Below are 57,671 nucleotides of genomic sequence, written 5' to 3'. Positions count from 1 at the left end.
CCGGGAAAAGTAATTCTTACTCTATGTTCGTGAAGTACTTCTACGGAAACGTTTTGCTGGTTTTCGATTTCGATGTTATATAAAACTATACTTTTCATGCGCATCGGAAAAATTCCTTGGCCTAGATTTCCGATTCCATTTCTGAAATCCAATTCTATACATTCTATTGGTTTGTGCCAAACGTCGCAGAACTTACCTTCGGGAGGAGGAACCGGTTTTAGTCCGCAGTGAAAAAGTAAAAATGCAAAAACGATTCGGAAAATTTTTTTTAAGATTTTTTGGAGAGAAAATAATTTCACTTCGTTTAACATTCGATCAAAATTTTGAGGAATCTTTACTGATTTGTGGCAGTCGATTCCAAGTTGAGTTTTGTTTTGAGAGTAGGCTTTTCCTCTATAATTTCTTTTACCAGTTTTAGGATCTCTTCTCTTCTATCTTCTGATTTTGGATACAACTCCTCTAAGATCGAGATCGATTTAGAATGTAGATTTTGAAGTCTGAAAATTTTCGCCTCTAAAATCCAGGATCCGGTTGTGATAAAATCTTCGTTTTCGTTTCTGACCTTACGGATCAAATTGAGTGAAGAAACATATTGGCCCGCACGGAATTCGGAAAGTCCGGTCAAAAAGTTTGCCTCTCTTTCTGTGAGAAGAATCGATTGGCTAGACTCTGTACTTGCCAAATTTCGTTTTAAAAAATCTGTGTCTCCCGAAAGAGATGCTCCTAAAATAGAAATCCAGATATAAGCCGTTTTGAATTCGGAGCTGATTTTATCGTATGGAATAGAATTCAAAAGTTGTGTGAGAGATTTTCTGGAAAGATGTTGTTTAACCGTTTCTCCAAAAGCAATCATCACTTCGTTGTCTGGATTTTCGTTCATAGAGGGATCGATTGCTTTTGCGCGAAGTGCGTTGCGGTACATCTCTTCTAAAATGGGGAGATACGATCCGTCTTCTTTGAGGAAGTCGTTAAACCCGGAGTAGGCGAGTTTGATTAGAGTTCCAGAATCGAATGAAAATCCGTTGAGTAAAAACGAATTATAATTTCCTAATGCGATATAAAAATATCCTAATTCGTCAGAAGGATTGGCGTGAACGTAGTCTTTGGCGGCGTTTTGAAAATTTTTTACAGAACCTTCTTCCAGAACTCCGGAACGAATTTGTTGTTGAATGTTTTTTCTCTCTTTTTCGAGAAGAATTTTTCTATCACCCGCAAATAGATTTTTAATGCCTTGACGAAAAAAAAATCCAGTCCCACTTAAAATCAGCAAAAGAGCGATAAAAATATAAGGTTTATAACTGGTTTTCTTTTTGTAACTTTTCAGACCGGATTGATACAACATACTTTCGTCGATTTTTTACAGGCCCATTCTGGGTTCACGTATTTTTTAATTCCCTAAAACTTGACATAGAGGACTCCCCTGATTCCGTGGATTTCTATGCCTTACAATTACGATTTTGACGAAGATTTTGAAGTTGAGACTGATTACGATGAAGATGTTACCGGCGAAGAGGTGTTAACGTTTGCCTGTGAAGATTGTGATCATCGTTGGGAAGAGGACGCTTATGAAGCGGAAGACTATGGACCTGAAGGGCCGATTTGTCCTATGTGTGGCTCCTCTGCAGTGATCGAACTTTGAAAAATACCCGGCCGGTTTGGCGATTTGTAAAAAACCGGCTTTGCGGGTTCGTATTTGTACCCTTACTATTTTTTTCTCAAAGGGTTTTTTCTACCGACTTCAGCGACGTATATGATTTTTACAAAAAAGGAAATTATGATACTTTAGTAAAGGTTTCTAGGGTTGCGTTGCGTAGGGAAGAAGTAGATTATAAAATTCTACTTTTATATACCGCTTCCGAAAAAGATCCAGAAGAAATTGATAAAACTCTGAGAAGTATTTATGAGAAGAAGGAATCACATCCCGGAATTTTTTACAATTCTGTGTTTTTATTTTTGGAACGTTGTCTGGTATTGGGAGACGAATCATCCGGAATCTATTGGGGAAAAATTTTTACCGAAAAAGGTTCGTCTTCTATACGTTATGCGGAGGGGTTATATACTTACGCGTGTATTTTATACGAAGCTGGAAATTTTTCCGAAGCAAAACAAATTCTTGTTAAACTTAAAGAATTTGGAACCACAAACTTGAAGATACTCAAAGTACAAACTGGAAAGTTTAAAGGCAAATCGATCGAAACTCCTCCCGCGATTGCGGGAAACACTAACTTTACCCCTGCAATATTAAAAAAATCTGTTTTTGATATGATCGGTTCTCTGGTTTTAAAGGGTAGATTGATACAGGAAGAATCCGCGTTTGTAGATTTTTTTGCGGGTTCGGGACAGATGGGTCTGGAGGCGGTGAGTCGAGGATTTGCAAGAATTGTTTTGTACGAATTGGCTTGGGAAAGGTCAGATTACCTTAGAAAACTTTTCTCTAAATTTGGAGATAACTGTCAAGTTTACAGAAAGGATGTATTCCGTTTTTATGATAAACTCGATATTCCCGAAATTTCTAGAATCTTTTTTTTAGATCCTCCTTATTCTTTTTGGGATAAGAAAGGCGAAAAAATTCGGACCATTTCTGATTTTTTGTTAGGTGAAGAAACTACTGTAGCCGTTTTTATTCAATCCCCTATAAATCCAGATTGGTCCGGTTTTGAAACTAGAAAATTTGGAAAAAATTTTTTAACTTTTAGAATTCAATAACATGAATTCGGCGTAAGAAAACGGAAAAAAATTTTTTAAAAGTAATAGCTCCCACATTTTCAGGATTGAACTGTAAAATCGTAATTTGTAATAGCCCCTACATTTAAAGAATTGATCTGTAAAATTGTAATTTGTAATAGTTCCCACATTTTTAGGATTGAACTGTCAAATCGTAATTTGTAATAGTTCCCACATTTAAAGAATTGATCTGTAAAATTGTAATTTGTAATAGTTCCCACATTTTTAGGATTGAACTGTCAAATCGTAATTTGTAATAGTTCCCACATTTAAAGAATTGATCTGTCAAATCGTAATTTGTAATAGTTCCCACATTTAAAGAATTGATCTGTAAAATCGTAATTTGTAATAGTCTCTACATTTAAAGAATCGATCTGTAAAGTTCAAATTCCAATTTTTTTCAGAAAAATGAATCTGTTTTCGTTGTATTGAAACGGTCAACTGAAGCAGTTTTGTGAATCCATACTATGGAATTTTTCAAAAACTCTTTTGAAAATGGGCAATTATACTCAATATTATAAAAGAGTATGTTCGGATTTTTTTATATTCTAAAATAAGAATGTTATTTTCCCTTTTTTTTCTTTGCGGGGGTCGACTTTTTCTTAAGGATTTGTTTTGATTTTGCTTTCTTTTTTGAATCAGTTGTTTTAAAGTTTGTTTTTTTGGCGACAACGGTAAGAGGTTTGGAATCAGTAATAGATGATTCGATCGTTTTCTGGTCTACTTTAGAAGATTCTACTTTTCTAATGATCGGTTTAGGGTCTTTGTTTTCTTCCGCTGTGATCAAATCGAAAAGACATTCTATACCTAAGGGACCCATAAAAAGATTGAAATGTCCCGCTTCTGGAAATTCCACGTCGTCAAAATGACCTAAGCGAGAATTTTCGGAAGGGAGAATAAACTGATCTTTTCTCGTAAAAACGGATTGAACGTTAGGCAACTTTTCAAATACTTCGCCGATCTCCTGGATAAACTTAGAATCAGGCATAGACTGCCAGCTAGAAATAAATATAGGAGTAAAATAAGCCAGATAGGTTCCTTTTACAGGAGTTCCTGTGATAAAAAGTTTTTTAACTCTATCTCTTCCTTTGTAAGTAAGGCCCGCTGCGATCAAACCTCCGGTCGAGTGACCGACGATATAACAATTCTGGATATTCTTTTCGATTAGAAACGTTTCTAAAAGTTTACTTTTTTTTCGGATATTACCTACTTGAAATCCGAGAGGAACCGTATATACAGGATGTCCATTTGCGGAAAGGTGTTTATACATCGATTTCCAAGAAAGGGTTCTACCTAAAAATCCGGGGACCAAAACGACAGGACGTTTATCACCTTCCGGAGAATCTTCTAATTGAATGAAAATTCCAATGATTGAATGCCAAAAATAAAGAACCGTATACCATTTCTCTGCTAAAAATTGAAGAATTGGATTACGAACGGAACGATTGTCGGAAACATAGGCGAGGTGATCATTCATGAAGTTGCTCATCCGGATTTAGGTATGATTTTCCGTATCACCACAACTTGAAAATCAAAAAAAGAAAGTAGGAACTTTTCCGAGAAATCTAAAGAAGTTATATTGATTTTATTCTTTTTGAAACTTTAAAGAAGCGGAATTGATACAATAACGCAATCCAGTAGGTCTTGGTCCATCATTGAAAACGTGACCTAGATGTCCTCCACACTTAGAACAAAGAATTTCCGTTCTTTCCATTCCATAGCTGCTATCCTTTTGTTTGTCGACTACTCCTTCTTTAACGGGCTGATAAAAAGAAGGCCAACCGGAACCGGATTCATACTTAGTATCGGAAGAAAATAAAACGGCGCCGCAGGCCGCACAAACATACTTGCCTTTGTCTTGATTTTTATACAGGGCTCCGGTAAAAGCCATCTCGGTTCCCTTTTGTCTTAAAATTTTATACTGTTCCGGAGTGAGTTCGTTTTTCCAATCCTCATCAGATTTGTTGATTTCGTAATTCATCATTCCTCCTTTAGAGTTCGTCTGATTTGAATCTCCATTTGCCTTTAAACAGCCAATAAATCCAAAACATAGTACAATAATCGAGAGTAAAATTTTGTTTTTCATAATGAAAAATTCGTTTTTATTTTGAATCGGTTACTTGAAAAACGAATTATCAGTATAGATAAGGATTTTTCTTTTTATAAAACTTTAAAAGGAAAGTTTTTACATGTTCTAAAATTATAAAAAAGCCCTTTTTCTTGAATTCCTTAGAAAGGAAAAATAAAGGCAATTTCTTAAACTTCCATTTGAAAATACTTTTCCTAAACAATATAATAAAAACAGTAGGTATTTAAATATGTTTTTAGGTAATAACAAAGTATAAATGTGTTAAGTAGATATTCGTTCAGCAAATATTTTACGAGATCAAATATGATTCAATTTTTAGTTTTATCTCTATTATCTCAAATACTAATTTTGATAGTCACATTTGTTATTACTTCGAAACTTGAAGCAATTTGATTTAGTTTTTTACTTTTGCCGTTTTACTTTCCATCCATAATACTTCTAATATTTGTAAAATTGAATGTGTTTGATAAATGGTACACCAAATTATCATTTCTGTATCCAATATTGATGATAGATTGTTTATTTATGGGTAATTTTATCTATGATATTTATCACCCGTCAAACGATGGTAGCAGTCAAATGTTAGTGTTGGTATCTTCAATTCTTAATGTGCCAATCCCTTTTTTATACCTGATCAATAAATATTTACTGAAATAATTGATTCAAATATTTTGGAAAAATTTTAAAACTTAGAGATTATTCCGGAACCTTCGATCTATTTAAAGAATATATTAGAGTTGTTGAAAAATTCCATAGTGGCGATTAACAAAACTGCTTCAATTGCCGATTTGCATAAAATAGAAACAGATGGAGAATTAATTTTTCAACAACTCTATTATTGATTTAATCATACCTAGTTCCAATGAACAATAAGATGTAAAAAATATTTACGTATCTATCAGAATTTATCGAAATAAATTCCTTGATTGTAATACTAATTTGTGATACATTTAAATTATGATTAGTCTGAGGTTGCCGCCTGAATTGGAAAGGAAGTTAGATACGTTTGCTAGGTCTGAAGGTAAAAGTCGTTCAGAAATTGTTAAGGAATCTATAATAGAATATATTAAAAATCATGAAAATATCAAAACACCTTTTGAATTAGGTGAAGATTTATTTGGGAAACATTCCACGGACATTTCTGATCTATCGCAAAATCGTAAAAAATATCTACGTCAGTCAATCCAAGGAAAACATGCAAAACGTAGCCTTAATTGATTCTGGTCCGATTGTTGCTTTATTTAATTCTAAAGATAAATTTCACCGATCCATTTACAACTTTATCAAATCTTATAAGGGTTCTTTATTTTCAACTTGGGCCGTTGTAACCGAAGTTATTTATTTACTTTCGTTTTCGATAGAGGTTCAATCTGATTTTTTGGAATGGATAGAAAGGGGAGGAATTCAGATTTTAGATCTTAGTTTAAAAGACATTGGTTATATAGAAAATCGAATGAAAAAATATTCAAATTTACCAATGGATTTAGCGGATGCTTCATTGATGTGTATCGCTGAAAGAGAAAAAATAGAACAAATTATCAGTATAGATAAAGATTTTTCTATTTATAAAACTTTAAAAGGAAAGTTTTTACGAAATTTATTTAAAGTATATTAAAGAATTCTATATTCTTCCACGATTTCACGAAGAGAATCGTCCATCTCTCGAATAAAACGAAGTTCCTGAGTCATTCTCCACATCGTAATGGAACCGTGATAGGCCATTAAAATTCTTCTGGCCACATATTGAATGTCCATGTTTCTTTTAAGTTGTCCCGATCCGATTACCTTTTGTAGATAATCACTGATCATACGAATCCATTTGTTTACAATGTCTTTTAAAAATTCAGTATATTCAGGATCGGAATCCATAACCTGACTTGCAAAACCAGCAAAAGGACAACCTACAAATTCTCCGTGACGGATTTGTTTTTCTTTGAGAATCACCCAGGCTCTCAAAAATTCTCCTAGGTCTGGATAACGATCCATCAAACCTTGAAGATCGCTGAGAGTTTTTTCTTCCTGACGCGCGAGATACGCAAGTCCCAATTCTTTTTTAGAAGGATAGTGGTCGTAGAGACTTGCAGCAACGGAATTGGATTCCTGAATGATTTGCCTCATACCCGTATTGGAAAAACCTTGTTTGTAAAAAAGAGAGGTAGCGGTATCTAAAATTCTTTCCCGAACTCCCGTTCCGGATTCTTTCTTTTTACGCGATTGAGTTTTCATAGTGGAACGTAACTGATTTCTTAAGGTTCATTTTTCCATCGGAAAAATCTTCTGTCAATGACTTTGAATGATTGGTGTAAAAAAACAGAACGAACGTTCTGTTTTTTTTGTTTGATCTAAATTTGGCTTCGTCTAAACTAGGGTCAGAATCTCCCCAAAGGCAAATGTGAGGGAATGCCATTTCGCTCCATTTCGCTATTTCGCTCCCTACGGGTCGCAAAATAGGGTCAGAATCTCCTAAAGAATACGGAGGCCGATATGATCGCGGATGAAATCCAACTCGTGACCCGGATTTCCGATTTGGATACTCAGAGACACGTTACCAGTAGGACTTATGAGAATTTTTGTCTGGAAGGAAGATTTCGAACTCTCGAAAAGAACGGTTTTTCGATCCGGGAGATTCTATCTCAAGGGATCAAAATTCATCCTTTGGAGTCTCAGATTCGATTTCTGGCTCAGCAGATGGAAGGGGCCTGTTTAAAAACGGAAACGAAAGCTTTTCCTCTGAAAGATGGTAAGATTTTTTGGGATCAGAAAGTTTTATCGGATACTGGAACGATTGCGGCGGAGATTAAAACTCTTACCTTTTCGGAAAAAGACGGAAGTCCAATGGATCTTCTTCCTTTAGAGAAAACGGAGATGAGCGGTTTTGATCAATTTCCACAGATTCCTGATTTTAGAGGAACTTGTAAAACAGTGGATACTTCCATGATCACTCTCTACAGCGAGAGAAATATATTTGGAGAATATAATCCGGCTTATCTTTGGAGAATCGTGGAAGATTCTAGATGGTTTTTTTCCTCAGAAACCGGTTTGACCCTGGACCGTTTTGTAGAAATGGATACAACTCTATTTTTTATGGGCGGTGTATTTCAATTTTTTCATCCGGTTCCTGCGGGAAGAAAGATCAAAGTAAGTACTTGGATTCATTCCTTTGAAAAGATTCGAAGTTATATGAGGCACGAGGTTACTGACATTGAAACCGGTTTAAGATACTTTGCAGTTCAGGACGAACAGTTGGTGGTTTCTCTTACAAAGTCTCGACCCAAAAAAGCTCCTGATGAGTTTCAAAAATTAGTAGGAGAGTATGTAGAAAATTTTGAATATTCTAAAAAATGAATTTATGTTTAAGAATTTGAAGTTTGGAGAAAAAAAATGAAATTAACAAAACCTTTGGCAATTTGTACACCAAGAAGAACTCCTTTTGCTCAGATCGCGAAAGCTCTCGGACCTTATCCCGGACATCATCTGGGAAAAATAGTCGCAGAAGATATTCTTGCTAAAAGCAAACTAAAACCGTCTCAAATCGACGGAGTTGTAGTCGGAGAAGGATTTAGCAACGCTCCTAATTCCGCGAGAGTGATCGCAAATCTGGTCGGAATGAGGGATGAAATCGCTTGTATCACTGTTGCGAACAATTGTGTTTCCGGTATGGAAGCGGTTGCGGAAGCGGCTCGTAGAATCGTGTTAGGTGAAGGAGAAGTTTTCCTCGCGATCGGAGAGGAATCTCAAACTTCCATGCCTTTTGTTGTTAAAAACGCCCGTTTGAACAAAAAGGCTGGATCTCTGGATAAATTGAAAAAACTTCTTCCGGACAATCTTCCCGAGGGAGTTGAGCTTAGAGATACTTTGGAAGATGGTCTTGGAGACGGAGAAACTTCTTACGGTATGCAGGTGACTGCGGAAATCGTTGCTCAGAATTATGGTCTTTCCCGTGAGATCCAAGATAAACTTGCGTTTGAGTCTTTCAAAAGAGCATTAGAAGCTTCTAAAGCAGGTAAATACTCTCCGTACATCATTCCTATGAAAGACGATGAAGGAAACGAACTTACGATCGACGAAGCGGTTGGTCTACGTGAAGGTTTGGTAGAAAACCCGACTCGTATGGGAAGAGCGATGCTTATGTTCGATAATCCTGGTATGAAGTTTGAAGAATTTAAAACTAAGTATTCCAAAGATCTTAAAAAATCTCATGGTCCTACGGTTTCCATTTTCAACGCAAGTCCTCGTTCCGATGGAGCCGCGGGTGTGATCGTTACCACCGTTGAAAAAGCAAAAGAACTTGGTCTTACGATTGAAGCGGTGGTTTCCGGATGGTATATGAAAGGAGTTCATCCGAACAACATGGGTATCGGACAGGCTGTTGCCACCAAAGCTTTGTTAGATGAAACTGGAATTAAGATCCAAGACGTTGACTACGTTGAAATTCATGAGGCTTTTGCCGCAACCGCGGTTGGTGCTCTTGAACAAATCAAAATGGATACTGGTTGGGATTGGGAAAAATCTTTTGATGCTAAGAAGATCAATCCGAACGGCGGTTCTATCGCGATCGGTCATCCGTTTGGTGCAACCGGTATTCGTTTGATTGCAAACGCGATTATGGATTTAAAAGAAGATTCTTCCGCTAATAAAGTGCTGATTACCGCTTGTGCTCACGGTGGAATTGCTGGTTCCATGCTGATTGAAAGATATAAAGGTTAATTCATTTTTTAGAATATTCTAATGAATGAATTTCTCTTCGTCGTTATTTTTTTTACTAAGTGTTTTAAAACAATAGCGGCGAAGAGATATTTCAATCAAGATTCAAAACGTTAATTTTGGCACTGCTGCAAACTTTGAGATCTTATAGTGAAACTTAAGATGTGGGAACTCCCAGAAGAATCTGTTCCAAAACTTAGAACCGGTTTGAAAATTTTGAAAAGCTCATATTGAATTCAAGTAAGCGAAATGACGCGATGTAGGTTTCTTTGACTGAGAATAAAAACTATTGGATTTGGCAAGACAAGATTCATGCGGAGGATCAAACAATCCTGAAGACTCGGCCTCAGATCATTTATGATCGACGTTTATATTTTGACAATGGTGTACTTTGGACGGATGTAAGGGATCAAATTGAACTCGGTAGAATGTTTCTCTACTAAGTTGAGAAATCAATGCAATCCGTAGAATAATGTTGTTTTAGTTCACAAGATTCTAGGAACTCCTAGAGGGTTTAAGAATTATGAAAAACTGTTCGGATGTTCGTAAATCGCCATGACCGTTTTTGTGGGAACTACCACGTTTTATAATGAATTTACTAAAATGATTATAATTTTCTTTTAATGTTTTTGAGACAGGTTTAGAAAAAATCAACTTAGGAAATAGAATTGTTGAAAAATTCCATAGTGGCGATTAACAAAACTGCTTCAATTGACCGTTTTCATGAAATAGAAATAAGATAACGTAAGTTAACGCGAAAGGGATCGGATGCGGGGAAACTTTAGCAAAACGCTCTCTACCATAACCAACCCCACAAGTATTTAGATTTCAATATAGATCTGTCGGAATTACGACAAATCCTCTGTAAAACTGAGTTCCCAACCCACAACGCGATTCATAGAGAGCGTTGTGTTGAGTTATTCTAATTCTAAAATCTTCTTTCAACTTGTGGGGTTGGTTATGGCTCTCTATGGATCGCGTTTGAAATGGAATTTTAAACAATTGATTGTTATTTTCGATTCAATAGGAACTCTTGATTTATAAATAGATTTGGATTCAACTAAAATCAGTTCATTGAAAAGTATTCTTCAAGGTTTTAGAAATACATTTATCTCTAATCGTTTGTGTTTAAAAAATCTGTGTTTTAAAATCGAGACGAAAAAAGAATCAAAGTTTTCAACCTAATTAACGTGAGTTCGGTATAAGGAATCTGTTCCTTAAAATTTTGTTTTACCGCGAAAAAATGGATGTGGGAACTCTTACAAAACCTTGAAATTACCGTAAATACTAAACTGTGGGAACTACCATTTTTAGAAAATTCTTTCTCATTTTCTAATGCTCTGCTCACGTTAATTATCATTTCGTAGATAACGATTTAAATAAGAGTGATTTTCTACTTGCGCAATCCAAAGCTACTACAAAGGTATTGGCCATGCAGAATGTATTACTTCAGCCTGAAAAAGGAATTTTTTTGGATTCCGTAACTTCTACAAACACCGTTATCAAAGGTAAGGAATTTCCTCATGGGACTTGGATTGTAGCGGAAGAACAAACCGCTGGAAGGGGAAGGAAGGACCGAACCTGGGAAGTTTTTGGCGAAGAATCTTTGATCTTTTCTGGAAAAATTGGTTTGGAGAATTTTGATGCAGGACCGGGGCTTTCTCTTTTTATAGGAACTGCAGTTTGTAAAACCATTCTTTCTGTATATCCTGAACTAACTCGCGAAATCAAAATTAAATGGCCGAACGATTTATATAGAGGCAACAAAAAAGTTGCAGGAATTCTAATAGAGTCTGAAATCGAAGGTTCTTTTATGACTTTAATCATTGGAGTTGGCCTGAATCTATACGGGAAAAACGAATCGATTCCAGCTCATCTTACCGATGCGGGTTTTTTAAATACGAACCCAAATCGTGCGGGTAAAAAAAATGAAATCTTGGAAAAGTTAATTCCTTTTTTAAACGAATCGATTCTTCTTTGGAAAGATCCAGAAGGAAGAAAAAAAGAACTGATTTTGTTAAACGAATTACTTCTCTGGAAAGGGCAATCCGTTCGTTATAAAGAAGACGGACAATTACAGACTGGGATCTTAGAAGGATTGAGTGAAAACGGTTCCTTAATTTTAAAAACTCCTTCCGGAACTAGGTTGGATTTCATTGACAGTCCGGAGGATTTCCATTCTCTAAACTAAAATGCTTTTAGTAGTAGATGTAGGCAATACGAACACCGTTTTTGGAATTTTTGAAAATGGAAACAAGATCCCTCTCTTTCACAAACGAACCGTAACTAGAAAAGATAGAACGTCCGATGAACTGGGTTTGTTCTTCAGAGGATTTTTAAGAGAATTCAAAATCGAAAACGAAATGATCACCGGCGGGATTTATTCCAGCGTCGTACCTACTTTAAATCCTATCTTAGATAGAATGTTTCAAGATTGGTTTAAGATAGAGGCGATTCGAGTTCATTATCAAATGAAACTGCCTTTTTCCATTTCTTATCCAAGACCTTATGAAATCGGAGCCGATAGACTTGTAAACGCTGCGACCTGTGCGATCGATTTTCCGGGTAAATCTATCATTATCGATTTAGGAACCGCGACCACGTTTTGTGTGGTGAACGAAAAACCAGAGTATTTAGGAGGAGTAATCGCTCCTGGTTTAAAAGTTTCTATGGACGCGTTGACAAGAAATACTTCTCAACTTCCTCCGATTGTATTTCAGTCTCCTGGAAAAATTTTAGGAGATTCTACGATCGAGTCGATTCAAGCAGGATTCTTTTTTGGATGGATCGGTCTTTTGGAAGGAATTATTCGTGAAATCAAAAAAGATAAAGGACAGGATTATCAAGTCATTGGGACCGGTGGCTTAGTAACCGTAATCGATGCCGCTCATCCTGGTATTTTTGATAAGATCGATCCGCTTTTGACCTTGCGAGGTTTACAGATTTTACATTTAATGAATTCTTAATCTAAGATGAGTTTGTAAAATTTTTTTAGAAATATGAGTTCTTATTTATAGACGCTCATTTTTATAGGGATGAGTAAGATCTTCTACTTTTCCCTCTTTATCGGATATAAAATGAAATCATCTTTTCTGTTTGATCATACTGAGATTGTAACAGTAATAGAATGAGGCCATTGATTGTTCTTCACAAAGTTGACGCAGATTTTGTATTTGTAAAATTTCCATCTACGCCAACTGGCTTTTTGAAGAGACTCTTTTCGATCACTTACTTGGGCAGTGCGCACCTGCCTTCCGAACACTGATTTACCGTTGCACTGGTTGGATATTCCCCCGTGCCTCTTCTGCCTTCCCCTTCTCCAGTACAATTCCTGTTTGAGATTACTAAGTCAGTAAAATTGTGGTAAAACTCTCCTAACTGTATAGTTGCAAAATATGTCAGAGTCCTATCTGATTGTTCTAAGTTATCTATCACCTGAACCGGATCCGTAGTAGGTGTTAAATGTTGCCTGTAGAGTTCAAGTGATGTGGAAGAAGGTATTCTCGTTGGAATTACCACTAATCCTTCAGAGGTTCTCAGAATTGGAACGGCATGTCCCGCAATAGTTCCGTCTGGACGTTGTCTTCTCATTAACGCCAACCAAATACTTCCCGGAGAAGAACTTATAAGTGAGGTAATGTGAGATAACATCTCTGGCCGAGTGGTAAATTCACGAGAGGGTGTCCAGTCGTATAAAGGCATCATATTCATGGCGGATATTAATGTAAGTAGTCTAGGTCTAGTATCAGGATTGTCTGAGTTATATACCCTAGGTATATATGCCAACGAACCGTCTAATTCCGGATAACGTTGTCTAAACGAGATAAATGGATCTCTATTAGGAGCTGTATCAAAGAAATAACCCCCACTCGTAAGAGGTTCTCGAGAATGATACTCTTGGAGTTCTGCCAACATCTGAAAAGTATGAAGCAGACAAACACCACATATACCACTTGCTTCAGCATCAGTTACAGTTGAAATTGCTATATCGTAAAGTCTCTTAATCCATTCCTCAGTTAATTGAAAGTCAGATGGTAGAGTTCTTTTTACTCTTATATTATAATGTTCTTTTTTACCTGCGGGACAATACTGTTCTGTCTTTCCAAGATTACTAGCTGTGTAACGTGCCCAATTTAATAAATCTCTATCAACAAAAAACAGAGAAGTAGGACTATTGGTAGTATCCTTTTTCAAATAAGAAAGTTTAGCAGCATAGGCAACACCCCAATTCGGTCCATATCTAGTAACTCGGAGTGCATTGCCTTGATAATCCGTAATCATCCCGCCTTCTTCAGTTTCAAGATATACATTCCAATAAGCGGGATTATTCTTACTGATAGGTGCATCACTACACAATGCCCACTTAACCCAATTCCAATTATAACTATTTACCTGAGAATACATACAAGAGAGCAATCCACTGACTGGGTTGTATTGAGCAAGATGTCCACTTTCAGGATTGTAGTAGATTGGTGTTGTATTTTTATCCGAGCTTCCAGAACGAATAAAGTAACGATCATTTCCCAGTTTCCAAGAGATAGAAGTCAGAATGCTAATGTTTCCGGGAGTGGCTACTGTCTTAACCCAATCATCCATAGAAGAATCTAAGGTATGGTCATAGTAATCCCCTGAGTTTTTTGAGATATAAGCATACCATTTATAATCCTTTAACCGATAACGTTCATCTGCAGTCCAAAAAGAGTTATCCTTTACGATCCATCTCTGTAGAGGATCATTGATCGTACAAGGTTGTAGGTTTACATAATCCCAGTTTGTTTCTCCCTTAATTACACTTTCCGGTACAGTAATACACAACCATGTGTTGTTAATGTAATAAGAAATTCTTTGAAATACATCGTATCTAGCATTACTAACTTCTTGTTCCCAGCACTGCTCAATCTGAATATAACTTTTACCTCCGATAAAAACTGGAGCATAACAAAAGCTCCCTCCATCATGGATTACGATTTTGATAGGTTTATCTTTGGGTTTATCAGTAGGTCTTTGAATGATCGAACCAGGAATTTTATTCGATGGAATAGGAACACTTTCAGGATTTACACCGTAAGAGTAACCAACTCCAATCGAAGCCAACAAAACTAATAATAAAACTATCCAACGATTCATTCTTACCTCCTCTTTTTTGAAAAATTAAGACGTGGTCATGTAACCATCCATAACACTATATGAAACAGATACAGTAGTTCTTCTCTGATCCTGTTTGAAAAGTTGGACGATCCGAGTGAACGGAAGATATACAGTATCATTTATCATCGTCTTTTTGATCGTTATTAACATCTTTCAACAATTCTAATACGAATTTTTAGAATTACTCATAACTATATAATAAAGTACCTAATATTTTGCATGGAATCAGTGTTTTGTGATAAAATTAACGGTACTCAATTTTATAGAGGTCTATGATTGATCTTATAATCAGATACATCTAAGAGATTCCTTAACTAGATAACAATTGGAGAAATTAGAATTTTAAAGATTGGTATTTTGTTCTGCTTTCGATTCGTTTTGGAAATTTTTTGCACGTTATCTAAAGATGTCTGTTTTAGAAAATATTCTACATAACTTGTATATAGATTTTCTAATGTTTCTAATAAAAAGAAACTAGTTAGAATCGTTAAAACTATATTCATCATTTTCACCTTCTATTATCTTTTTTGCTCCTCAGTGAAAACAAAATTTTTCACTGTTAGGAATATTCTAATAAAGACCAATGATTATCTGTTTATTTTGAATATACATATGAATTATATTTGAATTCTGATCTGTAATCTTTTTAAATTTTGAAGGTTTATTCAGTTTTAGTCAAGTATCAATGAGATCTTTTTTGGTACATTTGATGTTTGGGGAATTTCTATAAAACGGTAAGTACAAGAATCAAATTTCTGTATGTAATTGCGTTCTGCGGTCATTAGAAAATGTAAAATTCATTCAAAATATTAGACTTTTTTTTGATTACGTCCCATATTCTTTAAAAATTATATAGTTCCTACAAATTAAGCCACATTATGAATTTTTAGATATTCATTTTTTATGATTTAGTTTTTAAACCAGATTCAGTTTTTATAAAATAGAGTTGTTGAAAAATTCCATAGTGAAAATTCGTAAAATTGCTTCAATTGTCCATTCAATCCAATACAAACAGATCAAGAATTAATTTTTCAACAACTCTAATACAAATAACTTAACCTCACAGACCCATAGGAAAGCGTTGTGCTGAGTTCAGGAAGTTCAGCGAATGCCTCTCTAAGGATCGGCATTCAGGGAGCGATGCATTGAGTTTGAGGAAAGCGTTGTGCTTTAGTTCATTCATCGATCCCTGTTGTGTTATGCTGAACTCACGTTAAAATAGATCTTTTACATTGAAAATTTAGACGTGAATTCAGCGTAAGAAAGTTTGGGCGAATGTCGGACCTACCACCACGAATTGAAATTGTAGGAACTATTACAAATCACAAGATTTTGTCAGTTGAATTTTGGGTCGTAACAACAGCCGGATTTGAAGAATGTGGGAACTATTACAAATTCAGATTTTACTGCAAAGTCTCGAAAACGTGGGAACTCCCAGGTTCAGCCAACAGAAAATAGAAAGAACGTTAATGTTTATCGCCCAATAGATAAAGAGCCAGGTCTCAAAATCTCAAAGAATTTTATCCGATCATTCATTAGAAATTTTTAATCAAATGTAGTAGTTCCTACAAATTAGGTCGAATTTGGCAATTTACGAATTTTCGAGCAGTTCTAAATATCGTTCAATTTTTGTAATAGTTCCCACATTTGTGAAACTCAATCAGGGGTGTTCGAGAAACTCAGTAAACACCTTTCTATGGTCGTTCGAGTAACTAAAGCGTCTCACTTCTACGGTCGTTCGACGGGATTTGGACAAACTCAAAAAATTTAAGAATCAATTTGATCTAGAAAGACTTTCACTAAGGAAAGAAAATGGTTTCCCCTTTCTTCAAAGTTCTTATATTGATCAAAACTCGCACAAGCCGGAGAAAAAACGAAAGACGAAATTGAAATACCATGGGAAAGACGAAATATACTATCTTTGTCCGAATCTGCGGCTGTAAGTATATATCCTTTTTTGAATATTTCAAAAGTATCATTTAGATTTTCGACACAGTGTAGTTTTTCTCCGATTATATTTCTAATGCCGTTTTCCCAAACGGATCGAGCCTCTCCGAATAAAACAACACAGCCAATTCCCTTAATTAGAAAATCATAAAGTGGTTTCGGGTCTTCCTGTTTAGGCCTACCTCCTAAAATTAAACAAGTCTGATCTAGATTTTTCCAAGTGGCCATTCCTGCGAGCATACTATGTAAGTTCGTCGATTTAGAATCGTTAATAAACGAAATTCCTAATTTTTCACCAGCGATTTGAAAACGATGAGGTAGACCTCTAAAAAGAGGAATCCTAGTTTGGATTGATTCAGGCTTTTCGCCTATCTCTTCCGCAGCAAGAATGGAAGCCGCGAGATTTTCTCTATTATGACTTCCTGGAAGATAAAACTTGGAGATGTCATATATAAACTTTGAAGTTTTGATTTTCAGAGAGCTTTCGTCTAAAAACGCGTTTGAACCAGGGGTTTTTCCGAAACTAAGAAGTTTACATTGATAAGAAGTAGAATTTAAAATTCTTTCTTTGATTTTTTCAGAAACGATCAAAGAATGATTCGAATTAGATAGATCCGCGATTTTAAGTTTAGCTTGGAAATAATTTTCCATCGTTTTGTGTCTTTCTAAATGATCAGAAGCAAGATTTAGAAACACGGAAACATTTAGATGAAGAGGGGACGAATCTTCAAGTTGATAACTAGAGAGTTCCAGAACGGCGAGAGAGATGGATTCTTTACAAAAAGAAGTAAAGGGAATCCCTAAATTGCCACCTTCTTTTAAATCAGGAAAACCCTGTTTCAAAAGGTGCGCGATTAAAGAAGTAGTAGTAGATTTGCCATCGGTTCCGGTGATGCCTATGATTTTTCCTTTAAAAAAATATCTTCCTAAATCAATCTCCGATATAACCGGAATTTTTTTATCCACAGCATAAGAAAGGATCGGATGAGTTGGTAAAATTCCGGGAGATTTAATAATCAATGAAATTTCAGGAAGAGACTGAGGGGGAATATGGTCTGGAAAAAAGGGAACAACGCTTCTTTCGGGTTGATTTTGATCACAAAGAATTGGTTGGGCTTTTTCGGAGATTAAAAAATTAAGGGCCGAGTTTCCGGAGATTCCTCCCCCTAAAACCAGAATTTTTAGGCCTTTTAAGGACTCTGGAAATTTCATTTTTAAATCGTTGAACAGTGATTGACAGGTTATTTTCGCCCCCGATAGTTGTCAGTAGCAAAAAACTATAAGGATTATTCCCTTGCTCGATCATAAAGTAAGCGACGGTGTTTTGATTGTTTATCTCAAAGGACGTTTGGATGTATCCATTGCCAACGAGGTAGAGGAAAATCTAAATGATCTGATCGACAATCAAGGCCATAAAAAAGTAATTCTGAATATGCAAGAAGTGGATTATATGTCTTCTTCTGGTTTTAGAGCGTGTATTTCCACTTTAAGAAAGTTGAATTCCAAAGAAGGCGCATTAAAAATTAGTAATATTAAGCCTGCCGTCAAAAGGATTTTTGACGTAATCGAGCTAACTTCTCTTTTTGATATTTGCGAAACCGAAGACGAGGCTTTAAAGTCCTTTTAAAACCGAATGTCTTCTTCTCAACTTCACCGGGTCCTCCGGGAAATCATTTCTACAAAACAAAACGAAATCGAAAAAATCTCAACCTGGGACCCTTTACCGTATCGTGGTCTTAGTCTTCGTGATTCTTTAAAGAGTAGGACCTTTTCCATCATCGCAGAGTGTAAACGGAAAAGTCCCTCGGCAGGTGAACTTCGCGCGGATTATCGTCCGGTTCAAATTGCTAAAACATACGAAGAGTTAGGCGCTTCGGCTATTTCTGTACTTACGGATCGGAATTATTTCGGAGGTTCTTTGGAAGATCTAAAGAACGTTTCTTCGGAATTGAAAATTCCAGTTTTAAGAAAAGATTTTATTCTAGATGAAATTCAGATTCGGGAAGCGAGGGCTTTCGGTGCATCCGCAATTTTATTGATCGTCAGAATTTTGACTCCGGAACAGATCCGGTCTTTTCTAAAGTCTGCTTCTTCTTTGGGAATGGATTGTTTGGTTGAAGTTCATACTTCGGATGAGGCAAAACTTGCCCTGGATTGTGGCGCGGAAATTATCGGAATCAATACGAGAGATTTAGATACGTTTCAAATTCATCAGAATCTGGTGGAAGAAGTATCCGCTTTCTTGCCACCTAATATAGTAAAGGTGGGCGAATCCGGTATAAAAAACCGTTCCGATTTGGACACTTTCCGTAAATTAGTGGACGCGGCTTTGATTGGGACTTATTTTATGGAAAAACAGGATCTTCGAAAAGCTTGGTTGGAATTATTTTAGAATTATTTTATATTCTAAAATACATTTCCCTGAAATTTTTTTGCTGAGTTCAGCTAACAAAGTTGAGTTATTTATTCGTCAAAATTTTCTTCGTGAATTCAAGTTAAAAGTTTGTTCTAAAACCTTAAAAGAAATTGGTTATAATCATTTTGGTAAGTTCATTATAAAACGTAAAAACTCACACAAATTAGGTTTTATCAGTTGAATTTTAGGTCGGAACTACATCTCGATTCGTCAAAATACGTAAATTTGTAAGTAAGGAATTACCTTATGAAATGAACTTATCGTTTGAAAAGAGTATCCCTCCTAAGGAGCTGAAAAAAAAACGACCAAGAAGGTCGTTTATGATTTCAGAAACATTTGAAGAAAACCAAACCGGGAAAATACCGTTAAAAGGAAGAACTCAAAAAGAACTTTCCGAAATCATGATTGCTCTCGGAGAAAAACCTTTCCGAGCCAAACAAATCTATCATGGTTTGTATGTAAATCGTTACGAAACCTGGGACGAATTTACTACATTCTCCAAAACCCTCAAAGAAAAACTTGAAGAACTTTGTTCTCTCACTCGTCTTCAAGTTGTAAAACAACTTAAGTCTGTAGATGGAACGCAGAAATTCACGTTCACATCCCAATCAGGAAATGGAAAAGAATTCGAGGCCGTTTGGATTCCATCCGGAGATGGCGGAAGAAAAACCATCTGCATCTCCTCCCAGGTAGGTTGTACTCTCAATTGTAAATTCTGCGCCACTGCAAAATTAGAATTTCAAGGAAATCTAAAGGCACACGAGATAGTAGACCAGATATTACAAGTGGAAAAAATTGTAAAAGACAAGGCGACTAACGTTGTATTTATGGGAATGGGGGAACCGCTTCATAATTATTTTAATGTAATTCGCGCGGCCTCTATCTTTCACGATCCGGATGCGCTCAATCTAGGAGCCAAAAGAATTACGATTTCAACTTCCGGGGTAGTCAACGGAATCAGACGTTTTATCCAGAACAAAGAACCTTATAACTTTGCAATCTCATTGAATCATCCGGATCCAAACGGTAGATTACAAATTATGGATATTGAGGAGAAATTTTCACTTCCCGAACTTTTACAAGCGGCAAAAGATTTTACGAGAGAGTTAAAAAGAAGAATCACTTTCGAATACGTGATGATTCCTGGAGTGAACATGGGATCTGAAAACGCAAACAAACTCGTAAAAATTGCCAAGTCACTCGATTGTAAGATCAACGTGATTCCTCTCAATACCGAATTTTTCGGTTGGAGAAGACCTACTCGAGAGGAAATCACAGAGTTTATCGCTCTTCTCGAACCCGCCGGAGTTCCTATACTCAATAGAAGGTCGCCCGGCAAAGATATTTTTGGAGCTTGTGGAATGCTCGCTTCAAAAAGTTGACCTACACTTTCGTTTCCGAAAAATGGGGCCATGAATCCAAAAAGGACTATTATTCTTTTTTTATATCTTTTATCTTTCGTTTCCTGTCAGGAATACGTTCAACAAAAATGCAATTCCGCTTGTAAGTTCTTCGTTCAATGTGCGATGAACGACTTTAAACATGTAAAAGTTACGGAGTTGGAAAAAAATCAAATGATGATCGATTGTGAAAGCGGTTGTATCCGTGAACAGGGTTTTGTTCTTCCTTGTTTTGAATCTGAAACCACATGCAAAGGTTTTAATACTTGCGTGATGGAATCTGGATTTATGGATTAACGAAGGGAGTTTTTATGAATCAAATTTCTGTAGACAATAAACAGCTGATCTCTGTTCGGATTCTTTTTATATTTCTGATCATTTCCGTTTTACCTTTGATACTTACTCTCCCTTTGGATGTGATCGATATAGATTCCTCTCAATACGCGGAAATTTCCAGGGAGATGGTGGAGGGAGGAAATCCTTTTTTTATCAGAGACAATGGCAGAAGGTATTTAGATAAACCGATTCTTACGTTTTGGAAAATATCACTTTCTTTTTTGATTTTTGGTTATCAAAATTTTGCGTTTCGTCTTCCGGCTCTTTTGTTCACTTTTTTTTCCTTTTGGGGAATTTTTAAACTTACCGAACTTTATTCCGAAAGTCGTTTGAGGGCTTGGATCTCTGTATTTTTATACGCACTTTCTCCGGGACTTTATTCTATGGTAGTGGATCCTAAGATAGACGTTTATTTAACTCCCTATCTAATTTTAGTTCATACCTTTTATTATTTAGGTTTTAAAAGAAATAAAAATTATTATTATCTAATGTATTTTGCCATGGGATTGGGTTTTATCACAAAAGGGCCGATTGCTATGGTAATTCCAAGTATTTCTATCGGAGGAGATATTTTATTTCGAAGGGATTGGAGACGACTTTTGGAAATGAAATTATTTCCGGGGGTGTTACTTGCGATTTTACCTCCACTTTTATGGTCGATTCCGTTGTATCTTGAATTTCAAACCTATGGTCCTTATTTCTTTTTATGGATTCAGTCATTTGGTCGTTTTTATGTAAAGATGTACAATCAGAAATTCAATCCGTTGTTTTTTTATTCCAATTTTTCTTGGGCTTTCGGAGTTTTTATACTTCCATTTTTCGGATTTGTATCTGATCGAATTTTGATTTTCTTTAAAGAAAAAAAAGGAAAAGAAGTAATTCAAAATATACTAAAAAATGAATATTCTAATCTAGATTTTGTTCCCGGTTTTTGGTTGTTTTTATTTTTATTTTTGATTAGTTTTTCCAGGTATCAACTTCCTCAATATATCTATTGGTGTTTACCGGCAGCAGCAGTAGTCGGTTCCGGAGTTTTGGAATCGATTTTACTTTCTCTTAAAGATCAAAATAAAAAAAATCGGATCGATCAGTTAAATCAAAATCTACTTTTGATTACCGCTGCCGTTTTTTTGATTGCTGTTTTAATAATGCCTTGGGTTAGCATTGAAGTAGGTTGGAGTTATCTAATTCTTCCTTTGGTTTATTTAGGAATTTTTCTTTGGGTGTTTTTTAGATCTTCTGCGGCGGAAAGATTACTTGCGTCTTGGATTTTTCCGGTTTCTCTCTTTTTTTCGATCGTGAGTTTATATCTCTATCCTATGTTGACTTCGTTTCAGCCTTCTAAAGAAATTGGAATTTGGATTCGTGAATACGAACCTAACAGAGATAAGTTGCTTCTTTTTGGAGTTCCCGCTTCTAAAAGATCGTATGCTTATTATTCTAGAAGAATTTCGAGAACTTTGTTTGATCCGGCGGTTTTAATCGATTCGGTTCAAAAAGACGGCCAACGTTATCTGGTGGTTCAAGACAAATGGTTGCCTAGAGTAGAAGAGTTTTTCGGTAAGGACCTACGGTTTGAGACGGTGAAAGAGTTTCCTTCTTACAAGGTAGCAACTCCGGAAGGTAAGTTTTTTTTAAAGTTTCAAAGGGATCAGGTTGTAGGTAAGGTAATTTTGATGAGAGCTTCTCGAAAAGATTTTAAAAAAAATGAAAGTTTTTAAAAAAAGGTGAGGGGAATTTTTAAGTTTCTCCCGAAAAATGAATTAGGCTAAATTGTGAGCCTGGTTTGGTTTTGGTCCCTGGGTAAAACCGGGGACTGCTTTTCCTGGATTAGAGAACTTCTATAAAATCTAAAATTCTACAATCAAGTTTTTTCATAAAATCGTAGTTTGGCGACTAAGATCGATTAAAAATGGTCCCCATTCAGTTGGTTCAAAGATTTTTCTAAAAATTAATTTTCTTCTTATATTTGTTTGCTGTTTAAATTAAAAGAAACGGTAAGCTTTTATTTAGGACTTTATATGTAAACTACCCATTTTATGCACAGAGAGTAAGAGTAGTTTACATTATCAAAAATCTTTAATTTAAGGGAATCTCTTCATTGAGAAGATTTTTTTGTGTTTCAGTTTCGTTAACTGCTGATGACATATTCTCTTTTTTAGGTGCGGGCGAGGAATTTCTAAGATAAGTGTTTGCAGCTTTCTGAATTTTTTTCTTTGCGTCGACTGCCTTATCACCCTCTAAAGCATCCCTCTTGATTACATCAGACCGAAGCACTTCTTCAATTTCGTCGTTCTCAATCTTAACACCTGGAGTAAGTCTTTTTAATTCCCGTTTGATTACGTCCAAGACCGTTTCAGTTAAGATCATTTGACCTATATAATATTTACTTAATGCTTGTTTTTGAGAATGATATTCATCAAGAAGCGATTTTCCAAGCGCTTCTTTACATAAATAATATATAGGTTCTATATGATTTTCAATTTTCGGATTGATGTTAGAAAAATTTATTTCATAGACCATTTCCTTATCTATGGGTTTGGAAAATGTGATTCTATATATTTGCCAGTTCATCCCATTTGTCAAGATTACCCATTCTATTCCAGAATTTGCTCCGTAATCGATGGCTTGCCTGATATAGTCGTCTTTCAATTCTAGTCCGATGGCTTTTATCTCTATCAAAAGTTTTACCTTCCCATCTATCTTTATAGCCAAATCGCAAAACGTTTTTTTAATTAACGTGAGCAGGGCGTAACGCGAAAGGGATCGATGCGGGGTCAATAAACTAAAAATAAAGACGAAATATTGTATAATGTTTCTTTAATGCAATTGATTGATTGGAGTTGAAAGTGGTCCGGTACGCCCAAACTTTATTAAATCGAATTCACATTATTTGAATGTTAAACTATTGGATTAGATACTCTTTTTGTATAACCCTGAGTAAAATAGTATTTTCATAATCGTTTTGGTCTTAATTTGGCTTGCAGGTTTTTTACTATAAGGATCGAATAAGAAGCAAATGGAAATAAAAATCACAGAAGTGGGGCCGCGCGACGGACTACAAAACGAAAAATCCCCGGTTTCTACAGAGGTCAAAGCGGAATTTATTCAACGTTTGATCCGTGCCGGTTTAAAAAATATAGAAACGACGTCTTTTGTTAAAAAAGATTCCATTCCTCAATTAGCGGATTCCGCCGAACTCTCCGCCCTTTTGGAATTAAACGGTTCCGTTTCTTTTTCGGCTCTGACCCCGAACCTCAAAGGTTACGAAGCCGCTAAAAACGCAGGTTATAAAGAAGTCGCGGTTTTTACGGCGGCTTCCGAATCGTTTACTAAAAAGAACATCAATCGAACGATCTCCGAATCCATAGAGGGGTTTAAAGATATATTCAAATATTCTAAAATAGATGGGATTCGAGTAAGAGGTTATGTTTCTACTGTGATCGATTGTCCTTATGAAGGTAAGATGAATCCAAAAAAAGTATTAGAAGTTTCTAAAATTCTTTTGGATTTAGGCGCTTACGAAATTTCTTTGGGAGAAACCATAGGCACCGGAGTTCCTACAGAAGTAGAAAAACTTTTAGAAGTTCTTTTAAAAGAGATTCCTGAAGATAAACTAGCGGGTCATTTTCACGATACGTACGGAATGGCGATTGCAAACGTGGAAAAGTCTTATTCTATGGGTATTCGTTCTTTTGATTCTTCTGCGGGCGGTTTAGGTGGATGTCCTTATGCAAAAGGTGCTGCGGGAAATTTAGCCACAGATGATCTTGTATATTTTTTGGAGAAGTCGGGTGTTTCTACTGGGATTGATCCGAACCTTTTGTGGGAAGCGTCTTCATTTATGGAAAAGTCTCTTTCGAAAGAGTTACAATCTAGAACTTTCTTAGCGACTAAAAAGAAAAAAGAGTCTTGAATCGATCTTCTCAAAAAATTAAAAGAGTACTGGAAACTTTACTTTTAGAATACCAGACTGCGGAGTATCTCAGATCCGATCCGATCGAGTTTCCACACGCTTTTTCTGATTTTAGAGATAGAGAAATTTCCGGTTTTATATCTGCATTGTTTTCTTACGGAAACGTTACCGCGATTAAGGATCATCTCAGACGTATCTTTGCAATTTGTGGAAATTCTCCCTATCGTTTTCTTTTGAACGAGGATCTTAAGTCGATTCAAAAAGATCTCAAGCCGTATCGTTTTCAAAAACCTGCAGACGTTTTTCTTTTTTTGCAAACGATTCAAAATCAACTTAGAGCTACTAAAGACCATAAACTTGAATCTCTTTTTTCCTTGCCTGAAGAAGGGGAATTTCAACTTTCTTCAAGAGATCAAAAATCTTTTTTAGAAGGTGGTTCTTTAAGGCGTAGAATTTTATCGTTTCAACTTCGATTTTTGAAAGTATCTTCAAAAATCGATTCTAATCAAACTGAAAGTTACGGATATAAATTTTTAATCGGTCAAGGAATCCGATCTACTTCTTTAAAAAGATATTCTATGTTTCTAAGATGGATGGTTCGAAAAGAATTTCCTGATTTTGGAATTTATTCCTCGATTTCTCCTTCGGAGTTACAATTTCCTTTGGACGTGCATATTCAAAGAATTGCAAGTGTTTTAAATCTGAGTTCTCGTCGTACTTCCGATTGGAAAAAAGCAGAAGAGATCACCGATTTTTTTCGTACAATCTTTCCGGATGATCCTGTAAAAGGGGATTTCGCGTTGAGTCGTTTGGGAATTTTAAAAAAGTGTAAATCAAAGTATCTGAGGGAACTCTGTGGATCTTGCGGAATCAAATCTATTTGCAAAGTTTATGAAGGATTTCAAAGTAATTATTAGAGTTGTTGAAAAATTAATTCTTGATTTGTTTCCGTTGTATTACTTTATAACTATATAATAAAGTGCCTAATATTTTACATAGAATCAGCGTTTTATGATAAAATTAACTGTACTCAATTTTATAGAGTTCAGTAAAATGGACAATTGAAGCAATTTTGCGAATCTTCACTATGGAATTTTTTAACAGCTCTATTGACTAAAAAAAATAAAAGAAATTTAAAATTTCCGAATATATCCAAACCAAATGCAAAAGATAACACCATTTTTGATGTTCGATAATAATTTAGGAGAAGCGTTGAAGCTCTATGCTTCTACTTTTTCTGATTGGAAGCTTTTAAGTCAAAATCAAACCGGTGACATGGTAATGTCCGCTACGTTTGCAATTTCCGGAAAGGAGATTTTATCTTTCAACGGAGGTCCTCATTTTAAATTCACACCTGCGATTTCCTTTTTTCTATCTTGTCAAACTTCCAAAGAAGTAGAAAAGATATGGGCTTCTTTGTCTCAAGAAGGAATTGTGTTGATGGAACTTCAAGAGTATCCTTTCAGCGAAAAGTTTGGTTGGCTGCAGGACAAATTTGGAGTTTCTTGGCAGGTTCATTTATCGAAAGAAGGAAATGATCTAGTGCCATTTTTAATGTTCGTGGGAAAACAACACGGAAAGGCGGAAGAAGCGATTCGTTTTTATACTTCTCGATTTCCAAATTCTAAAATAAAAGATATACAACGTTATGCGAAAGATAAAGGCGAAAAAGAAGGAACTGTTCAACGTTCCGTATTTTCAATTGCCGGTCAGGATTTAATGGCAATAGATAGCGGTTTGGATCATACTTTCACGTTCAGTGAAGCATATTCTTTTTTTGTAAAGTGCGAGACACAAGCAGAAATAGACGAGTATTGGGAAAAACTTTCCTTCCAAGGAGAAAAACAAAAATGCGGTTGGGTAAAGGATCAGTTCGGAGTAAGTTGGCAGATCATTCCACTAATTTTAGGAGATTACCTACAAGATAAAGATCCTAAAAAATCACAGAGGGTATTACAGGCAATGTTGCAAATGGATAAAATCGACATTGCCAAACTGAAACAAGCCTATGATTCTAATTGACGCGAGTTTGGTGTAAGTCTTTAAATTTTAAATAAGACTTAATTTTTACGGAAAAAAACGAATGTAGGATATTCAAAAAGTTGAAACAATAATCCTTTAGAAATTTCTAATTAAATATCGCAATTCCTACATTTACAGTAAACCCTAAATGAATTCAAAATAGGTTTTTAAAATTTATGAATGGTGCGAGTTCCTACATTTCAAAATACAACTGTAATTCTAACAAGGTTATGGGAATTTTTGTAATCGTTTTACAAGAAATATTATTATAACGTGAGTTCGTGAAGGGATTCTGAAAAAAGTTTGGATTTGGACTTTATAGATTGATTTTTTAAATGTGGGAACTACTGCAAAATTTCGTTCGGAAAAATATGATTTAAAATCGCAAAAAAGATAAAAAGAGACGTAATCTGTGGGAACTACCGTAATTTAAAAGATAGAAGTTTATAACAATTGAATCTGTCGTATTCAAATGTGGGAACTATTACAAAACGTAGGTTTGTCTGTAAAATGATGTGGGAACTACTGCAAATCAAGATTTTACGAATAAATTCTAAAATTGTAGGAACTCATACTTTTAGAAATTCTTTCTCATTTTCTTACGCGGAACTCGCGTTATTATAGTATGAGTTGGCGTAAAGAATACCTACAAAACCGTCTTTTCAGAGTTATTCGACTATTTCTTTTGTAGGAGTTCTTACGTGTTACGTCTATTTCGCAAGTTGATGAATTTTCGAATATTAAGCTTGTATATGAGTTCCCACATATCCAAAGATTTCAGTACAAGTCTCTTTGGAATTTGGAAATGATTTCAGATTTTAGTAATTCATAGATAATATCAATGTTTTGTAATAATGAAACAACTCTTGGAAACTTGTTCCAATTTGAACGAATCTTAGGGCGAAATCCGATCAAGTTTCAATTAGATCCTAGAAAAACTAGGAACTCATCAAACATAAAATTTAGAAAAAATTCCGAACTTCAGATGATGGTACTTATTATTATGGATCTCTATCAAATTGAGTTCCTAATAAGGCTGTTGAAAACTCCACATAGTGGAGATTCGTAAAACTGCTTTCATTAACCGTTTCCATGAAACAAAAACAGATGGAAAATTCATTTTTCAACAACTCTAATCTTGAAGTGCAAGTGAATTGGGTTCGGTACTTGATTATATAGCTCCTTGAGTAAAAAGAATTCCTTTCCAATATCATAGGATCGAATTTCCCCTTGACCGACAAGTCTTGTCGACCAAATTGGTTGAAAACGACTCCAAAATAGGCCGGAAAGAAATGTACGCAATTATTTCAGTTGGAAACAGACAATATAAGGTAACCCAGGATCAGGAATTTCTGACCGAAAAAACCGGCAAAAACGCGGGTGAATCCTTTGACGCAAAAGTATTACTTTTCGCGGAATCCAACAATAAAGTTCATATCGGGCAGCCTGAATTGAAAACTGCTCGGGTTTCTTTAAAAGTACTCGAAGACGTAAAAGGGGATAAAATCCATGGATACGTTTATAAGAGAAGAAAAAACTATCAAAAAGCTTGGGGCCACAGACAACAGCTCCAAAAAGTAAAAGTAGTTTCTCTTTCTGCGGTTTGATCCGAATTCGGATTACTCGGACTGGAGAATTTTATTCTTCCTTGGAAAGTGAGGGACATTCCTCCATTTCTCTTGGAAAAAAAGGCGAGAATCTTCTTTGTTCTGCCGTTTCGGTTTTGGTTCAGACATTATATCTGTACCTATTACAATCCGGCAAAACAAAACCTGCTGAAATCCGAGATGGGTATCTTCGGTTTGAAGTTCTTGGACAAGATGTATTGATACAAAATAGTTTCGATTTGGTTCTCTCCGGATTAAAAAATCTAAAGAACCAATATCCGACAGAAATTGAACTGATAGGAGTACTAGAAAATGGCACATAAAAAAGGTGGAGGATCCTCGAAAAACGGTAGGGATTCAAATTCCCAGAGATTAGGGGTAAAACGTTTTGGAGGAGAATCCGTTCTCGCAGGAAACATTTTAGTTCGCCAAAGAGGAACAAAATTCCGTCCAGGCAACAACGTAGGACTCGGTAAAGATCACACGTTATTCGCGCTTGTGACCGGAAAAGTGAAGTTCGAAATGGTTACCAAATTAAAAATGCAGGTTTCCGTTTACCCGGAATAACCTTCATAGTTCAATTCGAACCGGATGAACCGCAGTTTCCTGCCCGTTTCTGGGTCCGGACTCTGCGGTTTTTTGTTTTTTAATCAGTTTCAAAATTTAGAATATTCAAATATTATGGAATCCTTTGTAGATGAAGTCGCCATAGAAGTTTTCGCCGGTCACGGAGGAGCTGGGTCCGTTCATTTCCGCAGAGAGAAATACGTCGAGTTTGGAGGTCCGGACGGAGGAGGCGGAGGAATCGGGGGGAATGTGGTCATTCGTCCCAATCTTTCCATGTATACCCTGGATAAATATCTATCTAAAAGAAAATTTAAAGCCCAAGCGGGATTCCCCGGAGTAGGAGATAACTGTTCCGGTAAAAAAGGAGAAGACTTGGTTTTGTTTGTTCCTCTCGGAACACAAATCTATGACGAGGAAACGGGGGACCTACTATTCGATTTTGTATCCGATTCCCAAGAATTTGTAGTAGTACGTGGAGGTAGAGGGGGAAAGGGGAATGCACATTTTAAAACTTCCACCAATCAAACTCCACGTTTTGCACAACCGGGCGAAGAAGGAGAATATAAATTCCTGCGTCTTTCTCTCAAATTGTTAGCGGACGTGGGAATTGTAGGTTTGCCGAATGCAGGCAAATCTACTTTGATCTCTAAAATTACAGACGCACATCCAAAGATAGCAGGTTACGCGTTTACAACACTTTCTCCTAACCTAGGCGTTGTTAAACGAAGAGGAGATATTTTCCGTTTTACCATCGCTGATATTCCCGGAATTATCGAAGGTGCTAGTATGGGGATCGGACTTGGACTCTCTTTTTTGCGTCATATCGAAAGAGTCAAAGGAATATTATATTTGTTTGATGCATCTTCTCTCGACATTGAAGAAGATCTTAAGATGCTTCGAAACGAACTTTCCACTTATAATCCAGAATTATTAAATCGACCTTATCTGATCGTATTGAATAAGATCGATATTTGGAATGATCCTGAGTTTACAAAGGATGTGATCGCGAAGGTATCACACTTAGGAAAGGTAGTTGCGATTTCCGCAGATCAAGAAATAAATTTAGAAGAACTTTTAGAAAATATGGATGAAACTTTTTTCAAAAATGAAATCGAAAAGATTCTAAATCCAATCAAAGATACAAAGCCTATCTCTTCGGATGAATCGGATATTTTCGAAAGTTAAAGGATAAAAATAGAATGAAACCGGAACGAAACTCACTTTCTGAAAAGATCCGTAACGCGGAAAAAATCGTTATCAAAGTAGGTTCGGCAAGGCTTTCCGGACTTCCATCTGAGGTAAACGATTTTCTATTTCAATTAGTAAGTGATATTCGTTATCTTAGAGATCTAGGAAAGAAGGTGATCTTAGTTTCTTCGGGAGCAATTGCAAGAGGAAGGCTTTTGTTAAGCGAACTTCCTTCTACAATTTCTTCTCAGGATTCACTTTCCGAAAAACAAGCGTTAGCCGCAATGGGTCAAAATAGACTTGTCAATCTCTATGACAGTTTTTTTTCCAAAGTCAATTTGAGTATCGCGCAGATCCTTTTTGGGGTTTTGGATTTGGAATCTAAAGAAGGTTATAAAAATCTAAAGAACACGTTTACCCAACTTTTAGAATGGGGAATACTTCCGGTGGTAAACGAAAATGATTCCGTTGCAACCGAAGAAGTAAATTTTGGAGACAATGATATGCTTTCCGCTTTGGTAAGTTTAATCGTAGAGGCTGATCTTTTGATCATACTTACGGGTGTGGAAGGTTTTTTGAAAGAAGAGAAAGTTGTACCTTTTTTGGAGAAAATTTCCAAAGAAGATTTAGGCCTTGCGGGTGGTCCTAGTGGACCTGGTACAGGTGGAATGTTCACTAAACTTAAATCTGCGGGTTTGTTATCTGAGGCGGGAATTCCGACCGCGATTCTAAATGGAAAAAAAATGCACGTGATTCGTGAGTTTTTAGAAAAAAATTTAATAGGAACGTTAGTTGCTCCTTCTGGAAGCCGCGTTTTTTCTGAAGAGGATGTAAAAGAAATCATCCGTAAAAATAGGAACGGGAACGGAGGGAATCATTTATGAAGGAAATTGAATATGTCCAGGACTTATGTTCTCGGGCCAAAAAGGCTTCAAAAATTCTGAAACAACTTTCTTCTTCCAAAAAAAATAAAATTCTTTTGAGTTTAGCTGATATATTAGAAAAACGTAAAACAGAAATACTTTCGGCTAACGAATTGGACCTGAGAGACGGAAAGGAAAAACAACTTTCTTCTGCATTGATGGATCGTTTACTTTTAAACGAAAAAAGGATTTTTACTATGGCTTCTGCAGTTCGTGAGATCGCAGTGCTTCCGGATCCTATCGGAGAGGTGACAAGAGGTATAACCCTTCCAAACGGTCTAGAACTAGTAACTAGGAGAGTTCCGCTTGGGGTAGTGATGGTCATCTACGAATCCCGTCCAAACGTAACCATCGACGTAGGTGCCCTTTCTTTTAAATCGGGAAATGCTTGTATTCTTAGGGGTGGGAGCGAGGCATTTTATTCCAACGAAATTCTAATAAAATTATTTCATGAAATTCTAATAAAAGAGGAAGTTGATATAGGTTCTGTCACTTTCGTAGATAAAACGGATCGTTCCTTTATGATCCCTTTTCTTCAACAGACTTCTTTAATAGACATCGTGGTTCCTAGAGGAGGAGAGGGGTTGATTCGATTTGTTTCAGAAAATTCTAAAATTCCTGTTGTCAAACACGATAAGGGAGTTTGTAACCTTTATATCGATCAAGATGCAGATCCGGAAAAAGTAATTCCGATCGTGGTCAATTCTAAGGTGCAAAGGCCCGGAGTATGTAATTCTACTGAGAATTTAATTCTTCATAACGGCTATCCATTTAGGAAAGAATTATTAGAGGCGCTTGCAAAAGAAGGTGTAGAACTATTACTGGATCCTTCGGCTCTTGCTTTGTATCCAAAGGGAAAACCGGCTAAAGAACAAGATTATCTAGAAGAATTTTTAGATCTTCGTCTTTCCGTCAAGACGGTATCTTCTTTAGAAGAAGCGTTGACGTTTATCGAAAAAACTTCTTCTGGTCATACGGAAGCGATTGTCACGGAAGATTTAAACACGGCTAGAATTTTCACGAACTCTTTGGATTCAGCGGCTTTGTTTATTAATTGTTCCACTCGGTTTCATGACGGTGGAGAATTTGGGTTAGGGGCCGAAGTAGGAATTTCTACCGGGAAACTACACGTCCGTGGTCCGATGGGTTTAGTTCATCTTACTACCACAACAACGTATGTTACCGGGAACGGACAGATCCGAGGTTGATTTTTGGATTCTTCCATCCTTACTGGAATTTTTGGGGGAAGTTTTGATCCTCCTCACGAAGGACATTCAGAAATTTTAAAGTCTTTTTTTGGGGAAGTTCCGGATTGTAAGGAAGTTTTTGTGATTCCAAACCGCCAGAACCCTCTTAAAGAAGAAAAAATTTCTTTGCCCGAAAATATATTAGAAATGTTGAATCTATTTGTTTCCGATTTTTCGCAATCCATTCGAATTTTGGATTTGGAATTGAACCGTGGTGGCGGTCCTAGTTATACGATTCAAACGATCCAAGAATTAAAAACTATATACCCAAATCGAAAATTTGTGCTTTTGATCGGAGAAGACAATTATGCCAATTTTCACAAATGGAAGGATTGGAAAAAGATTCTCACAGAAGTAGAAAAAATTTTTGTGTTTCGTAGGTTCTCGAAAGAAGTCCCGCTGAATTCTCATCTCAACTCTCTGATTCAATTTCAGTTTTTGAAAAATCCTTTAATTCCAGTGACTTCTACGGATTTAAGAAAGTCTTTTTTTCAATTTAAAATTCCCAATCTGATTTCAAAAAAAGTTTTGGATTATATCTTAAAAAATAAACTTTATTCTAAATAACTTGAGTTAGTGTAAGATTCGTTTTATAAAAACCTGATTTTTCCATAAAAAATAAATGTTTAAAAATTTGTAATGCGACTTAATCTGTGGGAACTCTCACAAATCGCGAATTGCCAGTTAAACTTTGAAAATTGTGGGAACTACTATAAAATACAAAAAGAATCATCGTCCATCTGATTTCTGCACAAAACCGCTGTTTTGCGGTCATCAAAATTTAAATCCAATTTTAACGTGAATTCAGCTGAATAAAAATTTTCTAAAAAGTATGAGTTCCTACAATTTTAGAATTTATTTGTAAAATCGTGATTTGTAATAGCTCCCACACTTGAATACGATAGATTCAAGTGTTATCAGCTTTTATTTTATAAATTGTGTTAGTTCCCACATTGAAAGAATCGATCTGTAAAGTTCAGATTTCAATTTTTTCAAAATCATGGGTTTTCTACATCGAGTTCACGTTAAATGGTACCCACGAATTTTATTTCAAAAAGTCTGTTTAAATGGAAAATATTAGATACTTTGTTATATAATTAACGTGGTTTTGGATATAACGCGAAAGAAATCGATGCGGGGAAACTCAGCAGAACGCTCTACCATAACAAGTATTTGGATCTCAATACAAATCTGTCGGAATTACGACAAATTCTCTGTAAAACTGAGTTCCCACCCCACAACGCGATTCATAGAGAGCGTTGTATTGAGTTATTTTGATTCTAAAATCTTCTTTCAACTTGTGGTAAGATCTACGGATTGCATTCTATATTAAAACTAAAGACGATTATTGTATTATGTTCTCGTATGTAATTTATGACCAGAACTTATGAGAGTCGGATTCATCTCGGTTGTCACACCACGTTAATTATCAGTAAAATGCTTGATTACAAGATTCTTTTGGTTCTCAAAGACCTGTTTATTAAAAAATCAAAAAAATCTAAATCCAAAATATAATTTGAATGTTTTAAATTTTAAATTTTGCTTCATAAAAATCCGAAATAAAAATATAATTTACTATAAAGTGACTCTTTTTTTAAAAAAATCTAAAATAAAATAGTTCATACTATAAGATGAAAATTATTTCGAGAACCGTTTCTGTTTTGAAAAAGGAGCGCATTAGGTTAAAGATTATGTATAAATATTTTCTTTTTATTTCTATATTCCCACTCTTTTTCTGTATAAAGGCTCCGACTAAGTTGGATCCGCCCTATGTTATATTGCAGTATTTACAAAATATAAATTCTACTGCCGAACAGGGCCAAGATCAGGGAAACAATAACAATAATTCTCAATGTCCCGCACCCGCCGGTCCTTTTAATCCAGGTGCACTTTTTGATACGGGGCAGACTCTTTGTTGGGATGGAGGTGGATTTGCTCAAGATTGTACGTTTGGTTTGCCAGGCTCTGATGGAAGTTTCAATAATATTCCAAATGCTCGTAATTTTGTAGGACCGACCCAGCACTGTAAATTTACTTCCGATTATACTATATTTGATCCTCTGCATGGACTTACTTGGAAAGCTTGTGCACAAGGTCAGACCGGTTCAGACTGTGCCGGTGGCGTTGCAGTTCCAATGAACTGGGCGGATTCAAATGGAGGGTTACCTGGAAGTTGTGCCGAATTGAATACTCTCAACGGTGGGGAAGGATATGCTGGTAGAACCAATTGGAGAATTCCCGCGGTAAAAGAGCTTGGTTCTATCATTCACTATACAAATAATCCTCATATTGATAACGCGTTTTTTCCTTCTAAAACGTTTACTGGGACCAGTTATATGACGAGTACTGTAGACTCTAAAGTTGCGGGAAATAATTGGGCGATCAATTTTGCGATTACGCCACCTATTAACGTGAGGATACCTAGTATAACACAAGTAACTCCTCTCGGTTTACGTTGTGTTTCTGGAAACGCGATGCCTGCACCTTCTTTTGTAGATCAATTGGATGGAACCATTCGAGACCTAAATACTGGACTTCTTTGGTCTCAATGCACGGAAGGACAGGGTCCGGGGTGTGGATTCACTGCGCCGACTGCTATGGATTGGAATGCTGCACGTGGTAATTGCAATGGCAAAGTTTTGGCAGGAAGAGTTTGGAGATTACCGAATATTAACGAACTTTTAAGTATTGTAGATTATAGCAATGCTGTTCTTATGTTACCTGCTATTGATTCAGTTTTTTTTCCAATTACGGCTAATGGTTTATATTGGACCTCTACTACATATGATAGTAATAAAGGTTTCGCAATTGCTATTTCGTTTTCAACGGGAGCTGTTTTGGCAAATGATAAATCCGGGAATATGGTGACTCGTTGTGTGACTACGTTTTGATTGGTTATCGTTCATAATCAAGAACGGGTTTGTTTGGATCAAAATCCGTTTTTACAAAATTTAAAAAATAAATTTCAATACTTCTCAGTTTAACAAGTGTTTGGCGTTAAACTGAGAGACTGATTTTATAAAGTTCATTTTTTACAGAAAAGTATTCGCTTAAAATGAAACTCTGACATGCCCCGACTTTCTTACGACTCTGCTCATGTTAATATTAGAGTTGTTGAAAAATTAATTCTTGATCTGTTTGTATTAGATTGAAATGGACAATTGAAGCAATTTTACGAATCTTCACTATGGAATTTTTCAAAAATTCTATTAATCAGAACTATAAAATAAGGTACCTAATATTTTGTATGAAATCAGTGTTTTGTGATAAAATTAACGGTGCTCAACTTTATAGAGATCAGTAGGAAAAAAATTTCTTAAAGAAATTTATATAAAATGTATTTTTAATAATGATTTCGCAAAACAGCGATTTCATGCGGAATCTGATTTGACTTTTTGGATTTTATTGAGGTTTTTTATAAAGAATAACAGCCTTTTTTGAGTGAATCGTTTCTTGACTACTTAGAATTCAATCATCGAACATCTAAAATTTGGGGTTGTTTCGAAATATTCTATTCTTTAATAAGATGTGTAATCATAAGTTTTGGTTCTAAATGTGACTTTATGCTGTCTAAAACATACTAAACCTTTGTAGTTTTAATTCCGTCGCTTGGGTTTTTTAGGAAAAAGCTCGCTTTTAACTTACATACTTTAAAAAAATCTATAAGATTGCTAACTTATTGGGAAAAATTTATATTCGTTTCTTAAAATTGAATTCTATTTGTTTGATTTTTTAAATCTCTTTCGGTCTATTTGTTATGTTCAAAACTCGTTCTGCTTTTATGATGTTTCTAAAATTCGCAAAACATTTTGATTCTTTTAGAGCTCATCAAAAAATTATTTCTCATTTGTTATTGAATTTATGGATTGATATGGATAATAGGCCTCAGACTTTCTCGGAGATGGATTATGGAAACTAAACCCAATTCGATGAGCCACAAAAATAACGAGATGAAAATTTCGATTGAAAATATCTCTTCCTCTGGAACTCTTCCCGGTCCCGCTGTTATCATCCAGGTCCAAGGAGACATCAATCTATTTTCTGCAAAAGAATTGAAAGATACTTTTAATGAACTTATTGAAAAAAAGATTTATATTCTTCTAATAGATCTTTCGGGTGTACGCACTATGGATTCTTCTGGAATTGCCACTTTTATCGGGGCTCAGAATCGATTGAGTAAAATTCCCTGTGCTGGACTTGCTCTTTATTCGTTACCACCACAGATAGAAAAAATGCTCGAGCTGACCAGGCTCAAAGCTCTTTTTCGTACTGCTCCCGATCTTTCCGAAGCGATTCGAATTTTTAGCATTTAATTCACACTTATCTCAAAACTACTATATAACTTAATTTGAGTTCTACCATATCAATCCCTTCTGCGTTATACCGAATTCACGTTAAAAATTATTTTTATAAATATTAAAGTTGTTGAAAAATTCTACAGTAGAGTTTGGCAAAACTACTTCAATTGTCAATTTCAATGCAGCGGCAACAGATGGAGTATTCATTTTTCAACAACTCTATTTTATTGATTATAAAATTATAATATTCTTTAAAAAATTACTGATCTCTATAAAATTGAGTACCGTTAATTCTATCGCAAAACGCTGATTCCATGTAAAATATTAGGTACTTTATTATATAGTTATGAGTGTTTAATTTTTGAATTAAAATCGTAAAAACAATCAGTGAGTATTTCTCCTCGATATAACTGTGAAGATTTCATTTTGGATTTATTCGTTGTTGTCGGTTTGAAGTTCAATAATAAAGGTTGTTCTTAGGCTTCGGAGTTCGTCCCAAAGAAAGATATATTCACCTCCATTCCAATTTGTAAGAAAATAATAACCTCCAAAAGAAGTATCCCAGTCTATGAACATTACGGTGTCTCCTGATTTTAAACAAGTTCGGCTTGGGCTTATAATTTCAAGATTGTTAGATCCATCGTTGTATTTAACGTGAGTTCGGCCTAATACGAAGGAATCGATGCGAGGGAACTTTAGCAGAATGCTATCTATCATAACCAACCCCACAAGTTGAAGAAGATTTTAGAATCAGAATTGAACTAAAGCAGAACGCTCTCTATCATAACCTTACCCACAAGTTGAATAGGATTTTAGAATCATAAGGCTCAAAAACGCACATTTTTCAAGTGTTCCGACAAGAATGAGTCTTTTTACTTGCAAAAAGCATGTTTTTCTGATAGAGAAAAGTCTTCCGAATTTCTCCACCTGAATTGCGACCCATGGGAAGCAATTCATTGAGTTGCCCCCACCCAAAAATAAGGGCGGGAACTCAGTTTTACAGAGGATTTGTCGTAATTCCCACAAGATTTAATATTGAAATCTAAATACTTGTGGGTAAGGTTATGGCTACCTGTGGCAAGCCGGATTCGCCCCGGTTTTCTTATGTCGAACTCACGTTAAATTAAACTTCGTATCGCTCTCGGCACTTACTTTTAACCATCCGTTTGGTTGATCAGGATCTGCTTGAACTTTTTTTCCGTTTGATTGGGATATCAAAGTCACAGAGAAATACTTTTGGTTCGGTTTGGTTTGTTTCGCGGATTTATCTCTTACCAATTCGAAAATGTGATCGTTTGAAAATAAAGATAAGAGTAGATTGTTGTTCTGGTAGGCAATTTAAAAACAAAAACAGGAAAACACAATAACACCTTGTAAAAATTTTCGAGTCTTTTCATCTTTTTATTTTTTTCTCTTGGAAAATACTTAACATAATTTTAAAGTATTATCTCCTTTTTAAATATCATTATATAGTAACATATAATTTGAAATTAATAGTTTTTTAAATAGGATGAAGTGCCCTATCTACAAAGTTTAGACTAATTTTGATTTTCATTGAACGCGTTTTCGAGTTAAAAATACGTTTAACTATTTACTACTCGGACGCATAAAAATAGCATTAAAAGTTTTATATCGATTTTACCAAAGATGTGGCATTTTCAAAAAACTGCATTTAACTCCGATTTATTGGCTGATCTCACAATAGAGTTGTTGAAAAATGAATTCTCCAGCTATTTTCCATTTTATGGAAACTGTCGATTGAAGCAGTTTTTGTTACTCTCACTATGGAATTTTTCAAAAGCTCTATTATATATTATTAATTGATTTTATTATAAAACTACGGATCTATATTTTTTCTAAAAATTTGAATGTCTAAATTTCCAAAAGTGAAATGGGTTCTTGAGATGTTTTTTAGTAAGACTTAGTTTAACGTCAGTTTGGTCATGATTCATTTTTCTGAAAAAAGTTGGAAAATGGATTTTTAAAATCTGGGAACTACTACAAATCACGATTTTAAGAACAAATTTTAAAAGTTCATACTTCTATCTCACTTTTTTAAGTCTAAATCACGTTAGATTTAAATGTATCTTTTGAAATATTCTCGGCTTGATTCATAAACAGAATAAACCGAGAATATTCGGTTTTCTTAAAGTGCTGCGTTGACGGCCGCGATTGCAGCTGTGTAGTTCGGTTCCGTCGTGATTTCGGGTACGATTTCCACATAACGAACCGTATCCGATTTATCTAATACAAAAACTGCTCTTGCAGAAAGTCCTTTGAGCGGTCCGTCTGCGATATGAGTTCCATAAGCTTTTGAAAATGAAAAATCTCTGTATTGAGATCCCGTTATTAGGTTCGGAGAATTGATTCCTTCCGTAGTACAAAAACGGCCCATTGCAAAAGGTAGATCTCCGGAGATTACCAGGGTTGTTACGTCGGACATTCCAGCTGCTTTTTCGTTAAATGCTTTGGTTTCGAGAGCGCAGACGGAAGTATCTAAACTTGGAACCGCTACGAGTATTTTTACTTTGCCCGCATAATCTTTAAGACTAAATTCAGAAAGATCTTGTTTGATCGCTTTGAAGTCCGGAGCCTTGTCTCCTGGAGATGGAATTTTTCCTTCGAGTTGTACTGGGTTGCCTTTCAGAGTAACTTTTGTCATTTGAATTTTCCTTCCTATAATTAGAATTAAAGAATATACGAAAGCGTCATTTTATCTAGGGACAATGTCCGAGAAAGCAGGATTTTTTCTAAATTTTTTGAAACGGTTTTTACTGATAACTGTGTATTTAATGTTTTGTACTCAGATGAGCTTTTGTAATAAAAATTTACGATATTTTTATTTATATTGTTCTGGATAGTATTCTATCTATTGAAGACATATAGTTTAGTTTTTAAAGTTATTGTTGGAAATTTGTTTTGTGGTTTTAAATTACTGATCCTTATAAGATTGAGTACCGTAATTTTTATTGCAAAGCCTGTTTCAGCACAAAAAACTAAATACTTTATTATATAGTTTTGAGTAGGGGAATACAAAATTCCAATTAGAATCATAATGATCTTTCTAAAAAATGCTTGTAAAGTGAATCGTTTTTTATTTTTGTTGGTAGCAGAACTCATTTTATGAATCTCAATCACGTAATTGCATCCATGTCAGTAAACAGCATTGTGTTTATGTTAGTGGTGGTCTTCGGAACACCGGGACGTTGCTTTACGCTGTAGAGATTTACTTCAGGCGCAATCCTAAGAAAAGCCTCCTCTGGTGTAAAGCCAGGGAGGCTTTTTTATTTTTAGGGTTCATGGTGATTTTAAAGACGATTAAGGAAATAAGTATGTATTTAAACGGAGCGGAGTTTATTGTTCGATTTTTAGAATTTGCGGGAGTCGAAATCGTCTCCGGAATTCCAGGAGGAGCCAGTCTTCCCATCTACGATACGTTATACGGAAGTAAAATTCGACATATTCTTGCTAGACATGAACAAGGTACGGGTTTTATAGCCGGTGGAATGGCAAGGGCAAATGGAAAACCCGGAGTTTGTTTTGCTTCTTCGGGACCGGGAGTTACTAACTTAATTACTGCGGTTGCAGATGCAAAGATGGATTCGAATCGTGATCACTGGACAGGTGCCGGTTTCTATGATTGGCACGGACGCATTTCAGGAAATTGATACTTTTAGTTTGTCCGTTCCGATTACTAAAAGAAGTTATTTAGTGAAAAAAGTCGAGGACTTGATCCGAATTCTCCCTCAGGCTTGGATGACTTCTATAGAAGGTAGGCCCGGTCCGGTCTGGATTGACGTTCCGAAAGATGTGGCTTCTGCTAAGATTGATTGGGATATTTCTAAAGAAAAAGAATTTTGGAATATTCAGAAAATAAAATTTACTGATACGATCGATCTAGAATGGAAGAAAACTTTTAAGAAATTACTATCGGAAGCTAATAAACCGGTGTTTTATATCGGTGGAGGTTTAAATCGCCCTCTGGCCACAAAATGATTTATTAATATATTACAATATAGGAGTTTATTTTATGACTTTGTATGAAAATATTGAAACAAAATATTATACTTTTTATATTTCTTCCGAAGAAGGTTCGGGAACAATTTTACGTATGATAGGTATTTTATCTCGTAAGTCTATTGATTGGTTGGATTGGCGGTTACAACGGAATGTTGAAAGTGAATTCCAAAATATAATGATCATACTTAAAACTGAAGAACCGGATAAAATTCTAAACCTATTTCGTAGTATTCCGGAAATTAAGGATGTATTTTATTTTGAATCTAATCTAAGATCCGAGTCGTTTTTTGAAAAAGATGATACGTCTGTAGTTTCTGTTTTTTGATATGCACTTTGTGTATAAAAAGCTGATCCTTAAAGCCTAAAGATTTATTGAAGAACTACTGGGAATTCTGCAAATATTTAGATCGAACATAATTTGTAGAAGTTTCAGTAGTTTATTAGAAATTTATAAAGAAATACCGTTGATACAAGTTCAAAATTAAAGGACGTTTTTTAAAAGTGTAATCGTGTTTTGAATTTTTATTCAACTCTCGCTAAAAAACTTTCCAGAGCCTTGGTTCTAAAAGAGTGAAATTCACCCGAATGTTCAAATTTACAGAATTGAAGAATTTTTTCGGGAATTTCACCAAACTTTGCCTCTTCGTTATTGATCTTGATCATCATGTCTGCGAGATAGATCGGATAAATGTAAGAAATGAATTCCTCCTCTACGATCAAAGGTCTGTGATGATATTCCATCGATTTTGAATATAGATCCGGAAAATTCCATTTTTCGGCGATCAATGCTCCCACTTTTGTATGAGTAATTCCTAATGCAGCTTCTTCCATAGTAACAGCAGACGCTATCTCTTTAGAGGCGGATATTTTACCGATGTTATTCATTGTTCTTTCCTCCAAAGAAAGTAGAATGATTTCTCCTATGTCGTGCAACAAAGCGGCGGACACGAGATTGCTGACCGTATCTTTAGGAAGATTGATTCTAGACGCGATCAGTTTACAATAAAAAGCGCATTGATTGGATTTTTCCCAGATCGAAAGGAAGGCTGGATATTTACCTTCTAAAATTTGTTTGGTCCCAAGGGAATATAAAAGCTGACTGAGTTCCTTGAGACCGATAAGTTGAATAGCCCTGTCTAAAGATTCTACTTTGTTAGCGCGGATAAAAGCGGCTGAATTTGCAAGTTTTAGAATATTCGCAGAAAGTGCTACGTCCTTTTTGATCACTTCTGCAATTTGATTGATAGAAGAATTTGGTTTTGCGATCATCGCCTGAATGTCTTGGATCGATTTCGGAAAGGTGGGAAGTCCGTCTATGTTTTTTAGGATGTCCTGAGTTTTTTGAAGTTGAAGATTTTCTTTTGAAACATTCAGGGGAATATCAATGATAACGCTCGTATTGTTTCCTTGGCTTTCTATTTTGTAAGAACTTGCAGAAAGTCCGTCGTTTTTTAACATCATCAGAGACATGACAAGTCCTAGTCCCGCTCCTTCCGTTTCGTCCCCAGCTTCTAAAAAAGCTTCTGCGAGATCGTTGTAAAGTCTTGCTTTTTCGATCCTTTGGTTGATTCTTTCCACTTCGGTGGGACTAAGTTTTACGTTATTCATCACTCTGATTCGAATCATATCCTTATTATAGATAAAAGATACCAAGACTACGAAGTTGTTTTTAAAAAGAAGTTCTTCATATTTTTCTTTATTGTCTAAGTAGTCCTTTTTAAAACCTGGAATCTTTTGTTTGTAAATCGTAGGGTTATGAATGTCCGCTTTCAATTCCTGAAAATAAATTCTTTTGATGTTCGCTTTGATAGAATTGGCGATGGTTTCTTTTAGAGTTGTAAGAACCGAATCTCTTACGTAAATAATATCAAGTTGAATTAAATAACGATCTAAAGTTCTACTGATGGTAGAATCTACGTTTTCTGTAAGATTATGAAATCGATAATGAACTGGAATGTTTTCCAAAACGGAATGATTTAGATCTTTAAGATTGCTGTAAAGATCTAGGTCTCTGTGGTGATGGAATTCAAGGGCTTTGTTCTGACTCATATTCTTTAATTTTTCCTTTTGAGTTCTTTCTTTGTCAAGTTATCTGAAATTCTTAGAAAAAAATTTCCAAGTTCTTTTTCGTTTTTATATCTAATCAATCAAATCTTAATTTAAGGATTTTATTTTATTCTGTCTCTTTTCTAAATTATAAGTGCCGGGTTGATTCTCTTTTTGAAATGGGTTGAACTTTATCGATCTTTATAATAATGTAAAGTTGATTTTCTATTTACTATTCTGATTCGTACTAAAAATTAACGGTCGGTTTTATAAAGATGTAGAAGTTTTCAAAAGCCGGAATGATTGGCTTTTTGAAGTAGATCTTACATTCTAAGTTTTGTAACAAGTTTGTGTAGTATTATTTTTATGGATTCTATTACTCATAACTATATAATAAAAATACCTAATATTTTACATGGAATCAGCGTTTTGCGATAGAATTAACGGTACTCAATTTTATAAAGATGGGTCTACAACTCTCGCCTAAGTTAAAGTTACTCTAAGGATTAGAAATTACTAACAGAGTTTTTGGATTTTACGATTGAGATTTACAGAATGTCCCGAAACTGAATTGTATTTTATTAGAAAAATTAAGCGATAAGAACTTGTTCCAGTTTTAGAATAAGTTTTTATAAAAATAGTGACAAAATAGGAGATGGATTTTGCGAAAATATAGAAGTTTTTATCCAAGAATTGATTCTTACATTTTAACTTTATGGGACAAATTCATCTGATCCTCTATAAAATTGTATATCGTTCTCTTTTATCGCAAAACACTGTTTTGGTGCAAAGTATTGGTACTTAATTATATAACTCTGAAGAGGTATTCTTTTGATCGATTTTTGTGAAGTTATGAGGATTAGAATAAACCATTGAATCCAGTTAGAATTAAGGATTTGTCCTGAAATCTTAAAGAAATTAGAAAAAGGTTTAATACAATTAGCAGTAAAATTTTGGAGTTCAGATAGGTTGCAAAAAGAATTGCTTTCCGAATCTGTGATGATAAAATGAGGGCCCGTTCCCAAAAACGAATTTTTGAACTATACCCGAGGAGCACTTTCGATGCCAACTTTACAAGAATCACCGGTTAAATTACCGAATTCTAATCAAACTCCGTCTGTAGACAAAACGGAAATTGAACGTGTATTTAATCTTCAAAAAAAACATTTTCATAAAGTGATGAAACTGACCACGGCTGGTCAACGGATTCAGCGTTTGAAAAAGTTAAAAGAGGCGATTTTTAAATATTCTCCTGAAATTGAAAAGGCAGTGAACTCTGATTTTCGTAAAAGCGAAAGAGAAGTGGATATCACTGAAATTATGCCTTCTATTTCGGAAATCAACGACGCAATCAAACACGTTCGTAGATGGATGAAACCTGTGGACGTTAAAACTCCGATGACACTTTTCGGTTCTAAAAGCCAGATCATCTATGAACCTAGGGGAGTCGTTTTGATCATAGGTCCTTGGAATTATCCGTTTTATCTTACGTTTGCGCCTCTTGCCGCGGCGATCGCCGCGGGAAATACGGTTTTGATTAAACCTTCTGAATTTACTCCGGTGACTTCTAATCTGATTCAAAAGATTATCAGCGAAGTTTTTCCTAAAGAAGAAGTGGCGGTTTTTGAAGGAGACTATCAGGTTTCTGGGGCTCTTATGGAACTTCCTTTAGACCATATCTTTTTTACCGGAAGTACTCATGTAGGAAAGATAGTGATGACTGCCGCGGCGAAACATCTGACTACCGTTACGCTTGAGTTAGGTGGTAAATCTCCTGCGATCATAGATAAAAGCGCAGATATTAAGAAGGCGGCAAAAAAACTAATTTGGGGGAAGGTTTTGAATGCGGGACAAACCTGTGTGGCTCCCGATTATTTACTTATTCCGAACGAACTGGTCAAACCTTTTGTAGAAGAAGCAAAAACAGTAGTCAAAGAATTTTATGGAAACGGTTCTCTCAAGGAAAACCTAGATTTCTGTAGAATCGTAAATGATCGAAATTTCAATAGGGTTTCTGGTTATATTCATGAGGCGGTAGAAAAAGGGGCAAAGATTGAAATGGGAGGCGACACGGACGCGTCTCAGAATTATATCGAACCTACTCTTTTAAGTAACGTACCAGAAAATTCGAATATTATGGAAGATGAAATTTTTGGGCCTGTACTTCCTATGATTCCTTACACGAATTTGGATGAGGCGATTGAAAAAATCAATTCCAAGCCAAAACCTTTGGCATTGTATATTTTTGGTAAAAAGGATCGTTCGATCAAAAAGATTCTTAAGGAAACTTCTTCCGGAGGTGTTGCGGTTAACGACGTGATTCTGCATCTTGCCAACCCTAATCTTCCTTTTGGAGGGGTAAATCATTCTGGTCATGGAAGTTATCATGGTTATTTCGGATTTAAGGCATTTTCGCACGAGCGTTCCGTTTTACGTCAGGCTGCTTTGAGTTCGATCGATTTAATGTATCCACCTTACACTAATTTTGTGAAGAGGCTTGTTTCCTTTACGAAAAAGTTTTTAGTTTGATGGTTATAAGTACAATTGGCTGAAATCCCAATTTGAATTTTTGAGCATTTTCTTATGTAGTAGAGGTGCTCAAAAATTAATTTTCTTCTATCTTTTTTATTACTCAGAACTATAGCTCTGAGTCTTTAAATGCCTTGTAGTAAAATTTACAGCGCTCAGTATCAGTAAAAACGAATTATAAAAAGGTTTAATAGTAAATCTGGATTTTTTGAACGACTCTAATTTCTAAAGTGAGTTTAGCGTAAGAGAAATTGGGAAATTTTTTCTAAAAGTGTAAATTTCAAAATTTTATCGTAAAATCTAAATTTGTGAGAGTTCCCACAAATTAAGTGACATTATGAATTTTTAAATATTCGTTTTTCGTGATTGAAATTCGTATGAGTTCCTACATTTTCAAAATCTAATTGTAAAACATAGATATTATGGTAGTTCCACCACATTTTATTTTTACAGAAAAATCAGGTTTTTATAAAAGAGTTTTTGAAAAATTCCATAGTGGCGTTTAACAAAACTATTTCAATTGCTCGTTTCCATGAAATAGAAACAGATGGAGAATTCATTTTTGAACAACTCTAAAATAAATTTCTCCACTAACCCACGTTAATTTTGAATCATGATGGCGTAGATTGTATCAAAGACGGCTGGTTAGTATATTCTAAAAACAGAATATTGTCCAGTTCATCCAAATGGACTGGATGAACTGGACGAGGTCACTTAGAAGTTACAACTTGAATTTGCAGTTAAATATTTTCTACCGTCTGGTAAATTAATTGTATCAATAGAATTGAAATCACAATCGAGTTTTTTATAAAATGAAGGTCTCATCGTATAGATTTCTGATTTCAATTCGTTTAAACGCGCGTTTAGGTCTTGATACATTTCTTCATACGTAGCTGTATTCGAAAATGCATTTGTAGTTATCGGAGTGTTACAAGTTGTACCCGATCCGGTGGATGGATTTGCAAAACAAGTGGAGTGTACGCCTGATATTGTGTTTCGAAAATCAGTTTGGCTTCTCCTCTGAGGATTTTTATAAGAAATTCGAGGACGGTATGCCAGCGGTCCTTCACAAGAATAGATTGCAAAAGGTCGAACTAGATTCGAATATTTGTCAAAACGAATCTCTCCTATTCTACAATTCATACTCTTAAAGTTATTCACGCCACTGTTTTCCAAGGTGGACATAAGGTCGTTGATCTTTGAATTGAAATCAGACCACGCAGAATTCCAATCTGGACTATAAGCGGCGTTTCCAAATATCAAACCTCTACAAGAAAAACGACTGTTGAGTCCGAATGCGGCAGTTGTACATTTTGCTTTATATCCGGTGTTGGTCTTTCTAAAGAAAGATCGAATTACTTTCGGATCGTCGGTGGACAAATTTGCTAAATCCGGAGCGGGCGTAGATGGATCTGTAAGATAGTCTACGTTGCTAACTAGGTAATCTAAATATGCCTGAAACGAAGTATTGAGCCCTGTGTCGTGAGACATTTGAGTAATTAAGTAATCAAATGTTTGAATATTTGAATCACGTAATGTGCTAATTAAGTCTCTCAGGGTATCTTTTTTATAGGTATAGAGATAATTGAAGAAATTACCCGAGTATCTATAAAATTTGAAATTTCCATAACGAGCCGTTAGGATTTTTGAAACGTCCATTCTAGAAGAACCGTCTCTTTTAATTTCAGAAATCAAACTTTTACGCGGATGAATTTCTCTTGAAGAACTACCGGCTAGAAATTCTGCAATTCCTTCTTCGAACCAAGTGAGTCTTTCATTATCGTGAGCTGAAGTTTGAGACCATAAACCTGGAATTATAAATCTGCCTACAAGATAATGACTGTATTCGTGGCGAAGTAATTCTTCTAGAGTATATATACTTTCCACAGGAGTACGTTGATACGTATAGAGCGCTTTGTCTCGTTCTATGTAGATTCCACCATTATCTGTAGGAAGATCGAATAAAAAAGGATGAAAAGTTTCGTAATCCTTTCTAGATCTATATACATACATGGAAATTGAATCGGTCGTATCTCCGGACACGGGAGCGTGAATTCCTATCAAACGAAAAAATTGAGATTCTACCTGTTTGAGAGCGTGGTATAAAGGTTGAATTTCATCGATCGATAGAGGTGTGCGTACGATTTGTGTTTGATCGTCAAAATAATATGTATTTGGCAAAACCATCTTTTTCACGGCTTCTTTGGTCTCGCTCAAACAAATTCTCCCGGTCCGTAAATTTGCACAGTCTGAACGTCGAGTTAACGCTTTGACTCCTACAAGATACGGTTCCGAAATGTATGGATATGTTTCTAGAACATCAGTCACAACTGAAGTGATCTCTGATTGAAAGTTAGGAAGAAATTCGTAAATCCTATCCAAACAAAATATCGTATTGTTAATGATCCAAACTAGAGAATCTGTGTTGAGACTTGTATCAAGAGCAAATCTTCTCAGTTTGCCAATCAATTTATAATCGATCTCTGCAAGAAATTCAGGGCTGCTTGAATGGATATGACGTTTGAACAATCTAAAAACAGCATCCAAAGCCACGAGCTGAGAATAATTGTTTCTCAATCTTTGTGGATCGTTTAAGGTAGCTTCAAGAAAGGAAAGGATATGTGGATAGATTATATGTCCGTTTCCTGTACTATCCGCTGCTGTAAAGAAGAACTCTAAAACCTTTCCGGCGTCGTCGGTTCCATCTAAGAAATGAGCACTATTTGCAAAAGTCTGCATTGGAGCCTCCAAAGCCTGAGAGATTTGGTCTGTATCAAATGGGAGGGAAGGGTGAGAATGTTTTACATAGTACCCAGCCCAAAACATTCTGAACAATTGTATAAAGTTCAAATCGTTGTTACCCCTATAATGAGGAGCAAGAACTTTCAACCGATCGACTACTTCAAGCATGTTCTCTTGTGAATAAATATAATTTGAGTATTGATCGTAATTCCAAACAAATTTATCCACACAAGTTATATCATGTGTTTCCAAGAATCTAACGAATTCTCTCGGTTTTAAGCGCGCAACGTAACTTCCATTACAATTGTTTGAAGTTATATTTTGTGCAGTTCCATTCGAAGAAGAATTACTTGGTCCGAAAGTCATAACCGACGGAACAAGAATTCTTTTTTTTCCATCTGCGATTCTGTCAAAGTCTTGCTCGTTTTCTACTTGAATAGGTTTAAAACCTATCAGTTCGTTTAACGAGCTGACGCTTACTGTTGTCGATCTCATTGTAGTTTGTTGTGTAGCTTGAGCAAACATTGTTGCAAACAAACTAAGATCATTTTTAGAGCCATTATTTTGGCTATTACATCCTAACGAAAAGGTTACAATCACACTTAACGCTAGCACTAATTTGCATTTTATATTCGCTATCATTTTTGTATTCTTTTCCTTTTAAATTTTTTATATTTTCCGTGAATAAAATTATTATCTTTTTATAAAAGAAAAAATTTTTTTATAAAAAGTTTTATAAAATTCATTCCTTAAATATTCATTTTAAGTAATAACGTTATGCGTCTTTGATCATTCGTTATGAGTGTTTAAAAATAAATTTGAAAATTAACGTTATATTATTTCTCAATTAAAAAAAGTTAGCCTCATTTATTGTGAGATTTAATTTATTCGTAAAATCAATATTATGCGATACTCATTGAATAAATTTTTTTTATAAAAGATATTTTTGATTTTTTTTTAAAATTTATCTCAAAAATAATCTAAGTATCGCATAACGGTTTCTTTGATTAGTAGAAAGTTTTTGATAAATTTAAAAATTAACGTTAAATTATTTATTAATTAAAATAAGTGAGTTTCGTTTGTTATGAGATTTAATTTATTCGTAAAATTAGTATTATGCGATACTCATTGAATAGATTTCTTTTATAAAAGATGTTTTTGATTTTTTTTAAAATTTATCTCAAAAATAATTTAAATATCGCATAACGGTTTCTTTGATTAGTAGAAAGTTTTTGATAAATTTAAAAATTAACGTTAAATTATTTATTAATTAAAATAAGTAAGTCTCGTTTGTTATAAGATTTAATTTATTCGTAAAATTAGTATTATGCGATACTCATTGAATAGATTTCTTTTATAAAAGATGTTTTTGATTTTTTTTAAAATTTATCTCAAAAATAATTTAAATATCGCATAACGGTTTACTTTGATTAGTAAAAAGTTTTTAATAAATTTGAATTTATAGAAAATGAACTAAGTTTGTAGAAACTTAAAAGAAATCGGCGAAGGTAGTGATAAGTTGGTAATAAATAACTTTTAGAAATCTATAAATTGGATTTTAATATGGTGAGTATCACTTAATAAAGATTGGATATAAGATTTAGATCTTAGAGTTGTTACTCTGAGTTTATGTTTCCTCTTGTACAAATTTATGTTTAAGAGAAATTATCTAAACGGAGAAAACGTATTTCATGCAAAAATTCAAACTAAAAATTTATTCTACTATAACTATAGAATAAAATACGCAAATTTTTATTTGAGTATAAAATATTTTATACTTTGTTATAGCATTATCAGTGAAACTTAAAAGACTTTGGTAGTAAGTAAAATAGTTCCAAAGTGTATATTACTGATTTTTATAAGATATGCCTAAAGTTTTATCTCTCAACTCACATCTATCTACAACTCGATAAGGCTTTATAGTCTGTGAGGAATATTCAATTCTGTCTGTTTAAAGAGGAAATTTAACATTTGCTAATGGCCCCTAAAAATCAGGGCAGTCAAAAGTTACGTAATTTATGAGAACTAATTCAAAAAGTTCACATAAATTTTCTAAGAGATTTATTCTTTCAAAAAATATTTAAGATGTTTTACTTAAGTGGATTTTACATATTGCAATGATTCTTAATTTAGGGAACATGTCAGGACTGACTTTAAATTTAAAACAAGGAATATAGATACATGAGTTATAAATCCACAAATATCCTAAAAGTTATAATTTTCTTTTGTTCTATTTTCGAGATACAATCGGAAGAAATACAAAAACCTTATAAAAATTTAACAAAAGCACTTCAAAATTCATCAAACGTTCGCGTTTTAGATTTGAGTTTTCAAAATTTAACTTCATTTCCCAAAGAAATCGGGCAATTTACAAATTTTAAAATTGGACCATAATCAAATTGTTTCTTTACCTAAAGAGATAGAAGGACTTCAAGAACTCAAAGAGTTAATTTTGGAAAATAATCGTTTCAAGAATGTTCCTGGAGAAGCTTTACAACTAAAGAATTTACAAAAGTTGAATTTGAGCGAAAACCAACTCGTTTCGATCCCGAAAGAGATTCTACAACTTCAAAATTTGAGGGATTTGGTTTTAGATCGTAATCAAATCACAATTTTGCCAACGGAAGTTTTACAACTTCAAAATTTGCAAGAATTGTATTTAAGTGAAAATCAATTTACAAGTCTTCCTAAAGAAATTGATAAACTTAAAAATTTACGGTGGTTGTCTTTAAAAAACAATCGATTGACTACTCTTCCTAAAGAAATCGGACAACTTAAAAACTTACAAAGATTGGAATTAGGAAACAATCAACTTACAAATCTGCCCAAAGAAATCGGGCAGCTGAAAAATTTACAAAGATTGGAGTTGGATTCTAATCCACTTTCTTCAAAAGAAAAAGAAAAGGTCGTAAAACTTCTTCCTAATTGTGAAATCGATTTTGAAGGAGGAGGGGAATAGTCGAGCCTTTCGAACTTTTGAAAGATTGGAATGGTATTTACCTGAGAGATTTTGAACTTGTTGTAAATCTCTAAAATCAATCATCTTTGAATTTTTAACTGTGGTTTGGGTTCCCAAAGTTTTAAATAGAATTATAGATTTTGAATATTTATTTTTTGTAATTCGATTGGTGGTAGTTCCCACGTTTATTTTTTATGGAAAAATCGGGTTTTTATAAAATAAATCTCTTAGGCGGAATTCAAGTTGTTTAGGAACTTGAATTCACTTTATTGTAAAGGTTTCTTAAAGAACAAATCAAAACCGAATGGTCACACCACCTGAAACTTCTTTATCTCGATAAGAAACGTTTACGTTAGGCACAATTTCCCAGTTTTCGAATTTATACCCTAAGAACGCGTCTAAAATTAAAATCAAAATAAGACCACGAGTAAATCCTTCTTTTTCAAAAGTATAACGGTCCTTAGTTAACAGTTGACCATCCGAAAGTACAACTTGGCTAGATTTTTCATACAGGCTATAAAAAGCAGCTATATTCATTAAATTTTGATCTCCTGATATAATCGCGATTAAGTCCAAAGGAGTAGCCGGTTGGTTTGTTTCAATTGCTTGTTTTACAGGACTTAAATATATATAACTTTTATAGACAAAGAATAGTTCCGCAAAAACGAAAAAGACCCCTAATCCTTTTACATAATAAGAATCATTTCTAAGTAATCTAGACCAGCCTGGTATTAATCCTTCTGCAAAAACTTTAACCCCTGACTTTTTTTCTCGATTTTTCGGGATATTTTCTTCTTTTACGGTTTCTAAATTAGGAACTGAGTTCGTTTTTGCGGTCTCTTGATTTTTTACAGTTTCTTGGTTTTTGACTGGAATCGGTGCTCGATCGGAGATAAAAACTTTTTGTACTTCTGTAAGAGGAATTTTTTCTACCTTTCCACTTTTATGAGTAATTTCAAAACCGTTGGAAACGGTTTTAACGCTTACATTATTGATCGTCCTACCGTTTTTAAGTAGAATCGACTTCGCATCTAAATTTGTAAAAAGAGAAATCCATATGAAAACAAATGATACACCTTTCATAAAAAGTGACTTGTTTTGGCTTAAAATATTCGATTTTACAATTCTAGATTTTTTGATCGTGAGGAATTTAAATTGGAAAAATTTTTGAAACGTCGCGGACATTGGAATTTTTTTTTGATTTTTATGACACTTTTTGGAAAGTCAGCTCGTTATTGAATATTAGATGAGCCAAAATTCCGAAAGTCAAATTTTTGATTTTGACGGTTTATATTCTAGAAATTATGAGAAAATTTATCGATTTCTTCTTAGTAAAGGTGCTTCCAAAGAAGAGGCAGAAGAAATTTGTCAGGAAACTTTTATCAAGGTCCTGAGACATTGGGAAAAATTTGATCCTTCCAAAGGAAATGAAACCTCTTGGATGCTTACGATCGCAAAAAACCAATTCTTAGATGTGATAAAAAAGAAGGGTACAATTGAAAAAAGAGAATTGGCAGATTCTCAAAAAGTTTTAGAGGTTATTTCAAAAAAGGAAACAGAATACGAGGAAGATAAACATTAGTTGGATCTTTTAAACGCAAGCGTAGAAAGTCTACCTCAATTGGAAAAAAGTATAATTGTACTGCGTTTTTTAAGGAAATATACGATCAAAGAGACTGCCGATAAATTGGGAATATCAGTGAGAACGGTAAATAGAAAAACATTCGCCACACTCACCGTCTTACGTAAGAAATTGGAAGCATTGAATTTCGACTTTGAGAGTATATAGGAGATAAAATATGGAACCTAATTCAGATTCAAATCGAAGGTCAAATATGGAACGAGCGATTTCAAACGAAATGACACGACTAGAACTCAGTGAATTTTTATCGGATCCAAAATCTAGAAAAGAATTCTTTGAGTTGATGAAATTAAAAAATAAAATCGGACATTTAGAAATGAATCTAAAGTTGGGATCCGGTGAAAATGAAAGTAGAACTTTCTATATTAGAAATTCATTATTAGCTGCTGCTTGTGTTTTTTTACTTTCAGCTCTGGCTTTTTATTTCAGATTTTTTTCTTCGGAACAAAACGAGTTTGAAATTACAAAATCAGTAACTACCGGTCAGTGTAACGTTTCCATGAATAAAGAAAACATTATTCTGAAATCGGGCAAGGATTCTTACTGTGATTATACAATTTCGGGTGAATTAGGACTAACGTTGAGAATTTTACCAGAATCCATTTTTTCAGCTTCTAAAAAAGGAGATGAAGTAAATCTAAGTTTGAGTTCTGGAAAAGTTCTGTTCACTACGAACAAAAAAAAATATCTTTAAAAATTCGGTCGAAAGTAGATACTTTATCTTCCGAACTTTTGGGAACAACTCTCGTTTTGATCGCAGATCCACATTCTAAAAAATATCAAATTATGGTTTTGGAAGGAGCTATACGAGTCGATTCTACAAAGTCGAAAGTGGATATTTTGCCAGGTTATTCGGTTCTCAAGGACGGATCTTCTGAGAGTTCAATTCAATCCGCTGGGCGGGAAATAGAAATTATAAAAATTGAGCCGAAAGAATTTACAAAATACCAAGCGCTTTCGGAAAATTCTAAAAAGGTCTTAAATGAAAACTTTACCCATCACGATCGGGAAACGGATTCTTTAATCAAATCCGATATTGAGGAGAATCTATTTCCTATATATCGTATCACTCTTAAAAACAAACAAGTTTTTTCCGGAACAATCGAAGAAACCGAAAGATTCTATATTCTTAAAGATAAAGAAGGGAATATTAAAGAAATTGAAAAAGAGGAGATCATCGAATTAGAACTTGTTCAGCCTAAGAACTAACACGTGTTAGATTTTTTTAATCCAGTATCGTTATTTTATATTCTTATAATATAATGTTTTTTTAATTTTTATCTTGTCGATTTAGTTCCTCTTTAAATGTGGGAATTATTTGAAACCGATAAATCAATTTCAATTTTAGATTCTTAGTATTGAGGCCAGTCGATCTGATCGTCTTTAAATAATGGACTAAACCCGAAAAAGATCAGTTCATCTTCCTCAAATTGAAAGATTGCGTTGATTTTATCGGAGAAGGCGGTAACTCCATGTGGATGATCATGTTCTTCTTCCTGATGATCGTGCTCCTCTTCGTCATCTTCTTCGAGATCGTCGATTCCATTTTGATTGAGAAGTTCTCGGATCTTTTCGATGGATTCTCCAATGATTGGTTTTCCGAAAAGTCGAATCGACGGATTTGAGATCGTAATCGAATACAATTTGTTATCTTCCTCTTGATCGAATTCGTATTCGGATTCTTCGGAAAAATATTCATATCCGGTAGATTGTGTGCCTTCGTAGTCGTAGTCGTAAATTTCGTCGGGCTCTCCTAATTTCGATTTTACCTCGTCTATAGACATTCCGAAATAAATTCCGTTTAATCCTTTTCCGATTTCTATGTTCACTTTTTTCTCCTTTAGATAGAATCACAGACTTTTAAATCTCCGTGACTTGACAATCTCTTAAAATTCTTCTCATAGTTATTTATCTATAACTTTATGTTTTTAGATTTGGCAGAATCAATTCCCTGAGTATAAGAAAATGAGAATGGATTTTCTGTTTCAATCTTTGGTTTTATTTTTAGAAATCTAATACTTGAGCTTCTGAAACGTTCATTGTTCTATTTTGGTTAATTTTAGAATTGTATGTTTCGTTTATATAAATCTGAAGGTATTGAATTTTAATGCCGCTTATCAATATTGATTCTAGATAAAACTTTATAAATTGGCTCTCATTTTTTAAAGTTTAAATTTGTGAGGTTTTATCTAATTTTATTCTATAAATGGAATCTTTGATTTTCTTCTTTTGCTTTTTTACTATTATTTTGATACATAAAAATAATATCGGGAACTAGGGTTTGAATCTGCTTCGAAAAAACTATTACTTAGAACTATATGATAAAGTAACTAAATAACGTGAGCAGGCGTAACGCGAAAGGGATCGATGCGTTCGAAGTAACTAAAGCAAAACGCTCTCTCAAACTAAAGCGTCTCGCTTCTATTGGCGCTCGACAGATCGCGTTTTAAATTGAATCTAAAGACGATTGTTGTATTATGTTTCCTTTATGCAATTTATTGACCAGAGCTGAGAGCCCGGCCGGCTGCCTGTGGCAAGCCGGATTCGCCCCGGTTTTCTTATGTCGAACTCACGTTATTCATAACTATATAATAAAGTACCTAATATTTTGTATGGAATCAGTGTTTTGTGATAAAATTTACGGTACTCAATTTTATAGAGATCAGTAATAGGAGATATTTAGATGATTGGATCGAAATCTTTTCTTGAATGAATTTTTCAAAATGGTTCGGAGTTCTATAATAGAAATACAGCGATTTTTATCGCAAAAATCTGTTTGGGTGTAAAATATTAGGGGACTCTGTTATATGGTTATCAATAAAAAACTTGAAACTCAACTGAAAGTAGAATCGAGTTTAAGTATGTTTATATCGTAAAATAATCGAATGGTAAAATTTGCTTTTCAAGAAAAAGCTATTTGATATTAGATATGTATGTGGAATTCTATTTCTTATAACGTTAAAATCAGTTTCTTCATTTTTGTAGTCTTAGCATTTCTAGGATTTTTTTCGCTGGGAGCCTTAGGTCTTGGATTGTATTATTTGATTTTCCCAGTTGCCGGTTTTTTATTTCCGCATCCTGATTCCTTACTCGGCGATTGGGTTTGGCCTTCTACGATTGGGGTAGGTATACTATGGCCTTTAGGTTTTATATTTGCGTCTATTCTATTTAATTTTCTTAAAAAAAGAAATTGGCCCAAGGTTATATTATATTTTTTGTATATTCCTTTTCTATGGTTTTGGGCAGCTCTTCTTTGGCTTTATTTTATCAATCATAAAATGTAATCAAAGACAAAAGTATCGTAAGGTTTGTTATATTTGAATTAAGGTAAAGCTCTATGAAAACAAGAATATCGTGGATTGCAGTTTTATGGATTATGCCCTGCCTATTCGTCTACGGTTGTGAGGAAATCAATACAAACGATCCGGTTTCCGCATATTTATATTGGTCCGGCGATAGTTCTTTGCCCAAAGATTTGGAGGTAATTCACGGTAGATATTGGGAATCGCCTCATATTACTCACGAACACACTTTATTTTTAGAAATCAAGGCGCCTTTCCAATGGAGAAAAGAATTTAAAGAGTTGAATCAATTGAAGGAAGTGAAGAAGAAATCGAGTAAATATAAGTATTTTGACCAGAGCGCTGATGACCCGATTTGGTTTAAACCTCCGAAATATTTCAAAGTGTTTATTCCAAAAAACGAATATATCAAAGGATCTGTCTACTTTGAAAACCCGGTGGATGGACATATGTTTCTTCATGAAATTCATTTATAATCTAACGTCAATGAACGCGAAAGGATTCGATACGTTTGAAACTAAAGAAAAACGTTTTTTGCGAAAGCGTTAACTCAACACAACGCTCTCTACCATAACCTTACCCACAAGTTGAATAGGATTTTAGAATCATAAGGCTCAAAAACGCACATTTTTCAAGTGTTCCGACAAGAATGAGTCTTTTTACTTGCAAAAAGCATGTTTTTCTGATAGAGAAAAGTCTTCCGAATTTCTCCACCTGAATTGCGACCCATGGGAAGCAATTCATTGAGTTGCCCCCACCCAAAAATAAGGGTGGGAACTCAGTTTTACAGAGGATTTGTCGTAATTCCCACAGATTTAATATACTTGTGGGTAAGGTTATGGCTCTCTACGGATCGCGTTGTAGGATGGGAACTCAGTTTTACAAAGGATTTGTCGTAATTCCGACAGATCTATATTGAAATCTAAATACTTGTGGGATTGGTTATGGCTTTCTATGGATCGCGTTGTGGGGTGGGAACTCAGTTTTACAGAGGATTTGTTGTAATTCCGACAGATTTATATTAGAGTTGTTGAAAAATTAATTCTCCATCTGTTTCTATTTTATGCAAATCGGCAATTGAAGCAGTTTTGTTAATCGCCACTATGGAATTTTTCAACAACTCTATTGAGATCCAAATACTTGTGAGGTTGGTTATGGCTCTCTCAAACTAAAGCGTCTCGCTTCTATTGGCGCTCGACAGATCGCGTTTGAAATTGAAACCTAAGTCGAAATATTGTATTACGTTTCTTTTATGCAATTTATTGACCAGAGCCCGATTCTACTTTGCTACAGGCAAGCCGGATTCGCCCTAATTTTCTTACGTCGAACTCACGTTAATTTATGATCTGTTTTGAGTTCAATGAAAAACGGAACTCGATAATTTAAAATCGCCTAACACTAGTAAGTTGCCTGGAACTAGCAAAAACCATCCTACCGAAATCATTAAAAGGCACAAGACTACGACCGAAGTTACTCCTATGCTATAAGGAGCTGCGTGATTTCGAGATATTTCCCCTTCGTCACTACTCATAAAGGTTGCGATCCCGATTCTTAGATAATAATAAAGTGCTAATGCTGAATTGGTTACCCCACCTATGAGTAATATCCGATTCATGAGTGTTTCCGATTCTGCGAGTTTTTGAAATAAGAATAACTTTGCCCAAAATCCTCCAAAGGGTGGAACTCCCGCTAAAGACATGAAGAAAATGTTAATCGCTATTGCAGTTAAAGGTTTTACTCCGGATAAGGATTGAACGGAAAAGAAGGTCACTTGTCTGGTTCCTTCCTCCAAATAGGCGAGGATTGCAAACGCTCCTAAGCTCATAAATGAATATACGATCAAATAGAATATTACTTCTTCTTTGATCCCTGCTGAAATTCCGGCTACTACATAACCAG

At 34.9% G+C, this 57,671-nt stretch carries 48 protein-coding genes and 7 pseudogenes (1 of these 55 running past the window's edge); 34 read left to right on the top strand and 21 right to left on the bottom strand.

The genetic code is table 11. From position 1 onward, the window contains the following. A protein-coding gene (locus LEP1GSC049_RS217340) for an LIC12806 family lipoprotein (protein WP_004751151.1) crosses the window boundary here: on the bottom strand, positions 1–311 show its 5' portion. It extends 112 nt beyond the left edge of the window; only the first 311 of its 423 coding nucleotides appear in the window; its start codon is at positions 309–311; the stop codon falls past the left edge of the window. Between the two features lie 23 nt (positions 312–334). Next, complete coding sequence (locus LEP1GSC049_RS217345; protein ID WP_004758497.1) at positions 335–1,342, bottom strand: hypothetical protein; 1,008 nt, start codon at positions 1,340–1,342, stop codon at positions 335–337. 96 nt (positions 1,343–1,438) lie between these two features. Between LEP1GSC049_RS217345 and LEP1GSC049_RS217350 the strand changes: the two genes are divergently transcribed. From LEP1GSC049_RS217350 to LEP1GSC049_RS0205690, 3 genes and pseudogenes are all read left to right on the top strand, one after another. Continuing rightward, a complete protein-coding gene (locus tag LEP1GSC049_RS217350) occupies positions 1,439–1,639 on the top strand; it encodes a hypothetical protein (RefSeq protein WP_001146757.1) in 201 nt (66 codons plus the stop codon). Then, positions 1,636–2,166: pseudogene (locus LEP1GSC049_RS2000000227445) on the top strand (RsmD family RNA methyltransferase); the annotation flags it as partial. The gene LEP1GSC049_RS217350 and the pseudogene LEP1GSC049_RS2000000227445, both read left to right, overlap by 4 nt. After that, positions 2,146–2,706: an RsmD family RNA methyltransferase gene (locus LEP1GSC049_RS0205690; RefSeq protein ID WP_004758496.1), complete on the top strand. Its 561-nt coding sequence runs from the start codon at positions 2,146–2,148 to the stop codon at positions 2,704–2,706. The pseudogene LEP1GSC049_RS2000000227445 and the gene LEP1GSC049_RS0205690, both read left to right, overlap by 21 nt. Positions 2,707–3,286: 580 nt before the next feature. Here LEP1GSC049_RS0205690 and LEP1GSC049_RS217355 read toward each other — a convergent pair. Beyond that, complete coding sequence (locus LEP1GSC049_RS217355; RefSeq protein ID WP_004751004.1) at positions 3,287–4,201, bottom strand: esterase/lipase family protein; 915 nt, start codon at positions 4,199–4,201, stop codon at positions 3,287–3,289. 108 nt (positions 4,202–4,309) lie between these two features. Beyond that, the gene (msrB, locus tag LEP1GSC049_RS217360) at positions 4,310–4,705 is read right to left on the bottom strand and encodes a peptide-methionine (R)-S-oxide reductase MsrB (protein WP_004751087.1); all 396 of its coding nucleotides are present in this window, start codon (positions 4,703–4,705) and stop codon (positions 4,310–4,312) included. A 1,065-nt stretch (positions 4,706–5,770) separates the two neighbouring features. Here msrB and LEP1GSC049_RS217365 point away from each other — a divergent pair. Beyond that, the gene (locus LEP1GSC049_RS217365) at positions 5,771–6,031 is read left to right on the top strand and encodes a ribbon-helix-helix protein, CopG family (RefSeq protein ID WP_016747997.1); all 261 of its coding nucleotides are present in this window, start codon (positions 5,771–5,773) and stop codon (positions 6,029–6,031) included. Then, entirely contained in the window at positions 6,009–6,428 is a 420-nt protein-coding gene (locus LEP1GSC049_RS217370) for a type II toxin-antitoxin system VapC family toxin (protein ID WP_016560668.1), read from the top strand. Before LEP1GSC049_RS217365 ends, LEP1GSC049_RS217370 begins: the two co-directional genes overlap by 23 nt. Here the strand turns inward: LEP1GSC049_RS217370 and LEP1GSC049_RS217375 are convergent. Then, complete coding sequence (locus LEP1GSC049_RS217375; protein ID WP_004758545.1) at positions 6,425–7,039, bottom strand: TetR/AcrR family transcriptional regulator; 615 nt, start codon at positions 7,037–7,039, stop codon at positions 6,425–6,427. The two genes, LEP1GSC049_RS217370 and LEP1GSC049_RS217375, sit on opposite strands and share 4 nt — an antisense overlap. Next, the gene (locus LEP1GSC049_RS2000000226040; RefSeq protein WP_004760589.1) at positions 7,020–7,220 is read right to left on the bottom strand and encodes a hypothetical protein; all 201 of its coding nucleotides are present in this window, start codon (positions 7,218–7,220) and stop codon (positions 7,020–7,022) included. The genes LEP1GSC049_RS217375 and LEP1GSC049_RS2000000226040 overlap by 20 nt, the downstream gene beginning before the upstream one ends. Before the next feature lie 77 nt (positions 7,221–7,297). Here LEP1GSC049_RS2000000226040 and LEP1GSC049_RS217380 point away from each other — a divergent pair, with 77 nt between their 5' ends. Both LEP1GSC049_RS217380 and LEP1GSC049_RS217385 read left to right on the top strand, forming a co-directional pair. Further along, complete coding sequence (locus tag LEP1GSC049_RS217380) at positions 7,298–8,158, top strand: acyl-CoA thioesterase (RefSeq protein WP_004751070.1); 861 nt, start codon at positions 7,298–7,300, stop codon at positions 8,156–8,158. A 36-nt stretch (positions 8,159–8,194) separates the two neighbouring features. Next, the gene (locus LEP1GSC049_RS217385) at positions 8,195–9,520 is read left to right on the top strand and encodes a thiolase family protein (RefSeq protein WP_004750943.1); all 1,326 of its coding nucleotides are present in this window, start codon (positions 8,195–8,197) and stop codon (positions 9,518–9,520) included. A 1,141-nt stretch (positions 9,521–10,661) separates the two neighbouring features. Here LEP1GSC049_RS217385 and LEP1GSC049_RS0205670 read toward each other — a convergent pair. Then, positions 10,662–10,877 (bottom strand): hypothetical protein, encoded by a 216-nt coding sequence (locus tag LEP1GSC049_RS0205670; RefSeq protein ID WP_016747994.1) that lies wholly within the window; start codon positions 10,875–10,877, stop codon positions 10,662–10,664. Between the two features lie 72 nt (positions 10,878–10,949). On the opposite strand from LEP1GSC049_RS0205670, the gene LEP1GSC049_RS217390 reads away from it, so the two are divergent. Further along, positions 10,950–11,708 carry a biotin--[acetyl-CoA-carboxylase] ligase gene (locus LEP1GSC049_RS217390; RefSeq protein ID WP_004758540.1) on the top strand — a complete coding sequence of 253 codons (759 nt, stop codon included), beginning with the start codon at positions 10,950–10,952 and terminating at the stop codon, positions 11,706–11,708. Between the two features lies 1 nt (position 11,709). Beyond that, entirely contained in the window at positions 11,710–12,483 is a 774-nt protein-coding gene (locus LEP1GSC049_RS217395) for a type III pantothenate kinase (RefSeq protein ID WP_000928025.1), read from the top strand. Positions 12,484–12,745: 262 nt separating this feature from the next. On the opposite strand, the gene LEP1GSC049_RS217400 is transcribed toward LEP1GSC049_RS217395, so the two are convergent. From LEP1GSC049_RS217400 to murD, 3 genes are all read right to left on the bottom strand, one after another. After that, a complete protein-coding gene (locus tag LEP1GSC049_RS217400; RefSeq protein ID WP_016560669.1) occupies positions 12,746–14,644 on the bottom strand; it encodes a DUF1561 domain-containing protein in 1,899 nt (632 codons plus the stop codon). 335 nt (positions 14,645–14,979) lie between these two features. Continuing rightward, complete coding sequence (locus LEP1GSC049_RS02000000224635; protein WP_004757313.1) at positions 14,980–15,168, bottom strand: DUF1563 domain-containing protein; 189 nt, start codon at positions 15,166–15,168, stop codon at positions 14,980–14,982. 1,264 nt (positions 15,169–16,432) lie between these two features. Next, positions 16,433–17,824: a UDP-N-acetylmuramoyl-L-alanine--D-glutamate ligase gene (gene murD, locus LEP1GSC049_RS217405; RefSeq protein WP_016560672.1), complete on the bottom strand. Its 1,392-nt coding sequence runs from the start codon at positions 17,822–17,824 to the stop codon at positions 16,433–16,435. An 82-nt stretch (positions 17,825–17,906) separates the two neighbouring features. Between murD and LEP1GSC049_RS217410 the strand changes: the two genes are divergently transcribed. The 5 genes from LEP1GSC049_RS217410 (at position 17,907) to LEP1GSC049_RS217430 (ending at position 22,485) form a co-directional block, all read left to right on the top strand. Then, a complete protein-coding gene (locus tag LEP1GSC049_RS217410; protein WP_004758560.1) occupies positions 17,907–18,239 on the top strand; it encodes an STAS domain-containing protein in 333 nt (110 codons plus the stop codon). A gap of 6 nt (positions 18,240–18,245) precedes the next feature. Next, positions 18,246–19,004 (top strand): indole-3-glycerol-phosphate synthase, encoded by a 759-nt coding sequence (locus LEP1GSC049_RS217415; RefSeq protein ID WP_004755478.1) that lies wholly within the window; start codon positions 18,246–18,248, stop codon positions 19,002–19,004. Positions 19,005–19,348: 344 nt separating this feature from the next. After that, the gene (rlmN, locus tag LEP1GSC049_RS217420) at positions 19,349–20,410 is read left to right on the top strand and encodes a dual-specificity RNA methyltransferase RlmN (RefSeq protein WP_004758525.1); all 1,062 of its coding nucleotides are present in this window, start codon (positions 19,349–19,351) and stop codon (positions 20,408–20,410) included. A gap of 30 nt (positions 20,411–20,440) precedes the next feature. Then, positions 20,441–20,725 (top strand): Cys-rich protein, encoded by a 285-nt coding sequence (locus LEP1GSC049_RS217425; protein ID WP_004758570.1) that lies wholly within the window; start codon positions 20,441–20,443, stop codon positions 20,723–20,725. 14 nt (positions 20,726–20,739) lie between these two features. Further along, positions 20,740–22,485 carry an ArnT family glycosyltransferase gene (locus LEP1GSC049_RS217430; protein ID WP_004758521.1) on the top strand — a complete coding sequence of 582 codons (1,746 nt, stop codon included), beginning with the start codon at positions 20,740–20,742 and terminating at the stop codon, positions 22,483–22,485. A 358-nt stretch (positions 22,486–22,843) separates the two neighbouring features. On the opposite strand, the gene LEP1GSC049_RS217435 is transcribed toward LEP1GSC049_RS217430, so the two are convergent. Continuing rightward, positions 22,844–23,500, bottom strand: a complete 657-nt coding sequence (locus LEP1GSC049_RS217435) for a type I restriction enzyme HsdR N-terminal domain-containing protein (protein WP_080634147.1) — start codon at positions 23,498–23,500, stop codon at positions 22,844–22,846. 283 nt (positions 23,501–23,783) lie between these two features. Between LEP1GSC049_RS217435 and LEP1GSC049_RS217440 the strand changes: the two genes are divergently transcribed. The 3 genes from LEP1GSC049_RS217440 (at position 23,784) to LEP1GSC049_RS217450 (ending at position 26,702) form a co-directional block, all read left to right on the top strand. Beyond that, entirely contained in the window at positions 23,784–24,680 is an 897-nt protein-coding gene (locus tag LEP1GSC049_RS217440) for a hydroxymethylglutaryl-CoA lyase (protein ID WP_004758514.1), read from the top strand. Then, positions 24,677–25,597 (top strand): TIGR02757 family protein, encoded by a 921-nt coding sequence (locus tag LEP1GSC049_RS217445; RefSeq protein ID WP_004758498.1) that lies wholly within the window; start codon positions 24,677–24,679, stop codon positions 25,595–25,597. The genes LEP1GSC049_RS217440 and LEP1GSC049_RS217445 overlap by 4 nt, the downstream gene beginning before the upstream one ends. A 244-nt stretch (positions 25,598–25,841) precedes the next feature. Beyond that, on the top strand, positions 25,842–26,702 hold the full coding sequence (locus LEP1GSC049_RS217450; protein ID WP_016560667.1) for a VOC family protein: 861 nt from the start codon (positions 25,842–25,844) through the stop codon (positions 26,700–26,702). 228 nt (positions 26,703–26,930) lie between these two features. Here the strand turns inward: LEP1GSC049_RS217450 and LEP1GSC049_RS2000000226030 are convergent, their stop codons facing one another. Beyond that, a complete protein-coding gene (locus LEP1GSC049_RS2000000226030; RefSeq protein WP_078131637.1) occupies positions 26,931–27,131 on the bottom strand; it encodes a hypothetical protein in 201 nt (66 codons plus the stop codon). An 863-nt stretch (positions 27,132–27,994) separates the two neighbouring features. Between LEP1GSC049_RS2000000226030 and rplU the strand changes: the two genes are divergently transcribed. The 8 genes from rplU (at position 27,995) to LEP1GSC049_RS217490 (ending at position 35,125) form a co-directional block, all read left to right on the top strand. Beyond that, positions 27,995–28,309, top strand: coding sequence for a 50S ribosomal protein L21 (gene rplU / locus LEP1GSC049_RS217455; protein WP_000270913.1), 315 nt, complete (start codon positions 27,995–27,997; stop codon positions 28,307–28,309). Next, a complete protein-coding gene (locus LEP1GSC049_RS217460; RefSeq protein ID WP_004754971.1) occupies positions 28,306–28,632 on the top strand; it encodes a ribosomal-processing cysteine protease Prp in 327 nt (108 codons plus the stop codon). Before rplU ends, LEP1GSC049_RS217460 begins: the two co-directional genes overlap by 4 nt. Beyond that, positions 28,622–28,876: a 50S ribosomal protein L27 gene (rpmA, locus tag LEP1GSC049_RS217465; protein WP_000940600.1), complete on the top strand. Its 255-nt coding sequence runs from the start codon at positions 28,622–28,624 to the stop codon at positions 28,874–28,876. Before LEP1GSC049_RS217460 ends, rpmA begins: the two co-directional genes overlap by 11 nt. Before the next feature lie 114 nt (positions 28,877–28,990). Further along, positions 28,991–30,061, top strand: a complete 1,071-nt coding sequence (obgE, locus tag LEP1GSC049_RS217470; protein ID WP_025186040.1) for a GTPase ObgE — start codon at positions 28,991–28,993, stop codon at positions 30,059–30,061. A gap of 14 nt (positions 30,062–30,075) precedes the next feature. Then, entirely contained in the window at positions 30,076–30,948 is an 873-nt protein-coding gene (proB, locus tag LEP1GSC049_RS217475) for a glutamate 5-kinase (RefSeq protein ID WP_004762862.1), read from the top strand. Then, positions 30,945–32,195 carry a glutamate-5-semialdehyde dehydrogenase gene (locus LEP1GSC049_RS217480; protein ID WP_016560679.1) on the top strand — a complete coding sequence of 417 codons (1,251 nt, stop codon included), beginning with the start codon at positions 30,945–30,947 and terminating at the stop codon, positions 32,193–32,195. Before proB ends, LEP1GSC049_RS217480 begins: the two co-directional genes overlap by 4 nt. A gap of 3 nt (positions 32,196–32,198) precedes the next feature. Then, positions 32,199–32,801, top strand: coding sequence for a nicotinate (nicotinamide) nucleotide adenylyltransferase (gene nadD / locus LEP1GSC049_RS217485; RefSeq protein ID WP_004754634.1), 603 nt, complete (start codon positions 32,199–32,201; stop codon positions 32,799–32,801). A gap of 1,124 nt (positions 32,802–33,925) precedes the next feature. Next, positions 33,926–35,125 (top strand): Lcl C-terminal domain-containing protein, encoded by a 1,200-nt coding sequence (locus tag LEP1GSC049_RS217490; protein ID WP_016560685.1) that lies wholly within the window; start codon positions 33,926–33,928, stop codon positions 35,123–35,125. Positions 35,126–35,129: 4 nt separating this feature from the next. On the opposite strand, the pseudogene LEP1GSC049_RS2000000228260 reads toward LEP1GSC049_RS217490, so the two are convergent. Then, a pseudogene (locus LEP1GSC049_RS2000000228260) lies at positions 35,130–35,332 on the bottom strand (hypothetical protein). Positions 35,333–36,142: 810 nt separating this feature from the next. Between LEP1GSC049_RS2000000228260 and LEP1GSC049_RS217495 the strand changes: the two are divergent. After that, positions 36,143–36,547 (top strand): STAS domain-containing protein, encoded by a 405-nt coding sequence (locus LEP1GSC049_RS217495; RefSeq protein ID WP_004754639.1) that lies wholly within the window; start codon positions 36,143–36,145, stop codon positions 36,545–36,547. Positions 36,548–36,964: 417 nt separating this feature from the next. Here the strand turns inward: LEP1GSC049_RS217495 and LEP1GSC049_RS2000000228255 are convergent. The 3 genes and pseudogenes from LEP1GSC049_RS2000000228255 to tpx form a co-directional block, all read right to left on the bottom strand. Then, positions 36,965–37,183: pseudogene (locus LEP1GSC049_RS2000000228255) on the bottom strand (hemolysin); the annotation flags it as partial. Between the two features lie 462 nt (positions 37,184–37,645). Continuing rightward, a complete protein-coding gene (locus LEP1GSC049_RS2000000229040; RefSeq protein ID WP_004755415.1) occupies positions 37,646–37,810 on the bottom strand; it encodes a hypothetical protein in 165 nt (54 codons plus the stop codon). A gap of 868 nt (positions 37,811–38,678) precedes the next feature. Then, on the bottom strand, positions 38,679–39,194 hold the full coding sequence (tpx, locus tag LEP1GSC049_RS217505; protein ID WP_004755143.1) for a thiol peroxidase: 516 nt from the start codon (positions 39,192–39,194) through the stop codon (positions 38,679–38,681). 670 nt (positions 39,195–39,864) lie between these two features. On the opposite strand from tpx, the pseudogene LEP1GSC049_RS2000000228725 reads away from it, so the two are divergent. Both LEP1GSC049_RS2000000228725 and LEP1GSC049_RS217520 read left to right on the top strand, forming a co-directional pair. Continuing rightward, positions 39,865–40,525, top strand: a pseudogene (locus tag LEP1GSC049_RS2000000228725) (thiamine pyrophosphate-binding protein); the annotation flags it as partial. A gap of 37 nt (positions 40,526–40,562) precedes the next feature. Beyond that, complete coding sequence (locus tag LEP1GSC049_RS217520) at positions 40,563–40,877, top strand: hypothetical protein (RefSeq protein WP_004755288.1); 315 nt, start codon at positions 40,563–40,565, stop codon at positions 40,875–40,877. 197 nt (positions 40,878–41,074) lie between these two features. Here LEP1GSC049_RS217520 and LEP1GSC049_RS217525 read toward each other — a convergent pair whose 3' ends face one another. Continuing rightward, positions 41,075–42,601: an HDOD domain-containing protein gene (locus LEP1GSC049_RS217525; protein ID WP_004754129.1), complete on the bottom strand. Its 1,527-nt coding sequence runs from the start codon at positions 42,599–42,601 to the stop codon at positions 41,075–41,077. Positions 42,602–43,660: 1,059 nt separating this feature from the next. Here LEP1GSC049_RS217525 and LEP1GSC049_RS217530 point away from each other — a divergent pair. Continuing rightward, on the top strand, positions 43,661–45,127 hold the full coding sequence (locus LEP1GSC049_RS217530) for an aldehyde dehydrogenase family protein (RefSeq protein WP_004754010.1): 1,467 nt from the start codon (positions 43,661–43,663) through the stop codon (positions 45,125–45,127). Between the two features lie 714 nt (positions 45,128–45,841). Here the strand turns inward: LEP1GSC049_RS217530 and colA are convergent. Next, a complete protein-coding gene (colA, locus tag LEP1GSC049_RS217535) occupies positions 45,842–48,511 on the bottom strand; it encodes a collagenase ColA (RefSeq protein WP_016560674.1) in 2,670 nt (889 codons plus the stop codon). Between the two features lie 1,539 nt (positions 48,512–50,050). Between colA and LEP1GSC049_RS02000000224625 the strand changes: the two are divergent. Then, a pseudogene (locus LEP1GSC049_RS02000000224625) lies at positions 50,051–50,828 on the top strand (leucine-rich repeat domain-containing protein). A gap of 294 nt (positions 50,829–51,122) precedes the next feature. On the opposite strand, the gene LEP1GSC049_RS217540 reads toward LEP1GSC049_RS02000000224625, so the two are convergent. Then, a complete protein-coding gene (locus LEP1GSC049_RS217540) occupies positions 51,123–52,013 on the bottom strand; it encodes an LA_0442/LA_0875 N-terminal domain-containing protein (protein WP_016560682.1) in 891 nt (296 codons plus the stop codon). A gap of 61 nt (positions 52,014–52,074) precedes the next feature. Here LEP1GSC049_RS217540 and LEP1GSC049_RS02000000224620 point away from each other — a divergent pair. Continuing rightward, positions 52,075–52,617, top strand: a pseudogene (locus LEP1GSC049_RS02000000224620) (RNA polymerase sigma factor). Positions 52,618–52,627: 10 nt separating this feature from the next. Continuing rightward, positions 52,628–53,679 (top strand): annotated as a pseudogene (gene rsx, locus LEP1GSC049_RS2000000228720) (LIMLP_03685 family anti-sigma factor). A 143-nt stretch (positions 53,680–53,822) separates the two neighbouring features. Here the strand turns inward: rsx and LEP1GSC049_RS217545 are convergent. Beyond that, the gene (locus LEP1GSC049_RS217545) at positions 53,823–54,299 is read right to left on the bottom strand and encodes a hypothetical protein (protein WP_004754023.1); all 477 of its coding nucleotides are present in this window, start codon (positions 54,297–54,299) and stop codon (positions 53,823–53,825) included. A 1,104-nt stretch (positions 54,300–55,403) separates the two neighbouring features. On the opposite strand from LEP1GSC049_RS217545, the gene LEP1GSC049_RS217550 reads away from it, so the two are divergent. Together LEP1GSC049_RS217550 and LEP1GSC049_RS217555 are read left to right on the top strand one after the other, a co-directional pair. Beyond that, entirely contained in the window at positions 55,404–55,754 is a 351-nt protein-coding gene (locus tag LEP1GSC049_RS217550) for a hypothetical protein (protein WP_004753750.1), read from the top strand. Between the two features lie 53 nt (positions 55,755–55,807). Next, positions 55,808–56,248 (top strand): hypothetical protein, encoded by a 441-nt coding sequence (locus LEP1GSC049_RS217555; RefSeq protein WP_004758528.1) that lies wholly within the window; start codon positions 55,808–55,810, stop codon positions 56,246–56,248. An 881-nt stretch (positions 56,249–57,129) separates the two neighbouring features. Here the strand turns inward: LEP1GSC049_RS217555 and LEP1GSC049_RS217560 are convergent. After that, on the bottom strand, positions 57,130–57,671 hold a 542-nt coding region (locus LEP1GSC049_RS217560; RefSeq protein ID WP_016560681.1), incomplete at its 5' end, for a proton-conducting transporter transmembrane domain-containing protein.

The organism is Leptospira kirschneri serovar Cynopteri str. 3522 CT (assembly GCF_000243695.2).
Lineage (GTDB): Bacteria > Spirochaetota > Leptospiria > Leptospirales > Leptospiraceae > Leptospira > Leptospira kirschneri.
Note: the sequence above shows the minus strand (reverse complement) of the source record. Positions and strands in the feature narration are given on the sequence as shown.

Bases quoted from the DNA above. Each gene is read 5' to 3' on its own strand.
- rplU (WP_000270913.1), top strand. From the start codon at position 27,995: ATGTACGCAATTATTTCAGTTGGAAACAGACAATATAAGGTAACCCAG.
- LEP1GSC049_RS217490 (WP_016560685.1), top strand. From the start codon at position 33,926: ATGTATAAATATTTTCTTTTTATTTCTATATTCCCACTCTTTTTCTGT.
- tpx (WP_004755143.1), bottom strand. From the start codon at position 39,194: ATGACAAAAGTTACTCTGAAAGGCAACCCAGTACAACTCGAAGGAAAA.
- LEP1GSC049_RS217550 (WP_004753750.1), top strand. From the start codon at position 55,404: ATGTGGAATTCTATTTCTTATAACGTTAAAATCAGTTTCTTCATTTTT.
- LEP1GSC049_RS217525 (WP_004754129.1), bottom strand. From the start codon at position 42,601: ATGAGTCAGAACAAAGCCCTTGAATTCCATCACCACAGAGACCTAGAT.
- LEP1GSC049_RS217555 (WP_004758528.1), top strand. From the start codon at position 55,808: ATGAAAACAAGAATATCGTGGATTGCAGTTTTATGGATTATGCCCTGC.
- LEP1GSC049_RS217345 (WP_004758497.1), bottom strand. From the start codon at position 1,342: ATGTTGTATCAATCCGGTCTGAAAAGTTACAAAAAGAAAACCAGTTAT.
- LEP1GSC049_RS217425 (WP_004758570.1), top strand. From the start codon at position 20,441: ATGAATCCAAAAAGGACTATTATTCTTTTTTTATATCTTTTATCTTTC.
- LEP1GSC049_RS217390 (WP_004758540.1), top strand. From the start codon at position 10,950: ATGCAGAATGTATTACTTCAGCCTGAAAAAGGAATTTTTTTGGATTCC.
- LEP1GSC049_RS217385 (WP_004750943.1), top strand. From the start codon at position 8,195: ATGAAATTAACAAAACCTTTGGCAATTTGTACACCAAGAAGAACTCCT.
- obgE (WP_025186040.1), top strand. From the start codon at position 28,991: ATGGAATCCTTTGTAGATGAAGTCGCCATAGAAGTTTTCGCCGGTCAC.
- LEP1GSC049_RS217440 (WP_004758514.1), top strand. From the start codon at position 23,784: ATGGAAATAAAAATCACAGAAGTGGGGCCGCGCGACGGACTACAAAAC.
- LEP1GSC049_RS217480 (WP_016560679.1), top strand. From the start codon at position 30,945: ATGAAGGAAATTGAATATGTCCAGGACTTATGTTCTCGGGCCAAAAAG.
- msrB (WP_004751087.1), bottom strand. From the start codon at position 4,705: ATGAATTACGAAATCAACAAATCTGATGAGGATTGGAAAAACGAACTC.
- proB (WP_004762862.1), top strand. From the start codon at position 30,076: ATGAAACCGGAACGAAACTCACTTTCTGAAAAGATCCGTAACGCGGAA.
- LEP1GSC049_RS217450 (WP_016560667.1), top strand. From the start codon at position 25,842: ATGCAAAAGATAACACCATTTTTGATGTTCGATAATAATTTAGGAGAA.
- LEP1GSC049_RS02000000224635 (WP_004757313.1), bottom strand. From the start codon at position 15,168: ATGAATATAGTTTTAACGATTCTAACTAGTTTCTTTTTATTAGAAACA.
- rpmA (WP_000940600.1), top strand. From the start codon at position 28,622: ATGGCACATAAAAAAGGTGGAGGATCCTCGAAAAACGGTAGGGATTCA.
- LEP1GSC049_RS217430 (WP_004758521.1), top strand. From the start codon at position 20,740: ATGAATCAAATTTCTGTAGACAATAAACAGCTGATCTCTGTTCGGATT.
- LEP1GSC049_RS217395 (WP_000928025.1), top strand. From the start codon at position 11,710: ATGCTTTTAGTAGTAGATGTAGGCAATACGAACACCGTTTTTGGAATT.
- colA (WP_016560674.1), bottom strand. From the start codon at position 48,511: ATGATAGCGAATATAAAATGCAAATTAGTGCTAGCGTTAAGTGTGATT.
- LEP1GSC049_RS217380 (WP_004751070.1), top strand. From the start codon at position 7,298: ATGATCGCGGATGAAATCCAACTCGTGACCCGGATTTCCGATTTGGAT.
- rlmN (WP_004758525.1), top strand. From the start codon at position 19,349: ATGATTTCAGAAACATTTGAAGAAAACCAAACCGGGAAAATACCGTTA.
- LEP1GSC049_RS217530 (WP_004754010.1), top strand. From the start codon at position 43,661: ATGCCAACTTTACAAGAATCACCGGTTAAATTACCGAATTCTAATCAA.
- LEP1GSC049_RS217540 (WP_016560682.1), bottom strand. From the start codon at position 52,013: ATGTCCGCGACGTTTCAAAAATTTTTCCAATTTAAATTCCTCACGATC.
- LEP1GSC049_RS217355 (WP_004751004.1), bottom strand. From the start codon at position 4,201: ATGAATGATCACCTCGCCTATGTTTCCGACAATCGTTCCGTTCGTAAT.
- LEP1GSC049_RS217495 (WP_004754639.1), top strand. From the start codon at position 36,143: ATGGAAACTAAACCCAATTCGATGAGCCACAAAAATAACGAGATGAAA.
- LEP1GSC049_RS217350 (WP_001146757.1), top strand. From the start codon at position 1,439: ATGCCTTACAATTACGATTTTGACGAAGATTTTGAAGTTGAGACTGAT.
- LEP1GSC049_RS217365 (WP_016747997.1), top strand. From the start codon at position 5,771: ATGATTAGTCTGAGGTTGCCGCCTGAATTGGAAAGGAAGTTAGATACG.
- LEP1GSC049_RS217370 (WP_016560668.1), top strand. From the start codon at position 6,009: ATGCAAAACGTAGCCTTAATTGATTCTGGTCCGATTGTTGCTTTATTT.
- LEP1GSC049_RS217520 (WP_004755288.1), top strand. From the start codon at position 40,563: ATGACTTTGTATGAAAATATTGAAACAAAATATTATACTTTTTATATT.
- LEP1GSC049_RS0205670 (WP_016747994.1), bottom strand. From the start codon at position 10,877: ATGATAATTAACGTGAGCAGAGCATTAGAAAATGAGAAAGAATTTTCT.
- LEP1GSC049_RS217375 (WP_004758545.1), bottom strand. From the start codon at position 7,039: ATGAAAACTCAATCGCGTAAAAAGAAAGAATCCGGAACGGGAGTTCGG.
- LEP1GSC049_RS217415 (WP_004755478.1), top strand. From the start codon at position 18,246: ATGTCTTCTTCTCAACTTCACCGGGTCCTCCGGGAAATCATTTCTACA.
- LEP1GSC049_RS2000000226040 (WP_004760589.1), bottom strand. From the start codon at position 7,220: ATGGCATTCCCTCACATTTGCCTTTGGGGAGATTCTGACCCTAGTTTA.
- LEP1GSC049_RS217400 (WP_016560669.1), bottom strand. From the start codon at position 14,644: ATGAATCGTTGGATAGTTTTATTATTAGTTTTGTTGGCTTCGATTGGA.
- murD (WP_016560672.1), bottom strand. From the start codon at position 17,824: ATGAAATTTCCAGAGTCCTTAAAAGGCCTAAAAATTCTGGTTTTAGGG.